The following is a 57,671-nucleotide window of genomic DNA, read 5'->3' as shown; positions in this document are numbered from 1 at the left end:
ATCCGGGCGTAGCCTCCGAGTGAATCCACAAGTTCGGGCATCGGTCGGAGGTAAACGGACATGTACGCACCGGAGCGGCAGCAGGAGATCCTGCGGCTCGCCCGTGACGGCGGGCGGGTGGACGTGCTGTCCCTCGCCGAGCAGTTCCAGGTCACCGCCGAGACCGTCCGGCGGGATCTGAAGGCTCTGGACCGCGCGGGCCTCCTACGGCGTGTGCACGGCGGGGCCATACCGGCCGGCCGCCTCGACTTCGAGCCGGACCTCACCGAGCGCGAGTCGACCTCCGCCGACGAGAAGGACCGTATCGCCAAGGCCGCCCTCGCCGAACTGCCCACCGAGGGCACCCTGATCCTCGACGCCGGCTCGACGGTCGCCCGCCTCGCCGCCGCCATCCCGCTGGACGCGACGCTCACCGTCGTCACCCACAGCCTTCCGATCGCGGCCCGCCTCGCCGACCACCCCGGCATCCAGCTGCACCTCGTCGGAGGACGCGTCCGGCACCGTACGCGGGCCGCCGTGGACGCCTGGGCGCTGCGGGCGTACGGCGAGATCCGCGCCGACGTCGCGTTCGTGGCCGCCAACGGGTTCTCCGCCGAGCGCGGGCTGACCACGCCCGACCTCGCCGAGGCCGCCGTGAAGCGGGCCGCCGTGGAGGCCGCCCGCCGAGTGGTGCTCCTCGCCGACTCGACGAAGCACGGCCAGGAGCACTTCGCCCGCTTCGGCGACCTGGCCGACGTGGACCTGCTGATCACCGACAGCGGGCTGAGCCCCGAGGACGCCACCGGCCTCGAACGCGGCGGCGGCACAGAAGTGGTGCGCGCATGATCCTCACCGTCACCCCCAACCCGTCCCTCGACCGTACGTACGAGGTCCCGTCGCTCGACCGCGGCGAGGTCATCCGGGCCACCGGCGAACGCATGGACCCGGGCGGCAAGGGCGTCAACGTCTCGCGGGCCGTCGCCGCCGCCGGGCAGCGCACCGTGGCCGTGCTGCCGCTGGGCGGCGCGCCCGGAGCGCTCGTCGCCAGCCTGCTCGACGCCCAGGGCATCGAGGTCGCGCCGGTGCCGATCTCCGGAGCCACCCGCTCCAACATCGCGCTCGCCGAATCCAACGGCGTCCTGACGAAGATCAACGCACCCGGGCCCGAACTCTGCGCCGCCGAGCAGGAGTTGCTCCTGGAGACCGTGCGCCGGCAGTCGGCCGACGCCGACTGGATCGCCTGCTGCGGCAGCCTGCCGCGCGGCCTCGCACCCTCCTGGTACGCCGACATCGTCGCCCGTACGCACGCGGCGGGCGCCCGCATCGCCCTCGACACCTCCGGCCCCGCTCTTCTCGCCGCCCTGCGCGAACAGCCCGACGTCGTCAAGCCGAACGCCGAGGAACTCGCGGAAGCCGTCGGCCGGCCCCTCGCCACCATCGGCGACGCCGTCAAGGCCGCCGAGGAACTGCGCGAACTCGGCGCGGGCGCCGTCCTCGCCAGCCTCGGCGCCGACGGACAGCTGCTCGTCAACGGCTCCGGCACCTGGTTCGGCAGCGCGCGCGTCGACACCGTACGCAGCAATGTGGGCGCCGGTGACTCCTCGCTCGCCGGTTTCCTGATCGCCGGCGGCAGCGGACCGGAAGCCCTCGCCTCCGCCGTCGCACACGGCGCCGCAGCCGTCCAGCTGCCCGGCAGCGTGATGCCGACGCCGGCCGACCTCGACCTGTCCGCCGTGACGGTGACGAGCGAGGTACCCGTGGACCGCGTACTGAGGGAGCCGGTGTCATGAGCTTCCGGTCGGGTGTCCTCCCTGGTCAGGCCCGCTGTTGTCGAGCGCGTCGCGGCGGTCCGGCTGCCCGGCGGTGCGATGCCGCTGAGGGAGCCCACGTCATGGGTTCCCCACCGCGCGTCCCCCCTGAACCGGCCCTGACGCGGCGGGGTTCCCCCGGCCCCGCCGCAGCCACCCCCAGCCCCCACCGCAGTGCCCGTACCACCCCCGTCCCCAGCCCCGCCCACCCCACGCCCCGGGCGATACACGTGCGAAGGAGCCCGCGATGAGCGAGATGATCACCGCGGACCTGGTCGATCTCGACCTGTCCGCCCAGACCAAGGACGCGGCTGCCCGTGCCCTCGCCGAGCGCATGGTGGCGAAGGGGCGGGTGACCGACCTCGACGGCTTCCTCGCCGACGTGGCCGCCCGCGAGGCGCAGATGCCGACCGGCCTCGACGGCGGCATCGGCATCCCGCACTGCCGAAGCGAACACGTGACCGAGCCGACGCTCGCCTTCGGGCGCAGCGCCGCCGGGATCGACTTCGGCGCGGCGGACGGACCCGCCGACCTGATCTTCCTGATCGCGGCCCCCGCCGGCGCCGACGACGCCCATCTGACGATCCTCTCGTCGCTGGCCCGCCAGCTGATGAACGACGAGTTCACCGCGGCGCTGCGGTCGGTGGGCGACGCGGCGAGCGCCGCCGCCCTGATCCGCGGCGACGAGGCGCCGGCCGTCGGCGCCGAAGACTCCGCGGCGGTTTCGGCGGCGGCCTCCGCCGAAGCCGCCGCGGGTACCAGTGCCGACGAGCGCCCGTTCCGTATCGTCGCCGTCACCTCCTGTCCGACCGGTATCGCGCACACGTACATGGCGGCCGAGTCGCTGGAGAACGCCGGCCGCGAGGCGGGCGTCGAGCTCGTCGTCGAGACGCAGGGCTCGGCCGGGTTCACCCGGCTCGACCCGGCGGCCATCGCCGACGCGGACGGCGTGATCTTCGCCCACGACGTGCCCGTACGGGAGAAGGAACGCTTCGCCGGGAAGCCGACCGTCGACGTCGGCGTGAAGGCAGGCATCAACAAGCCCGCCCAGCTCATCGCCGACGTACGCGGCAAGGCCGAGCGCGGCGAGGTCACCGCGAGCGCCAAGGGTGACGGAACGCCCGTCGAACGGGCCGGTGAGTCCGGTGACAACTACGGCACCAAGCTGCGCAAGTGGCTGATGACCGGCGTGAGTTACATGGTCCCGTTCGTCGCCGCGGGCGGTCTGCTGCTCGCCCTCGGCTTCGCGATCGGCGGCTGGGAGATCAACAAGGCGCCCTCGGTCATGGAGCACTTCTCCTGGACCCAGGTCGACAGCTGGGGCGCGCTGCTCTTCCAGATCGGCGGGGTCGCCTTCGGCTTCCTCATCCCGGTCCTGGCCGGCTACATCGCCTACGGCATGGCGGACCGGCCCGGCCTCGTCCCCGGCTTCGTCGGCGGCATGATCGCCTCGAACATCGCGGCCGGCTTCCTCGGCGGACTGGTCGCCGGTCTGCTGGCCGGTGGCATCGTCCTGGCGATCCAGCGGATCAAGATCCCGCCGGTGCTGCGCGGCATCATGCCGGTCGTGGTGATCCCGCTGATCTCCTCGCTGATCGTCGGCTTCCTGATGTTCGTCGTCGTCGGCAAGCCCATCGCCGAGGCCCAGAAGGGCATGACGGACTGGCTCTCCGGGCTCTCCGGCACCAACGCCGTCCTGCTCGGCATCCTGCTCGGCCTGATGATGTGCTTCGACCTCGGCGGCCCCGTCAACAAGGTCGCGTACGCCTTCGCCACCGCCGGTATCGCCGTCCAGGACCCGAGCGACTCCGCGATGAAGGTCATGGCCGCCGTGATGGCCGCGGGCATGGTCCCGCCGCTGGGCATGGCGCTGGCCACCGTCGTCCGAAGGAAGCTCTTCACCCCGGCCGAGCGCGAGAACGGCAAGGCCGCCTGGGTACTGGGCGCCTCCTTCATCTCCGAGGGCGCGATCCCGTTCGCGGCGGCGGACCCACTGCGCGTCATCCCGGCCTCGATGGCGGGCGGCGCGGTCACCGGCGCACTGTCGATGGCCTTCGGCGCCACGCTGCGCGCCCCGCACGGCGGCATCTTCGTGGTCCCGCTGATCGGCAGCCCGTTCCTCTACCTGATCGCCATCGCGGCCGGCACCGGCGTCACCACGGCCCTGGTGATCCTCCTCAAGAGCATGCGCAAGCAGGCACCGGGGGCCACGGCCGCCGAGTCGCCGGAGAGCGAAGCGAAGTCGGCGGCCGAGAAGAAGGAGCCGGTGGCGGCGTAAGCGGCGCGACGAGCAGGTCAACACCTCAGTGGGCCGGTCGCCCTGGCGACCGGCCCACTGAGGTGTGTGACTCCGGTCGGGCTACGACGTCCGCGCCGCCCGGCGCTCCATCGCGTCCCGCGCCCCGTCCTCCGTCGGATACACCTCGCACATGTGCCGGCCGTCCGGCGTGGCCGTGTGCTCGATCTCCCAGAGGGAGACCTCCTCACCGCCGGGCAACAGGAAGGCGTGCTCGTAGAGCGAGAAGCCGATACCGGCCCGGCCCGCACGGCACGGGCGCCCGAACGCCTGGGTGATCCGGTGCGCGAACGCCGTACGCAGCAGGTCGGCGATCTCCGCCCCCGGCCGGTCCGCGTTCTCCGCACGCCTCAGTAACCGGCGCGCGTGGTCAGCCGAGTTGTCGTCCGGAACGTACCTGTGCCGCGGCTGGACGACCGCGGTGAGCTGCACCGTCACCGGCAGCTCGAAGTCCGGGGCGTCCGCCGGCAGCGGGAGCCGGGCCGTCGCGGCGCGCAGCTCCTCCTCGTCCACATATACCTCGGCCTGCGGACCCGACCCGGGGGCCGTGTTGTGCACCAGCTCCCAGAGGGTGAGCGCCGAGCCGTCGGCGAGCAGCCAGGTGTGGCGGTACGTCTCGCGGTGCAGCCCCGCGCTGTGGTGCGCGGAGTGCAGCGAACTGTCGTGCGCCAGCGCGCAGTCGAGCCGACGTATCGCCTCGTCGGGCAGTTCGAAGGAGTTCAGCGCACGACCCAGGAGTCGCTCGAGGTGCTCCTCCGGAGACTCGGGCGACTCGGGTGGTTCGTACGCTGCCGTCTCGTACGGAACGCTCAAGGCTTCTCCCGGCGTTGCTGCATGTCACCTTGTGGGTGCATACCGTAGCCCCTCGGTCGGACATCATGTCCGCGAACCAAGAAAACATACGTCCAGAGGACGCCCGGACCGCGCGAAAAGTTCCCGCCCGCCCCCGAAAAACCGTCAATGATCCGTCAACACGCCCTGCCGGGGCGGTAGTTCAGGCGGCACTCCCGGCCGTCCACTCGCTCCACGACAGGTTCCAGCCGTTGAGACCGTTGTCCGGCGCGACCTGTTTGTCGGCGGAGTTCTTGACGACGACGACGTCCCCGATCATCGAGTTGTCGAAGAACCACTTGGCGGGCGTGTCCCCTTGGGCCCCCTGCACATCCCGCAGCCCCACACAGCCGTGACTGGTGCCCGTGCGCCCGAACGGCGGGTTGCTCTGCTTGTACCAGTAGTTGCCTTGACATCCTCCCCCTCTTAAAAGAGGGGGATTCCAACCCAGGTGGGTTGAGGTTCACGGGCGCTCGAACGGCTGGTGGCCGCTGTCACCCCTCCGGCACCGGCTGAGCGCCGGGGGCGGGGGAACCCGCCCTGTCCTGCCGCGACGTTGTGTGCTGCGTTCTCGTCGGCGTTGCAGGTGAAGCCGCAGGACACGCAGACGAACTCGGCTTGGCTCTTGCGCGAGTTCTTCTCGATCCATCCGCAGGTGCTGCACCGCAGGGACGTGTACGGGGCCGGGACATCCTCCACGCGGCCGGGGCCTTGTGTTCGGTGCGCTGCCGGAGCAGGCCCCAGCCCTGGGCGAGGATCGCCCGGTTCAGCCCGGCCTTCTGCCTGACCTGCTTCCCGGGCTTCTCGACCGTCCCCCTCGCGGAGGCGGTCATGTTCTTGATGTTCAGCCTCTCGAACCGCACCAGGTCGTAGGTGCGGGCGAGCATCGTGCTGGTCTTCTCGCACCAGTCCTTACGCCGGTCGGCTTCGCGCGCCTTGAGTTTGGCGGCCTTGGTGTATGCGGCGGTCCTGGCCTCGCTGCCCTTCGGTGCGCGGGCGGCCCGTCGCTGGTGCTTGCGGATCTGCGCCCGTTCCTTGACGGTGAGCTGCGGGCAGTTCAGCTTCCGCCCGTCCGAGAGGGCTGCGGTGATCTTCACGCCCCGATCGATACCGATGACCTTGCCCGCGCCAGGCGCGTCGATCGGCTCGGGGACGACGGCGAACGCGATGTGCCACTGTCCGTTGCGGTAAGTGACGCGGAACGTCTTCGCCTTCGGCGGCTCACGCCGGGTGAGACGGAACTTCACCCAGCCGCAGCCGGGTACCTTCACCTGCGCCCACCTGCGGTTGAGTTTCTGCACCACGACTGAGCGGCCCATGACCTGCTTGCTGGTCTTCGCGTTCAGTTTCGGTGAACCGTCCGCCTCGAACTCCGGGACGCGGTCGGTGCCGATGACGCGGAAGCCTTCGTGTACGTGCTTCTTGCGCCAGGTCGGTTCACCGAAACCGGAGGTGAACTTGGCATTCTTGGCCTTGGCGAAGTCCTTCAGGGCCTGCTGCTGCACATCAGCGTTCCCGGCTGCCAGCCATTCGTTGTCACGCCGGGCCTCGGTGAGCTGGCGGCACTGCTCGGCGAAGCCGGGCGCAGCCTTGCGGCCCTTGTGCCAGTGCGCGTGCTGCTCGATGGCGAGGTTCCATACGTACCGGGCGTGCGCGCAGTGGTCGAGCATGATGCTCGCCTGCCCGCTCGTCGGGTACATCCGGAAACGTGACATGCCGCCACGGTAGCGGCACAATGGCGGCGTGATCAAATTTACGCTCCGCCTCCCCGAGGACCTCCACCAACGGCTGACCGACCAGGCGGCCACCGACCGGCGGTCCCTCAACTCCGAGATGCTGCACCTGCTTGAGATCGGCCTCAGCGCGGTATCTTCCGGAACGCCGAATCGCCCTGCCGGCGATTCGGCTCCCCCTGCCCCGCTACGCGGAAGCGGGCATTCACCCCGGCCCTGAAGGACCGGGCACCCTGCCCGACAGCAAAGTGGACACCTGTGAGCGCCCGATCGTGCAGCTGACAGTCTTCTTCTGCACCCCGACCGCGCAGTTGGCGCCCTCGACCCCGTCCAGGTCGATCTTCATGGTGACCTTGGAGCCGGCCTTCCAGTACTCCTCGGGCCGGAAGTCGAGCCGCTGCGCCCCGAACCAGTGCCCCACCACCTGCTGCCCGCTGCTCGACGTGACCGTGATGTGCGACCGCACGGCAGCCTGGTCGGTGATGGCCTTCATGCCCATCACGTGACGGAACCGCGACAATCGCACCTCAACCAAGAAGAAAACCCCCGGAGTTACCGCTCTCCGTGCGGTTCCCCGTGCACGCGTCCGTGCGGCTCTCCATACAGCTCTGCGTACGACGGCCACCTCCCGCCCGGCCCCGTCACCGACTCCGCCGCCCGCACCGCCCGGACGATCGCCCGGGTCACCAGGTCCGCGCCCGCCGCGAGGATCTCGTTCAGCGCGAGCGGGTCGTCCCCGTCCAGCGGACGCGCCCCTGTCGCCAGCGTGAACACCGTGTCCCCGTCGGTGAGCAGATGCACCGGTCGTACGGCACGCGCGATGCCGTCGTGTGCCGTGCCGGCCACCTTCTGCGCCTGCGCCTTCGACAGCGCCGCGTCGGTCGCGACCACAGCGAGCGTGGTGTTCAGGGGCGGCAGGGGAGTCTGCGCGGCGGCGTCGGCCAGCCGCCGCCGCGCCACCTCGTGCACACCGGCCGCCGGATACGCGACCCGCCGCCCCTCGAACAACTCCCCGTACAGCACCCCCGTTTCCGGATCCACCGAGAACCCCGCCGCGTTGGCCACCACCAACGCCGCCACCGTGATCCCGGACGGCAGCACGGTGCTCGCGGTGCCGACCCCGCCCTTGAGGAACCCGATCACCGCCCCCGTGCCGGCACCCACGCATCCCTCCGGCACGGGCGCGCCCAGCTCGCTCGAGGCAGCCGCCTCGACCGCCGCCCGACCGGTGGCCGCGTCCGGCCGGGCCCGGAAGTCGCCACCCCGGCCCAGGTCGAAGACACAGGCGGCGGGCACCACCGGCACGACGTGCCCGGGACCGGGCCCGACCCGCACCCCGCGCCCCCGCTCCTCCAGCCAGGCCATCACCCCCGACGCCGAGTCCAGCCCGTACGCGCTGCCGCCCGTCAGCACCACCGCCTCGACGCTCCGCACGACGTTGCGCGGATCCAGGGCGTCGGTCTCCTTGGTGCCGGGCCCGCCGCCCCGCACGTCCACGGCCGCCACCGCTCCACCCTCCGGTGCGAGCACGACCGTCGTCCCGGTGAGCCACCCGTCGCCGATCCGGGTCGCGTGCCCCACCCGCAGCCCGGCGACATCTGTCAGAGCGTCAACTGTCATGACGCCCAGTGTCGTCCAGCGCCTCCCGTCCTGCTTCGTCTGCCTGGCCGGCCGCTTCCGTGTCTTCCGCCCGGTGCTCCCCGGCCACCGTCCGGGCGGGCAGCGTCACCCCGGCCGCCACCGCGAGCGCCGACACGAGGCCCGCTGCGAGCACGGCCCAGTCGCCCAGGAACGTGCACACGATCACCAGCAACGCCGCGGACGGCAGGATCAGTTGCTCGACGACGCCCACCTTGAAGTAGCGCGAGTGCAGGGCCCAGACGGTGACGAGGAAGAGCGCCGTTGGCAGGGTCACGGCGGCCGACGCGGCCGTCGTGGAGATGTGCGCCTTGCCGACCGCCTGCTCGACCGTGACCTCCAGGCCCGCGCCGATCGCGGCGGCCGACGCGAAGATCAGGTAGTGGCCGTACCCCCACAGGAACGCCTGTCCGCTGGTGCGCAGCCGCCCGTGGATGGGGACGGCGAAGTAGATCCACCAGGCGGCGAACACGATGAGCAGCCCGCCCGCCGCGATCGGCACCAGATCGGCCAGGGCGTCGTTCTCCTCCACCCCCGACTTCACGGCCACCGTCGCCGCCGCGATCGCCTCGCCCAGCACGATGATGGTGAACAGCCCGTACCGTTCGGAGATGTGGTGCGGGTGCCAGGACGTCGTGAAGTTCCTCTCCGCGTAGACGGGGACCGCCAGTTCGACGAGCGCCATCACCAGGAACAACCAGGGACGGCCGGACTCCGGCAGGACCACCAGGCCCAGCCAGCCGACCATGCACAGGAGCACGCCACCGGCGTAGCGCAGTGCCGTCGTCCGCTCGGCGCCGGTTGCCGCGCGGGCGGCCCGCAGCCACTGGGCGGCCATCGGCAGCCGCATGACCAGGTAGCCGAGCCAGACGACCAGGAAGTCGTGGTCCTCGAAGGCCCGCGAGACCCCGGCCGCCAGCACCAGGACACCGGCGATCTGGACCAGCGTCACCACCCGGTACAGCACGTCGTCGTTGTCGTACGCCGAGGCGAACCAGGAAAAGTTCATCCAGGCCCACCAAATGGCGAAGAAAACCATGGCGTAGTTGAGGATCCCCTCGCCCGGGTGCCCCTCGGCGACGGCGTGCACCAACTGGACGCCCGCCTGGGCGACGGCCACCACGAAGCAGAGGTCGAAGAAGAGCTCCAGCGGCGAGGCGACCCGGTGCGACTCGCCGCGTCCGCGCGCTGTCAGCCTGCGCAGGGGCGCGTCGTGGCCTGCACCGGCCGAGGCGTCGGGCAGGTCGGGCACGTCGGCCACGGGTGAGGAACTGGACGTCATACGCCCCAGCACAGCAGATGGGCCCACCGTGCGCAGGCCGAAGGGCGGCGCCGGAGCGTGATCGTGATCCGGCGGGTGCCCCACGGCCCGGACCGGGCCCGGAAGGTGGGCCGTACCCTGGAGTCATGAGCAGCCCCGCCGCCCCCGAACCCCGTGCCCCCAAGCCCGCGCTGATCTTCGACGACCCGCTGGACCAGCAGTCGTCGGACGACACGGACCGGGGGTGGGGCGAGCGCCCGGGCGACGGCGGCGGCGACAGCGCCGCCGACCTGAGGCGCTTCCTCGACGAGAAGCCGCCCCACCACATCTGAACCACGCCGAACGGCCTCTGTAGGAGGCCGCCGAGCGCGCCGGCTAGATCTCCTTGTGGTCGGAGTCCCGCTGGGCCACCAGGGTTTCGTTGTGCCCGGCGCCGCGCTGTGTCACCAGCGCGTCGCGGATCTCCTTGAGGACCTCCAGCTCGCTCACCTCGATGACCTCCTGCGCGCCCTCCTTCGCCTTCTGGCGCGCGGCCGCCCGGGCCAGGTACTTCGACATCGGCAGGACCATCAGGAAGTAGACGACGGCCGCGGTGATCAGGAAGGTGAGGGTCGAGCCCAGGACCGAACCCCACATGATCCGGACGCCGGTCGCGGTGTCGCCGGTGCCGTTGCAGGGTCCCTTGAGACAGGAGCGGTAGTTGTCCAGGTTCTTGGTCCCGAACGCCCCCACCATGGGGTTGATGACGCCCTTCACCACAGAGTTGACGACGTTGGTGAAGGCGGTGCCGATGACTACCGCGACCGCCAGATCGACGACGTTGCCGCGCGTCAGGAAGGTTTTGAAGCCCTCCAGGACGCTCGGTTGCTTCTTCTCGCTCACCGCGGGGCCTCTCCTCGTACACGCAAATGGTGGAACGAACAGTTCCGCAACCTACGTCAAGGCCCGGCAGGCCTGTCCAATTGGGTAACCCCAACGAGGGACTTGACGTCTGACGGTTCGAGGGGACCACGCTACGGCTCACCACAGGGTCACCGCCAGCCGTGCCGTGGCACCCGCGCCGGCCAGCCGGGACGCCGTGGCGTGCGGCACCGAGAGCACGACCAGGGCCCCGCCCTCGACCATGCCGTCCTCGGACGCCGGGACCTGCGGCACCTGGGTCACCCGCGCCCGGCGCGCGACCACCCGGGCATCGGTGCCCGTCGGCGACTCCTCGGCCGCGATGACGTCGACCCGGTCACCGGGCCGCAGCAGCCGGACCGTGGCCGCGTCGGCGATCCGTACCGGCGCCGTCACCATCTGCACCGCCGGCCGCTTCCGTACGGGTTCCGCCACGGGGTGGCCCCGGACCCGTCCGGCATCGGGTGGTGGCCCCGCCGCCTGGCGTGGGCCGGCCGCGACGATCGCCGCCGCCGTGACGGCGAGGCCGACGGCCAGCGCCCGCCTCCGGTGCCGTACCAGGCGACGCAGCTGATACCGCCCGCCGCGCACCCGCACAGGGGCGAAGTGCGGCACCTCGCAGGGGGCGGGTACGAGAGGAACGGAACGCACGGAACGTACGGGATGCGCGGAGGACACGGGATGTACGGAAGACGCGGGACGTACGGAGGACACGGACACGGGCACCACCACCTGTGACGAGGGAGTTGCTTGCGCTCCCACGATGAGGCTTCTCGGCGAACCGTGCTGAGGCCTGTGTGCTACTCACCGGTTGTGGACAACTCGCTCACCCGAACGGGAGGTTCCGCCCCCGCCGACCCCGTATCTCGCCGACACCGACTCCGCATCTGACCCCGTACCCGCCCCCGTCAGGGCAGCTCGAACCCCGGGTCCATCCCGCCCAGCGCCCTCGTGCACAGGCACTCCCGCGATTCGCCCGTCGGCAGCGCGGCCACCGCGTCGAACAGGACGCCCCGCATCCGGTCCACGTTCGCCGCGAACACCTGGAGCACCTCCTCGTGCGACACGCCCTCGCCGGTCTCCGCGCCCGCGTCGAGGTCGGTGACGAGGGCCAGCGTCGTGTAGCAGAGCTCCAGTTCGCGGGCGAGTGCCGCCTCGGGGTGGCCCGTCATGCCCACCACGGACCAGCCCTGCGCCCGGTGCCAGAGGGACTCGGCGCGGGTGGAGAAGCGCGGCCCCTCGATCACGGTCAGCGTGCCGCCGTCCACCGGCTCCCAGTCGCGCCCGCGCGCCGCCGCCAGGGCGACCTCGCGGCCGACCGGGCAGTAGGGGTCGGCGAGGGACACGTGCACCACGTTGGGGACGGCGCCCCCGGGCAGCGGCAGGCCGTCGAAGAACGTCCCCACCCGGGACTTCGTACGGTCGACCAGCTGATCCGGCACGAGCAGTGTGCCCGGGCCGTACTCGGGCCGCAGCCCGCCCACCGCGCACGGAGCGAGCACCTGGCGCACGCCGAGCGAGCGCAACGCCCACAGGTTGGCGCGGTAGTTGATGCGGTGCGGCGGAAGATGGTGGCCGCGTCCGTGCCGGGGCAGGAAGGCCACCCGGCGGCCGGCGACCTCGCCGAGAAACAGGGAATCACTGGGGGATCCGTACGGCGTGTCGACCTGTACCTCGGTCACGTCGTCGAGGAAGGAGTAGAAGCCGGAGCCACCGATCACGCCGATCTCGGTGCTCGGAGCGCCCGCGGGATTCGCCTGATTCACCATGTCCGCACCCTAACCGCGTGCGAAAACACCGAAGACCCCGTCGTCGTACGACGGGGTCCCGTTGGCCAAAAGGCGGTGGCTACGCGGCCGAGCTGGTGCTCGACGAGCTGCTGGAGCCCGAAGAGGAGCTGGACGACGAGGACGAGCCGGACGACGAGGAGCTCGACGAACTCGACGACGAGTCCGAGGAGGACGACGTCGTGGCAGAGGACGTCGACGGCTTCGCCGCGGGCGCGCTGCTCGACGAGGAGCCGCGGCTGTCGTTGCGGTAGAACCCGGAGCCCTTGAAGACGATGCCGACGGCGGAGAACACCTTCTTCAGGCGGCCACCGCAGCTGGGGCACTCGGTCAGGGCGTCATCGGTGAACTTCTGCACCGCTTCGAGGCCCTCAGCGCACTCCGTGCACTGGTACTGGTAGGTCGGCACTTGTCTTCCTCCTGGCACTCTCACTCGATGAGTGCTAACGACGGTCCAGTGTGACGTATTCCCGAGGATCAGTCCACTGTCACCGGCACGCGGTGACCGACGCCACGTGCGAGAGTCCGGCTCGCCGGGCGCATCTTCGCCTTCGGCGCGAGCCGTGACCGCAGGGCCACGAGGGTCGCGAGGGCCAGCAGTGTGCCGCCCATGGGGACCAGGAATCCGGCGCCGTCCCAGAGGCGGTCCTCCAGCTGGCCGGCGACGGTGACGGCCGCCGCCTGGCCGAGGGCGACCGCGCCGGTCAGCCAGGTGAACGCCTCGGTGCGGGCGCCGGCCGGGACCAGGCTGTCGACCAGGGTGTAGCCGGTGATCAGCGCGGGCGCGACGCACATGCCGACCAGGAGGCCGAGCCCGGCCAGCGTCGGCACGGACTCCGCCGTCCACAGGCCGGAGGCGGTGACCGCGAGGGCCGCGTACCCGGTGACCAGGCGCCGTTGCGGGGCCATGCGCCAGGCGACGGCTCCGCAGACCACGCCGGAGAGCATGTTGCCGGCGGCGAAGACCCCGTACAGGACACCGTTGAGGCCGGGGTTTCCGATGGACTCGCTGAACGCGGCGAGCGAGACCTGCATACCGCCGAAGACGGCCCCGATGCCCAGGAAGGCGACGATCAGGACGCGTACCCCGGGGACGCCCAGCGCCGAGACGCGCTCCACGCGCGCGTGCGGCCCGCCGAGCGGGATGTCGGTGAGGGCCCGCGGCTGGGTGCTCTTCTGCGCGGCGAACAGCAGGCCGCCGAGGAGGGTCAGCGCGGCCTCGGTGACCAGGCCGGCCGCCGGGTCGACGGCTGTGCACAGTGCGGTGGCGAGGAGCGGGCCGAAGACGAAGGTCAGCTCGTCGGTGACGGACTCGAAGGCCGCCGCCGTCGGCATCAGGGGCGAGTCCTGGAGTTTCACCGCCCAGCGGGCACGGACCATGGGGCCGACCTGGGGCGTGGAGGCCCCGGTCAGGACCGCGGCGGCGAACAGGGTCCACAGGGGGGCGCCGGTCAGCGCCAGCGCCGTCAGGCCGAGGCCGGACAGGGTGTGCAGGACGACGCCGGGGACGAGGACCGCGCGCTGTCCGTGGCGGTCGGCGAGACGGCCCCCGTAGGGCGCGCACAGGGCCATGGAGACGCCGGTGACGGCGGCCACGGCGCCGGCGGTGCCGTACGAGCCGCTGGTGTGCTGGACGAGCAGCACGATGGAGATGGTGAGCATCGCGAACGGCTGTCGCGCGGCGAAACCGGGGAGCAGGAACGTCCAGGCGCCGGGGGTGCGGAGCAGCGTGCCGTAGGTGACCGTGGATGCCACGGCCGTGCCTTTCTGCCGCCTGGTAGCGCGGCCCCCTTGCGTGGGGCGGCGCCGAGAGCTGTCCTCTTGCGCGGACTGCGGTAGATGCCGACGCTCCCGCAGAGGATGTCCCGGCCGCCATACGGTCGCGCCAGCTCTGCTTCAGACAGAGTTGGTTCGATCAGGGTGCGCCTTCACTGTACAGGGGAAGTGGGCTCGTAGGCCTCTGAAAGCAAGAAGCGGGGTGCGTCACGCCTCTGCTCCGTTCCCGCCCGTCCCCAGCCACTGCGCCAGCTTGCCGCCCTGTCCCACGGCCCGCAGCCGGCGTTCCGTCGCGTCGCGGACCGGGTCGGTGGTCACCACGAGGAGTTCGTCGCCGCGGTGCAGGATGGTCGTCGGCGCTGGAACGAACGATTTTTCATCGCGGACGACGAGGGTGACCGCGGCGCCCGGCGGCAGCCTCAGCTCGCCCACCTCCACGCCGTGCATCTTGGAGCCGTCGGGTATCGCGACGGACAGCAGATGCCCGCGCAGCCGCTCCAGGGGGGCCGACTCGATGCCGAGGTCGGCGGCCTCGTCGCTGGTGTCGAGGTGCAGTTTGCGGGCCAGCCAGGGGAGCGTCGGGCCCTGGACGAGGGTGTAGACGACGACCAGGACGAAGACGATGTTGAAGATGCGACGGCTGTCCTCGACGCCGCTCACCATGGGGATCGTCGCCAGGATGATGGGCACGGCGCCGCGCAGCCCGGCCCAGGACATCAGGGTCTGCTCCTGCCACGGGACCCGGAACGGCGTCAGGCTGACGATCACGCTCAGCGGGCGCGCGACCATGGTCAGGGCCAGGCCTATGACGAGGGCGGGCCAGATGTCGTCGCCCATCTCGTGCGGGGTCACCTGCAGGCCGAGCAGGACGAACATGCCGATCTGGGCGATCCAGCCGAGTCCGTCGGCGAAGCCGCGCGTGGCCGGCCAGTGCGGCAGTTTCGCGTTGCCGAGGACCATGGCGGCCAGGTAGACCGCGAGGAAACCGCTGCCGTGGGCCAGGGCGCCGGCGGCGTACGCGGTGACCGCGATGGCCATCACGGCGATGGGGTAGAGGCCGGACGCGGGCAGGGCCACGTGTCTGAGGCCCCAGGCGCCGAGCCAGCCGACCGTGATGCCGATGGCCGCGCCGATGGCCAGCTCCAGGACGATGACGCCCAGCAGCGTGTACCAGTGCTCGACCGGGCCCGCCGTGGACAGCGAGACGACCAGGATGACCACCGGGGCGTCGTTGAAGCCCGACTCGGCCTCCAGGGTGCCCGTCACGCGCGCGGGGAGGGGGATCTTCCGCAGGACGGAGAAGACCGCCGCCGCGTCCGTCGAGGACACCACCGCGCCGATGATGAACGCCTGCCGCCACTCGAGACCGATCAGGTAGTGCGCGGCCGCCGCCGTGATCCCGACGCTCACCGCGACCCCCGCCAGCGCCAGCGCGGAGGCGGCCGGGAGGGCGGGTCTGATCTCCTTCCACTTCGTGGCGAGTCCGCCCTCGGCCAGGATCACGACCAGGGCCGCGTACCCGATGACCTGGGTCAGTTCGGCGTTGTCGAAGTGGATGTCGCCGATGCCGTCCTGGCCCATGGCGACGCCGATCCCCAGGTAGACGAGCAGGCTGGGGAGCCCGCTGCGCGAGGAGATCCGGACCGCTGCCACAGCGATGAGGAGGACGAGCGAGCAGACGAGCAGAAGCTGGTTGAGGTGGTGGACAGTCAGCGGCCGTTCCCTTCCCTGGCCCGGGCGCGGCACGCGCGGGGGCTCACGTACATCGGACACGAGATGAAGTCACCGCGCACCCAAGTACTTCGTTACCTTACCTAACTCTTGACGATTTCTTGACACTTCCACAGGCATGATCGAACGCCTGCTCGTTCGCGTACCCGACTCCGCGTCAAGTCGCGCCGGGCCCTGCGCCTATGGTTGCTCCAGCACTCCAGTACCGCCTGCCGCTCGCGTTAGGACAGCAAGGACAGCGATGCCCCCCACCACCACCAGCTCTTCCGGCCACAAGTCCGGCAAGTCCGGCAGGAAGAAGGGGCGCAAAGCCCGACTGTTCGTGATCGTCCTGGTTCTGGCCATCGTCGGAGGCGTCGCCTTCGGCGCCTACTGGTCCGTCAGTACCGTCCGGGCCTCCTTCCCGCAGACCAAGGGCTCAATCTCGCTCGAAGGCCTGTCGGGCCCCGTCGACGTCAAGCGCGACAGCCACGGCATCCCGCAGATCTACGCCTCCTCCGACGAGGACCTGTTCATGGCGCAGGGCTATGTCCAGGCGCAGGACCGGTTCTACGAGATGGACGTACGCCGGCACATGACGTCGGGCCGGCTCTCCGAGATGTTCGGCGAGGGACAGGTCGACGAGGACGAGTTCCTGCGCACCATGGGCTGGGACCGGGTGGCCAAGGAGGAGTACGACAAGACCCTGTCGGCCGCCACGAAGAAGTACCTCCAGGCCTACGCCAAGGGGGTCAACGCCTACCTGAAGGGCAAGGACGGCGCGGACATCTCCCTGGAGTACGCGGCCCTCGGGTTCGAGAACGACTACAAGCCGCAGGCGTGGACCCCGGTCGACTCGGTCGCGTGGCTCAAGGCGATGGCCTGGGACCTGCGCGGCAACATGCAGGACGAGATCGACCGCTCCCTGCTGACCAGCCGCCTCGGCCCGCAGCAGATCGCCGACCTGTACCCGGAGTACCCCTACGGCCGGAACAAGCCGATCGTGCAGGAAGGCGCGTACGACGCCGCGACGCAGACGTTCGTCAAGAGCGGCAGCGCCGCGAGCACGGAGTCCGCGTCCTCGGGAACGTCCGGAACCTCGGCCGCCGACTCCGCGGCCTTCCAGAGCCAGCTGGCGGGCCTCTACCGGGTCCTGGACAACGTCCCGACGGCCGTCGGGGTGAACGGCAACGGCATCGGCTCCAACTCCTGGGTCGTCGCGGGCGCGCACACCATCACCGGCAAGCCGCTGCTGGCCAACGACCCGCACCTGTCGCCGTCGCTGCCGTCCGTCTGGTACCAGATGGGCCTGCACTGCCGCAGCGTCTCCAGCAAGTGCCAGTACGACGTCTCCGGGTACACCTTCGCGGGCATGCCCGGCGTGGTCATAGGCCACAACGGCGACATCGCCTGGGGCATGACCAACTCGGGCGCCGACGTCACCGACCTGTACCTGGAGAAGCTCTCCGGCGACGGCTACCTGTACGACGGGAAGACGAAGCCGTTCACCACGCGCGAGGAGACCATCAAGGTCGCCGGCGGCGCGTCCAAGAAGATCGTCGTACGCGAGACCGAGAACGGACCCCTGCTGTCCGACCGCTACGACGAGCTCGTCAAGGTCGGCCGGAAGGCCACCGTCGACGCCGCCGCCCCCGACCGGGGCGACGGCTACGGCGTCGCACTGCGCTGGACCGCGCTGGACCCCGGCACCTCCATGGACGCCGTCTTCAGAATCGACAAGGCGTCGAACTGGACCGAGTTCCGCGCGGGCGCGGCCTCCTTCGACGTGCCCTCGCAGAACCTCGTCTACGCGGACACCGCGGGCAACATCGGCTACCAGCTCCCGGGACGCATCCCCACGCGCGCGGCGGGCGACGACGGCTCGCTCCCGGTCCCCGGCTGGGACTCCAAGTACCGCTGGACCGGCTACCTCAAGCAGGCCGAGCTGCCCTTCGAGTACAACCCCGAGCGCGGCTACATCGTGACCGCCAACCAGGCCGTCGTCGACAAGGCCAAGTACCCGTACACGCTCACCACGGACTGGGGCTACGGCACCCGCAGCCAGCGCATCGCCGACCTGATCGCCTCGAAGATCAAGGGCGGCGGCAAGATCTCCACCGACGACATGCGCCAGATGCAGCTGGACAACAGCAGCGAGATCGCCAAGCTGCTGGTGCCCAAGCTGCTGGCGATCGACATCAAGGACAAGTACGTCCGTGAGGCGCAGAAGCTCCTCGTGGGCTGGGACTACACCCAGGACGCAGACTCGGCCGCGGCGGCCTACTTCAACTCGGTCTGGCGCAACATCCTGAAGCTCGCCTTCGGCAACAAGCTGCCCAAGGAGGTGCGGGTCAAGGGCCAGTGCCTGTACGTCAAACCGGTCAACACCACCAGTCCCGCCGACCCGGACCAGCGGGTGCTCGAATGCGGCCAGCGGGACGCGGACCAGGCGCAGCCGGACGGTGGCGACCGCTGGTTCGAGGTGGTCCGCAAGCTCATCAACGACCAGGACAACGACTGGTGGAGCACGCCGGGGACCCGCACCGAGAAGGCCGCGACCAACCGCGACCAGCTGTTCGCGCGCGCCATGTCGGACGCCCGCTGGGAGCTGACCGCCAAGCTCGGCAAGGACATCGACACCTGGAGCTGGGGCCGGCTGCACCGCCTGTTCCTGAAGAACCAGACCCTGGGCACCGAGGGCCCCGAATTCGTGCAGTACATCCTCAACCGCGGCCCCTGGAACCTCGGCGGCGGCGAGGCGGCGGTCGACGCGACCGGCTGGAACGCGGCCGGCGGCTACGGCGTCGTCTGGGTGCCGTCGATGCGCATGGTGGTCAACCTCGGCGACCTCGACAAGTCGAAGTGGATCAACCTGACGGGAGCCTCCGGGCACGCCTTCAGTGACCACTACACCGACCAGACGGGCAAGTGGGTCAAGGGCGAACTGCTGGACTGGTCCTTCACGGACAAGGCGGTCGACGACAGCACGAGCGACACGTTGCTGCTGAAACCGTGAGCACGCGGTAGTACGTAGTTCGCGGACGGCCCTCCACGCGCGTGGAGGGCCGTTCCGCTTCAGCAGGAGCCGGGGAAGCGGCGTACTCCCGACGGAGTGACCACGGCGTGCACCGGCCGGTCGTGCGGCTCGGCCGGGACCCGGGCGACGACCTCGGAGTCGTACAGCAGCACCACCAGGGCCGGATCGGCGCCCGCGCGCTCCAGCCGGGCCAGCACACGGTCGTACGAGCCTCCACCGCGCCCCAGGCGCAGCCCGACGTCGTCCACGGCCAGGCCGGGCAGCAGGACGGCGTCGGCGCCCGTCACGGCGTCCGCTCCGAGACGCTCGCCGGCCGGCTCCAGAAGGGCCATCCGTCCGCCGTGCCGCACCTCCACCAGGGACCCCGCCCCGGCGTACGCGCCCCAGTCGAGGTCGTTGTCCGGGAGGAGCACCGGCAGCAGGACCCGTACCCCGCGCGCGTGGAGGGCGTCGAGCAGCGCCCGGGTGCCGGGTTCGGTGCCGACGGAGACATACGCGGCCACCGTGCGCGCGTGCGCGAGCTCGGGCAGGTCGAGCGCGCGGGAGGCCAGGTCGGCCCCCGCCGCCTCGACGTCGGCGGCCGTCAACCCGTCTCTCACCGTGAGGAGGTCCCGCCTGAACGTTCGCTTGTCAGGCTCTGCCCCCATGGCTCTCCCCTTATCGTGACCAGTGTTCTCATGTGTTTCATATGCCGATATGAGCTTAAGTTCATCGGTGCCACGGAATCAGCACAAAGGCTCCGGATAAGGTTGCCGCCATGACTGAGTCGCACCCCAGGATCAGCAAGGCTGTCATCCCCGCAGCAGGCCTCGGCACCCGGTTCCTGCCGGCCACCAAGGCCACTCCCAAGGAGATGCTGCCGGTCGTCGACAAGCCGGCGATCCAGTACGTGGTCGAGGAGGCCGCGTCCGCGGGCCTCGACGACGTCCTCATGATCACGGGACGCAACAAGCGCCCCCTTGAGGACCACTTCGACCGCAACTACGAGCTGGAGTCCGCCCTTCAGAAGAAGGGCGACGCCGCGCGACTCGCCAAGGTCCAGGAGTCCAGCGACCTCGCGACCATGCACTACGTCCGCCAGGGCGACCCCAAGGGCCTCGGCCACGCCGTCCTGTGCGCGGCCCCGCACGTCGGCCACGAGCCCTTCGCCGTCCTCCTGGGCGACGACCTCATCGACCCCCGTGACCCCCTGCTCCAGCGCATGATCCAGGTCCAGGAGCAGCACGGCGGCAGCGTGATCGCCCTCATGGAGGTCGCCCCCGAGCAGATCCACATGTACGGCTGCGCTGCCGTCGAGACCACCGCCGACGGCGACGTCGTCAAGGTCACCGGCCTGGTCGAGAAGCCGGACGCCGCGGACGCTCCCTCGCACTACGCGGTCATCGGCCGCTACGTCCTCGACCCGCACATCTTCGGCATCCTCCGCGAGACCGAGCCCGGCCGCGGCGGCGAGATCCAGCTCACCGACGCCCTCCAGCAGCTCGCCCAGGACGAGAAGGTCGGCGGCCCCGTGCACGGTGTCGTCTTCAAGGGCCGCCGCTATGACACCGGGGACCGCGGCGACTACCTGCGTGCCATTGTCAGACTCGCATGCGAACGTGAGGACCTGGGCCCGGACTTCCGGACCTGGCTTCGCAGTTACGTAGCCGAGGAGATGTAGCAACGTTGAGCAGCGCCGCGCCCCGCACCGCCGGCCAGGACCACCTGTGGTCGGTGGACGAGCACCTGGAGGACATCCTCGCGACCGTCCGCCCCCTGGATCCCATCGAGCTGCAACTCCTCGACGCCCAGGGCTGCGTCCTGGTCGAGGACGTCACGGTGCAGGTCTCCCTGCCGCCGTTCGACAACAGCTCCATGGACGGGTACGCGGTCCGGGTCGCCGATGTCGCGGGCGCGAGCGAGGAGTACCCGGCCGCACTGACGGTGATCGGGGACGTCGCGGCCGGCCAGGACGGACTGCTCCATGTGGGTCCCGGCCAGGCCGCCCGCATCATGACCGGCGCCCCGCTGCCGCCCGGCGCCGAGACCGTCGTCCCCGTGGAGTGGACCGACGGCGGGCTCGGTGAGGGCCCCGTCACCGGGATGCGCGCCCGCAGCACCGACCCCGAGGGCGCCTACGGCCAGGTGCGCGTGCACCGCCCGGCACCGGCACGCGCGCACGTGCGCGAACAGGGCAGCGATGTCCGGGCCGGCGACCGCGCCCTCGCCGAGGGCACCGTCCTCGGCCCGCCGCAGATCGCCCTCCTCGCCGCGATCGGCCGCGGCACCGTACGCGTACGCCCGCGCCCGCGCGTGGTCGTCATGTCGACCGGCAGCGAGCTGATCCAGCCCGGCCAGAAGCTCTCGCACGGCCAGATCTACGACTCCAACAGCTTCGCCCTCACCGCCGCCGCCCGGGACGCCGGGGCGATCGCCTACCGCGTGGGCGCGGTCGCCGACGACGCCGAGACCCTCCGCTCCACCATCGAGGACCAGCTCGTCCGCGCCGACCTCGTCGTCACCACCGGAGGCGTCAGCGTGGGCGCGTACGACGTGGTCAAGGAGGCCCTCGCGCATGTCGCCGACGAGGACGAGCCCGGCGCCGGCGTCGACTTCCGCAAGCTCGCCATGCAGCCGGGCAAGCCCCAGGGTTTCGGCACCGTCGGCCCCGACCACACCCCGCTGCTCGCGCTGCCGGGCAACCCGGTGTCGTCGTACGTCTCCTTCGAACTGTTCGTGCGGCCCGCGATCCGTGCCCTGATGGGCGTGACGGACATCCACCGGCCCACGACCACAGCGGTCCTGGCGACGGACAAGGCGCTGACCTCGCCGGCCGGGCGCCGCCAGTTCCTGCGCGGCACCTACGCGGACGGCCGGGTGACGCCGGTCGGCGGCGCCGGATCGCACCTGATCGCGGCCCTGGCCCACGCGGACGCGCTGATCGTCGTACCCGAGGAGCGGGAGTCCGTGGAGCCCGGCGCCGAGGTCGAGGTCGTCCTGCTCGGCTGACCCGGTGGGCGGGGGCGGCTGAAGTGCGCCGGTTGGGAGTACCGTGTCGCGCACAACAGGCCCGACCGGGAGCGCCGCAGCACATGAGCACGCAGGACGACCGACTGACGCACATCGACGAGGCGGGCGCCGCCCGCATGGTCGACGTATCCGCCAAGGACGTGACCGCGCGCACCGCCCGCGCCAGCGGTCGTGTCCTTGTCTCCCCGCGCGTGATCGAACTGCTGCGCGGGGAAGGGGTTCCCAAGGGGGACGCCCTGGCCACCGCGCGGATCGCGGGCATCATGGGCGCCAAGCGGACCCCGGACCTCATCCCGCTCTGCCACCCGTTGTCGGTGTCGGGTGTGAAACTGGACCTGTCGGTCGCGGACGACGCCGTCGAGATCCTGGCCACCGTGAGGACGACGGACCGCACGGGCGTCGAGATGGAGGCCCTCACGGCGGTCTCGGTCGCCGCGCTCACCGTGATCGACATGGTCAAGGCGGTCGACAAGGGGGCGGTCATCACGGACGTCCGGGTGGAGGAGAAAACCGGCGGGAAGTCGGGCGACTGGAGCAGGTCATGACACCGACGCTGCCTGTCGAGTTCGGGGGCCCGCTGCTCACGCCCTACTCCGCCCTGGTCGTGACCGCGTCCAACCGCGCGGCGGCGGGCGTCTACGAGGACAAGGGCGGCCCCCTGATCGCGGCCGGGCTGGAGAAGTTCGGCTTCGCCGTCGACGGACCGTGGGTCGTGCCCGACGGCGACCCGGTGGAGAACGCCCTGCGGGCCGGTGTCGAGGCCGGGTACGACGTCATCCTCACCACCGGCGGCACCGGCGTCTCGCCCACCGACCGCACCCCGGAGGCGACCCGCGCGGTGGTCGACCGGGAGGTGCCGGGCATCGCCGAGGCCGTCCGGGCGTTCGGCCGCGAGAAGGTGCCGACGTCGGCGCTGTCGCGTGGACTCGCCGGCGTCGCGGCCGGGACACTGATCGTCAATCTGCCGGGCTCCACCGGCGGGGTGAAGGACGGACTGGCCGTGCTGGAGCCCTTGTTGAAACACGCGGTCGACCAGATCCGGGGCGGCGATCACCCCAGACCCGGCGCCAGCAGCGGGGGTGCGAGCTGAACAGCCCGTCCTGGCCGGTCGAGCTGGTGGACGGCGATGTCGTCCTCCGGCCCGTCAGGCTGCGCGACCAGCGGATCTGGCGCGAGATCAACCGGCGCAACCGGGACTGGCTGCGGCCCTGGGAGGCGACGATCCCGCCGCCGACGCCCAGCGGCCCGATCGCCCACCGGCCGACCTACCGTCAGATGATCCGGCATCTGCGCGCGGAGGCGAACGCGGGCAGGATGCTGCCCTTCGCCATCGAGTACCAGGGGCAACTGGTCGGCCAGTTGACGGTCGCCGGCATCACCTGGGGCTCGATGTGTTCGGGACACGTGGGTTACTGGGTGGACGAGGCGGTGGCGGGCCGGGGTGTCATGCCGACGGCGGTCGCAATGGCGGTCGACCACTGTTTCCGTACGGTCGGACTGCACCGCGTCGAGGTCTGCATTCGCCCGGAGAACGGGCCCAGCCGCCGGGTCGTGGAGAAACTCGGATTCCGCGACGAGGGGCTCAGGCCCCGCTATCTCCACATCGACGGGGCCTGGCGCGACCATCTCGTCTTCGCGCTGACAGCGGAAGAGGTGCCGGAAGGGCTGCTGAGCCGCTGGCAGCGGGCCCGCTCCCGGAACACGCCGCGGAATCCGGCGTAAATTGAATAAGTGTTCGAAAATGATCGGCGGACGACTGAGTGGCGACCGAGTGGCGATCGACTTGTGGTGCCAAATGCAGGCCCGCGATGACCCGCTGATCGCATCGATCACAAAAAAAGCTCGAAATATCAGCCAGATCGTGCGACACACCGGCTCAATTGGCAGATGGCCTCACGCAAACCCCTCTACCGTGTGAGGCGTGAGCAGCAGCGGCCTCATCTACGCAGTCATTGTCGGGGCCTGGGCCGCCTACTTGGTGCCGATGTGGCTCCGTAGGCAGGACGAGCTGAACGAGGCCCGTCCGACGGAACGCTTCAGCACCGCCATCCGGCTCCTGTCCGGACGGGCGGGCATGGAGCGCCGGTACGCCAAGGACCTGCGGGCGCGCTCCACCGACGAGGGGGAGCACAGCGCCGGAGACCCGGAGGGTGTCACCGACTCGGTGGACGTCCGGGCCTTCGCCGCGCCCCCGACCCGCCCCAAGGCGAAGGTCCAGGCGGAGGTGCAGGAACAGGCGCACCCGGAGCAGTCGCCGGCCCAGGCGCACGAGCAGCCGAGGGCACCGAAGCGGGAGCAGCACGCACAGGCGTCCGCTCCGGCTCCGGTCAGGGAACGGGAGCGTGCGCGCGTACCGGCGGCTCGTCGGAGCGCGAACGCATCGGCGGAAGCCGCCGCGCGCGCCCGGCGCTCGAAGGTTCTCGCGCGCCGACGGCGTACGACGGTGATGCTGTTCTTCGCCTTCACGCTCGGCACGATCGTCGCGGCGGTCGGCGGACTCGCCTTCCTCTGGGCCCCCGCTGTCCCGGCGGCCATGCTGAGCGGATACATCGCCTATCTGCGGTCGCAGGAACGGCGCCGTTTCACCTACCAGATGGACCGGCGCCAGGCCGAGCTCGCCGCGCAGCGACTGCGTGAGCGCCAGCCCCGGCGGCGGCCGTCCACCGACCCCGGGGCGGAGGAGCAGGACGAGCACCCGGAGCCGGCCACCGACCCGGGCCTGTCAGCGCTCGCCGCCGACAGGCGTGCGCTCGTCGAGCAGACCGACCACGCGGAGTGGGTCGACCAGCAGCGCGAACGCCAGCGCCGCCCCGGGCACGGCGACAGCTGGGACCCGGTCCCGGTACCACTGCCGACGTACGTGACCGCGCCGGTCGCCCCCCGCGCCACGTCCGACGTGGACCTCGGCGCACCGGACGCCTGGAGTTCGGCGCGCTCCAGCACGGTGGGCCGCGAGTCGGAGTCGTCGGCGGACGAGCCGTCGTCGACGGAGGACGCGACGGAGGCGGAGCTGTCGGAGGGGGCCGAGTCCGACTCGGAGCAGGACCTGGAGGACTCGGACGGTCGCACCGACGCCCGCCGCGCGGCCTCCGCCCGGCGGGCCCGGGAACGGGGCCGTACGCCGCTGTTCGACCAGTACGAGGACGGCGAGCGCCCTCGCGCGGCCAACGAGTAGCGAGCGGTAGTGGCAGGTGGGAGAGCGTGCGACGGCCCTGGCCGACCAGCGCGGAACGGATTTCCGAGCACCCGGATCGGGATGCTAGAGTTTCACTCGTTGCAAGGGCCTGTGGCGCAGTCTGGTAGCGCACCTCGTTCGCATCGAGGGGGTCTGGGGTTCAAATCCCCACAGGTCCACCGCAAGCCGTTCGCGAGTTAGCTCGTCAACGGATCACGAGATCCCGTCCAGCTCACGGAGTTGGACGGGATCTCGTGGTTTTGAGGCTTGGTTCGGCACGGATGCCGCTTCGGGAAGCCCCGGGCGGCGCCCTGTACGGGTCAGGTGTCTCGGGGATGGTGCCGATCGTGTAGCGCTCTGGCTTCCAAGAGGTGCGTAGGAGCCCCTCGCACGCTTGATGGGTGTGAGAACTTCGGATCAGGTGGCTGCCGTCGGCGGTTCGACCAGTTCGAGTCCGCCGCCGGGCAGGCGTCGCCCGGACATTCCGGAACGCAGCAGCGAAGCCTCCTCCCAGGCCGGCAGTGCACGCCCGGGGCGGCGGACGGTGTCGAAGGGCAGCGCGCGGCCGGCGGCGCACAGCTCACCCGTCTGCCCGTCCGCCAGCGGTCGGCCTCGGTCGTTCACCACACTCACCTGAACCTGGGGCACCGGAGCGCCGAGGGTACCCGTCCAGGACGTCGCCCCGTCGGCCGCCGTGAACTCCCGGGAGACCCAGGGCAGGGCGCCGTCCACAGGGGCGAAGTCGGCACGCAGCCGGGTGCCGGGCAGGGCCGTGAAGTGCCGGGCCACGAGACCGCTCGGCACGGACCCGCCGACGAGCTGTACCAGCCGCGGCCGGACGGGGAGGACGTCCACGAGGGCGTCGTACTCCTCGGGGCTGAACACGGCGGCGGACACCGTCCCGTCGCGTTGTGCCGACGCTCCCGTACCCGGCAGCGTGCGCAGCGATCCTCCGCCGGCGAACGCCCACCACATCGCGGACAACACGCGCGGTCCGGCCGGCGGGCCGGCCACGAAGACCCGGCGCGGAGCGGGGCCCGCTGTCCGGATCCGCTCGGCCACGGCGAGTCGCCAGGCGTGGTGGTCGACCAGGTGCCCGGTGAGCCCATGCCGGCCGCCGTCGTGGACCAACAGGTAGGCGGCTTCCCTGGAGTGCGAAAGGGGCAGTGCCGGTTCCAGTCGCTGAGCGGTGATCCGCCGACGGGCCTCATCGTCGTCGAGCGAGAGGGTGGTGTGCCGCCGCGGCCAGGCTTCCTGGGTGGAACGGCTGCACAAGACGGTCAAGGCGCCGCTGACCGCGGCGATACCACGGAGTTCCGATCGGCCGAGACCGTGCGTGGCGGGCACACAGACGCCTCCGGCCTTCAGGACGGCCAACTGCGCTATCAGCGCCTGCCGGTGGTCGTCGCAGTGGATGATCACCGGATCGCCGAGCTGGACCCCACTGTGCACCAGGAGCGATGCCAGCCGTGCGGCCCACGACTCGGCCTTGGCGAAACGCAGTTCGCCGCGGGTGTCCTGGACGGCGACAGCGTCCGGGTGGCGCTGGGCCACCTGGGCGAACAGGGCGTCCAGAGTGCTTGGCGATGTCGACGGCGAGAGCGCCCGTTCTCCAACTGCGGTGCGCGCACCGGGACTGGCGGGGCGTGCCGGGGGGAGGGCGGATGCGGCATGAGGCGTACGCATGGCGTGTGCCCGGCGGGTGGCCAGGGCGGGATCGGTGATCACTGTGCTTCCTCCAGCTCAGGAATGAACCCACCTCTGTCCCTCTCCGGTGAAGTCCTTGACGCATACCCGTCCCGCCTCGGAGCGGAATGCGAGGCGGAGACCGCGAGGGCGGGGACCAGGTGGGGACGGTGAGGCGGGGACTATGTATCGATTGCCCCGGGGCCGGGCTTCGCCGACTGGACGAAGGCCAGGGTTTCCGCGAGGTTCTTCCAGATCTCCGCGGCGAGATCCATGTTGGACGCCTCGTGCGCCTTGCCGGCCAGCGCCTCGATGGCGCGCACCCCGGCCTCCACCTGCCCGGAGATGATGTCGAGCAGATGGACCAGTACTTCGAACCGGATCATGTCGCGGAACTCGAGCTTCGTCGCGTCAGGGCGGATCTCCTCACACAGGGTGCGTGCCGCGTCGAGTTCCCCCGCCTGGAAATGTGCGTGGGCGCGGATCGTGCGGAACTCCAGGTGCTGCCCGGCGTCCCCGACCAGGGCGAGCGCGGGCTCGGCCTCCTTGAGGACCTGCTGGGCGTCGGAGAGCCGGGAGGGGTGCATCTGCAGGTAGAGCGACGCGGCGGCGAAGCGCAGCCGCATCCACAGCCGGAGGTCGTCGGCGCTGCTGCTCAGTGCCAGTGCCTCGGCCAGCCGGGCCGCGGCGGCCGCGTGGTTGCCCTGCCGGACGTACACGCTGGCCGCGGTCCACAGGGCTTCGACGCGCATGGTCCGCGTGGTGTGCTTCGAGAGCACCTCCAGGTCCGCCACGTACTTCAGCGCGTCGTGCAGTCGGCTCGCCTCGGCCTCCGTGGAGATCAGCACCATGAGCGCGCGTACCTTGTCGGCTCTGGGCACGTCATGTTCGATCGCGGTGGAGTAGGCGTCGTCGGCACAGGCGTTGGCCGCCTTCATGTCACCGAGCGAGCGGTGGAGGCGGGACACCAGGACCAGGGAGCGGACACGCAGCTCGGGGATGCCGCTCTCCTCGGCGGTCCGGAGCAGCTCCTGGCCCAGGGGCAGTTGAGCCTCGTGCGTGGCGCCCTCCGGCCGGATCCCGGCCAGCGACCACAGGGCCAGCCACCGCAACGGGAGGGACAGATCGGTCTGGTGGTGTGTCAGACGTTCCAGTAGCTCGCCGACCTGGCCGTCGCCGTCGGGCGTCGCGGTGACCGCTCTGACCAGGACCGCGACCGGTGCCTCGTCCGCGACCGGCGGGCCGTCGAAGGCGGACGGGGGCACATCGAGCCGTTCGGCGAGGTAGGCGATGATCTTGGGAGTGGGTGGCCGCGCACCGGACTCCAGGCGAGAGAGGTAGCCGGCGGAGATCTCGTCGCCAGCCAACTGCGCCTGGGACATGCCCCGTTCCTGCCTCAGTGTTCGCAGTTGCTTACCGAAGTCTGACCGATCTGCCACCGCTCAATCCTTCCTTGCCATGTATATGGGGGTGGGGGAAGCCGCTGATCGCGGCTTCCCCCACCCCCATGTCACCGACATTTTGGCAGTTGCCAGAGCGGTTGTCAATTTTTGGTAATTACCCTTGGGTCAGGTTGGCAACGCTCAGGCGTATCCGTCGCGGGACTCCGGTGGTGCCGACCGTCACGGCCAGTCGATCGCCGGAGCTCCGGAACTTGCCAGCGGGGCCGTCCAGGTCGGGCCGGGCGTCCCTGTCGCGGCATTGCCGTGACCGATGACGAAGACGACTGCGGCCAGACCGAGAACGGCGCCAAGTCGGTGCAAACATCGCATGTCAGAGGATCCCCTCGTAAAGAATGGAGAGAGCGTTGCCGCTGTGGTGTCCGAGCCGGACGTGACGTCACGCTAGCGGTTAGGCACGTCTCTTGACAAGGAGTTGCCAAAATTCAGAGCGCCATGGAAAGGTGGTGTCATCAACGTGACAAGGCGGGGCCCGCAAAGCGGTCTGCTGTGGCACGTCGCTGGGACGATCGGGCAACCCGAGGAGTGAACCGATGGTGAATGCGTTGGACGACCCCAGGGGCCGTCTGGTCGTGGTGGTGAACGGCGAAGGGCAGCACGCGCTCTGGCCGGACCACCGCGCCGTGCCCGCCGGCTGGACCGTCACACACGGCCCGGCGGACCGGTCGGCATGCGTCGCCTACGTCGACGCGCACTGGACGGACATGAGGCCGCTGGGGAGCCGCTTCTCCATGGAGTGACGTCCACCTGTGGAGTGACGGTCACCAGCCACGCTGCCCCTCCTCCTCTCCCGCCCCCCATCCCACTCCCGCCGAAACCGGAGGTATGCCGTGGAGGCACCCCGTCCGCCCGGCTCCCTCTTCCAGAACAGGGCGTTCGCCGTGTTCTGGTCGAGCCAGTCGATCTCTTTCCTGGGCACACAGATCACCTATGTGGCACTGCCCCTCACCGCGGTCGTCGTCCTGCACGCGTCACCGATGGAGGCCGGCCTGCTGAGCGCCCTGGAGACGCTCCCCTTCCTGCTGATCGGCCTCTTCGTCGGCGTTCTGGTGGACCGGCGGGCCCGGCGGCCCATCCTGATCGCAGCCAACGCGATCAGGTTCGCCGCGCTCGCCTGGATCCCCACGGCCTACGCGCTCGACATGCTGACGATCCCCCAGCTCCTCGTCGTGACCTTCCTCGTGGGCGTCATGACCGTCTTCTTCGAGATCGCCTACATGTCCTATCTCCCCGGACTGGTCGGCCGCGAGCAGTTGATGGAGGCCAACGGCAAGCTGCAGGCCTCCGCCTCGACCGCCGAGGTCGCGGGTCCGGGCATCGCCGGCGCACTGATCGGCGTGATGAGCGCCCCTGCCGTGATCGCCATCGACGCCGTGAGCTATCTGGTCTCGGCTCTCGCCCTGACCAGACTGCCCGCGGACGCCGCACCCCGGGCCGAGCAGGACGACCAGGGCAAGCAGTCGGTCTGGGCTTCTCTCCGCGAGGGATTCGCCGTCGTCGGCCGCAGCCCTCTGCTCCGCTGGTGCACCGTCGCGGTCTTCTTCCTCAGCCTGTTCTTCAGCTCGATCATGGCCGTCTACTTCCTCTACCTCATCCGTGAGGCGGGACTCGCCTCGACGGCGGTGGGACTGATCGTGGCCGTCGGCAGCGTTGGCGGGCTCGTCGGCGCCCTGCTGTCCGAGCGGTTGAACACCTGGCTGGGCGTCGGCCCGACCCTGGCGGCCGCCGTGGCTCTGCCCGGCGTCGGCTTTCTCCTGCTCGCCACCGTGGACGGGAACTCCCTCGGTTCCGCCGCGCTGGCAGGCGTCGCCACCTTCATCGGGTTCTTCGGCATTCCCGTGTGGGACGTGACCGTGATCAGCTTCCGTCAGTCGATCACCCCCGAGCATCTGCAGGGCCGGGTGAACGCGACCGTGCGCTCGCTGTCGTGGGGAACCCTGTCGCTGGGCTCCCTGATGGGCGGTGCCCTGGCCAGTTCCTGGGGCCTGCGCGAGACGGTCGTCGTCTCGGCGGTCGGACTGTTCGTACCCTCCCTGGTCGTACTCCTGTCCCCGGTGCGCGCGATTCGGCGGCTGCCCGGACAGATGGACGGGCCGGCGCAGCCGAGTCCCGTCAGCTCCCCCTGAGACATCCCCTCCGGCGAGCGGGCCGGATCCGAACCCTCGGCTCCGTCCCCCGGTGAGCCATGCCCTTCGAAGGAGAACCCCGACGTGGCGGACATCGCACACGAGCGGTACCGGTCCGAGGACGCGCCCTCGTCGCTCGGTCTCTTCACCGACCGCCTGCGGACCTCGACGTGCCGTGAACCGCGCGACTCGGTGAGCGTCACTCTCGGCGACTCGCTCGCCGGCCGGCTGGGCCGGGTCGCCGACGCCCACGACACCGACCGGTTCACGACGCTGACGGCGGTGTTCACCCTGCTGGCAGGCCGTTGCGCGGGAGCGGCCGACGTCAGCGTCGGCGTGCCGGCCGGGACGTTCCCGTACGACCCGCTGGTGCTGCGCTCCCGCTGGGAGGACACGCGGACCTTCGGGGAGTTCCTCACCGGGGTCCGGGACGGCCTGCGGGACGCTGCCGAGCGCCCGGACCAGGGCGACGACGTGACCGGGACGGCGCGGTTCCGGCTGATGACGGCGACGCGGGACGCGTACCCCGCCCCGTCCCCCGGCCTCGACGCCGACCTCGCCCTGCTCTGGGACGGGCCGTCACCGGACGGCACCCTGCGCGGCACGATCGAGTACGACACCGCCCTCTTCGACCGGGCGGCAGCGCAACGGTTCGCGGACCACTTCACGGCCCTGCTGGAGTCCGCCCTCGACTCGCCCGCGTCGCCCCTGTACCGGCTCGTGCACACGACCGCCGAGGAGCGGGCGCTGCTCGCCGCGTGGGGAACGGAACCGGTACGGACGGCCGCCGTCAGCGTGGTCGAGGCATTACGCGATCGGTCCCGGACCGCCCCGGACGCCGTGGCGTTGGTGTTCTGGGACGGAACCCTGACCTACAGAGAGCTCCATGCTCGGGCGGAGCGCCTGGCGGAGGCCCTCCTGGAACGCGGGGTTCGGGCGGAGAGCGCCGTCGCACTCGCCATGGAACCCTCGGCTTCGCTGGTCGTCGCGATGCTGGCGGTACTGCTGGCCGGCGCCGCCTATGTGCCGCTCGACCCGGGGCATCCCGACGCACGGCTGGCCCACATGGTGGCGGACAGCCGTGCGTGCCTGGTGATCGCCGACCGCGACGTCTCCTTCGGAGGCGACGTGCCCGTGATCCCGGTCGGCGAACTGCGGGCGGGGCCCGTCGGACCCGTGGAACTCCCGCCGCCGCATCCCGACCAGCAGGCCTGCGTGCTCTACACCTCCGGCTCGACCGGCCTCCCCAAGGGCGTCGCCATCACCCACCGCGGGATCGTGCGTCTGGTCCGCGACACCGACTACCTCGGCTGGGACTCCTCCGACGTGGTGGGCCAGGTCGCCAACACCTCGTTCGACGCGGCCACCTTCGAGATCTGGGGGGCGCTGCTGAACGGCGCGCGGCTGGTGGGCGTCCCCAAGGACGACGTCCTCTCGCCCCCGGCGCTGCGCAGGCGCATCGAGGCCGACGGGATCACCTCGATGCTGCTCACCACCGCCGTGTTCCACAAGTGCGCCGACGCGGACCCGGCCATGTTCCAGCGGCTGCGCACGCTCTTCTTCGGCGGCGAGGCCGCGGACGTGCGGAGGGTGCGGGCGGTACGGAACGCCGTTCCGGGCGTCCGGCTGGTGAATGCCTACGGCCCGACCGAGGGCACCACCATCGCGAGCTGCCACGACGTCGGCGCCCCGCACGCCGACGCCCGGGTACCGATCGGCCGGCCGATCGCCGGAACCGACCTGTACGTCCTGGACCCCCACGGCGGGCACGCCGGCATCGGTCTGCCCGGTGAGCTCCACATCGGCGGCCCGGGCCTGGCCCGCGGATACACCGGACGCCCCGGCCTGACCGCGGAGCGGTTCGTCCCGAGCCCGTTCGGGAGCGGGGAACGCCTCTACCGCACCGGGGACATCGTCCGCTGGCGGGAGGACGGCGTCCTCGAGTACCTCGGCCGCGCCGACTCCCAGGTGAAGCTCCGCGGGGTCCGTATCGAGCCGGACGAGATCGCGAACGTGCTCCGCGCGTGTCCCGGCGTGCGCGAGGCGGTCGTAGCCCTGAAGGGCGAAGGCGAGCGGCGGGCCCTCGCCGCCTATGTGGTCATGACGGGCGGGATGCGGGCCGAGCCCCGCGTCCTGCGATCGTTCCTGACGGAGCGGCTTCCCGCGGCGATGGTCCCGACCTGGTACGTGCCCCTCGACGAGCTGCCGGTCACACCGAACGGCAAGGCGGACCTGAGAGCGCTCCCCGAACCGGACGAGCGGGACGGCGTCCGGTCCGGGACCCGTGTCCCGCCGCGGGGCGCGACCGAGAAGCTGGTCGCCCGGGTCTGGTCGGAGCTGCTGCGGGTGACGGAGATCTCCGCGCACGACGACTTCTTCGTGCTCGGCGGGAACTCACTGCTCGCGGCTCAGGCGGTCACCCGCGTCGCCGCCGAACTCGGCGCCGGGCTCGGTATCCGGGACATCTTCGAGGCGTCCTCGGTGTCGGCGTTCGCGCGGCGCGCCGCGGCGGCCCGTTCCGTGCGCGCCGCCTCCCCCCTGGTCCCCGCCCGCCCAGGCCCCCAGCCCCTCTCCTTCGCCCAGCGGCGCCTGTGGTTCCTCGACCGGCTCGACCCCGGCAGCCCGCTCTACAACGTGCCCCTGGCCGTGACGCTCACGGGCGTCCTCGACCTGACGGCCCTGCGCCACGCCCTCCGGGAACTGGTGCGGCGTCACGCCTCACTGCGCACCCGGCTGGTGGCAACCGCGAGCGGCGACCCCGTCCAGGTGGTCGACGAGGCCGGTGACGTCCGGCTGGAGGCCGAGGACCTCGGCCGTCTGCCCGAGGCCGCACGGACCGCGACGGCCGCCGAGCGCACCCGGGCGGAGTCCCTGCTCCCCTTCGACCTCTCGGCGGGCCCGCTCGTCCGCTTCCGCCTGCTGCGTATGGACGAGCGGCGGTCCGTGCTGCTGGTGACGATGCACCACGCCGTCTGCGACGGCTGGTCGGTGGGTGTGTTCCTGCGCGACCTGGTGGCGCTGTACCGGGCGGAGCTCGGCGGCACGGCCGAACCGGCGCCGGCGCTCCCGGTCCAGTACCCGGACTACGCCGTCTGGCAGCGCGCGCTCCTCGACCGTCCCGACCAGGACGGACGGCTCGGCTACTGGACCGACTGTCTGGCGGGCGCGCCGCCCGTTCTCGACCTGCCCACCGACCGCCCCCGGCCGACCTCCCCCCGGCATGTCGGCGACACGGTCCCGGTGCGGTTGTCGAACGAACTGACCGCCCGGCTCGGTGAGGTGAGCCGACGCTTCGGCGCCACCCGCTTCATGACCCTGCTCGCCGTCTTCACGCTGGTGCTGGGCCGGTACGCGGGGGTCCGGGACGTCAGCGTCGGCACGCCGGTGTCCGGCCGGACCCGTCCGGAACTCGAAGACATGATCGGGTTCTTTGTGAACACGCTGGTGCTGCGCTCCCGCTGGGACGAGGAGCAGACGTTCGCCGAGTTCCTCACGGTCGTCCGGGAGAGTGCGCTGGGCGCCTTCGAGCACCAGGAAGTTCCCTTCGAACAGGTGGTGGAGGTCGTACGGCCGCCCCGTGACCCCAGTTGGACGCCCCTGTTCCAGGTGATGATGGCGATGCAGAACGTGCCGAAAGACACGGTCGTGGCGCCGGGGCTGTCCATGACGGTGCACGAGTCCGTCAGCCCGGTGGCGAAGTTCGACCTCACCCTGGTCTGGGAGGAGTCCTCCCTCGAGTCGGGAACTCTGTGCGGTGCGATCGAGTACGACGTCGACCTGTTCGACCGGGCGACCGTGGAACGGTTCGCGGGCCACCTCACGGCCCTGCTGGGGTCCGCTCTGGCCGCACCCGAGGCACCGCTGCACGAGCTGTCCATGCTCGGCGCGGCCGAGCTGGAGGCTCTGGTGGCAGGCCCCCGGCCCGCGTCCGGGACGGCCGCGGACACGCTGGTGCGGCTCCTGGCCGAGTCCTGCGACCGCTGGGGCGAGCGCACCGCGGTCAGCCAGGACGGCCGGTCCCTGACCTACGCCGAACTGGCCGCCCACTCCGACAGGATCTGCGCCCACCTGCGCGCCCGCGGTGTCCGGCCGGGCAGCACGGTCGTCGTGCGCATGGCGCGCGGCCCTCTCTGGCCGGCGGCGCTGCTCGGGGTCATGAAGGCCGGGGCCGCCTACGTCCCGGTCGACGTCGCCGCCCCGCAGGACCGGTTCGAACAGGTACTCGCGGACTCGCGGGCGGTCCTCGTGCTGGGCTCGTCGGCGACCGGCCGGCCCGCGTGCGGTGACCTTCCCTTCGTCCTCGCCGAGGAGGCGCTGGGCGGGGACGGGCCTGCCCCGGACACCGAGCCCTGGGTCACCGCCCCGGCGGCGACGGCCTACGTCCTGTACACCTCGGGGACCACCGGCACCCCCAAGGGGGTGTGCGTGAGCCAGGCCAACCTCGCCCACACGCTGCGTACGGTCGCGGACCGCTACGGGCTGTGCCCCGACGACCGGGTGCTCCAGTTCGCCTCCACCGCCTTCGACGTGGCGGCGGAGGAGCTCTTCGCCACGCTCATCCGGGGCGGCCACGTCGTCCTGCTCCCGGCGGGACCGGTGCCCGGGATCGCGGAGCTGACCGAGCTGGTCCGGCGGGAGCGGCTGAGCGTGCTCAACCTTCCGGCGTCGTACTGGCACGAATGGGTGGCCGTGCTCGACCGGTATCCGGCGGGCGCCTGCCCCACTCTCCGGCTCGTCGTGGTGGGCAGCGAGCGGGTCGACGCCGGACGGCTCGCGCAGTGGCAGGCCGCGGCGCCGGCCGGAGTGCGCTGGCTGAACGCGTACGGCCCGACCGAGACCACCATCACGGCCACCCTGTACGAACCCGGTCCGGGGGAGTCGTACGACGGGACGACCGTCCCCATCGGCAGGCCCCTCCCCGGTGTCCGCGCGTACGTGCTCGACGAACGGCTCCGGCCGGTCCCCCAGGGCGTCCACGGCGACCTGTACCTGGCGGGCGCCGGAGTGTCCCTGGGCTACCTGGGAGACCCGGGGCGAACGGCGGCCTCGTTCCTGCCCGACCCCTGGGGACCGCCGGGCGAGCGCATGTACGCCACGGGCGACCGGGCGCGCGCGGCCGCCGACGGGACGCTCGAGTTCCTCGGCCGCGACGACCACCAGGTCAAGCTCCGTGGTTTCCGCATCGAACTCGGCGAGATCGAGGCCGCCCTGAACGCGCACCCGCGTGTCACGGACGCGGCGGCGGTGCTGCGCGAGGACGTTCCCGGCAGACCCGTACTGGTCGGCTACGCCGCCCTCTCCGGCCCTGTCACGGCGGCCGAGCTGCGTGAGCATCTCGAACGGAAGCTGCCGGAGTACATGGTCCCCGGCTCGATCGTCCTCATGGACGCGCTGCCGCGGGGCGAACGCGGCAAGACCGACCGGCGCGCCCTGCCACCTCCCTCCCGAGCGCCGGACACCCCTGCCCGGGTCCCGCTCAGCGGCGCGGTGGAACGCCTGGTCGCCGCCGTGTGGAGCGAGGTCCTGGAGGTCGGGCAAGTGGGCGCCGAGGACAACTTCTTCGAGTCCGGCGGGCACTCGCTGCTCCTGCTGCGGGTGCAGGCCCGGCTGACGGAGCGGCTCGAACGGCAGATCCCCGTGGTGGACCTCTTCGCGTTCCCCACCGTCCGGAGCCTGGCCCGGCATCTCGCCGGCGAGGGGCGGAGCCCCTCCACGACGGGTGACGCGGGACGCAGCCGGGCGGCCGCACGCAAGGCGCGTTCGCGCGCACAGGCACCGCGGAGGACCGCGCGGTGACTTCCGAGATCTTGGAGACAGGAATGACGAACGACATTCTGGACGACGACGGAACGCCCGCCGGAGCGGTCGCCGTCGTGGGCATGGCCCTGCGATGTCCCGGCGCGGACACCCTGGACGCCTTCTGGCGGAACCTGAGCGACGGCGTCGAGTCGATCACGACGTTCACCGACGAGGAACTCCTCGCCGCGGGCGTCGCCCCGGACGAGGCCGCCCGGCCGGACTACGTGCGCCGGCTCGGTGTGCTCAGCGACATGGAGGGCTTTGACGCGGCCTTCTTCGGCTTCTCCCGACGTGAGGCCGAGATGCTCGACCCGCAGCACCGGCTGCTGCTGGAGTGCGCCTGGGAGGCCCTGGAGCACGCGGGGCGCGCCCCGGGCGCGACGGACAAGGTCACCGGCGTCTACGCGGGTGTCGGCGAAAGTGCCTATCTGCACCGCAACCTGCTGCCGAACGGTGACCTCGTCGCACGGGTGGGCGAGTTCCAGACGTCCCTCGGCAACGACAAGGACTTCGTGCCGACGCGTGTCTCCTTCAAGCTGGACCTGCGGGGGCCGAGCGTCAGCGTCCAGACGGGGTGCTCGACGTCCCTCGTCGCCGTGCACACGGCGTGCCAGTCCCTGAACAACGGCGAGTGCGACGTGGCGCTGGCCGGCGGTGCCACCGTGATCCCGCAGCGGCGGGGACACCTTCACGAGAAGGGCGGCATCAGGTCGTCCGACGGCCACTGCCGCGCGTTCGACGCCGCGGCGGACGGCACCGTGGCCGGCAGCGGCGCCGCCGTGGTGGCGCTCAAGAGGCTCGACGACGCCCTCGCCGACGGCGATGTGATCCACGCGGTGATCCGGGGGTCCGCCGTCAACAACGACGGCGCGCGCAAGGTCGGCTTCACCGCACCCAGTGTCGAGGGCCAGGCGGACGTGATCGCGGAGGCGCTCGCCGTCGCCGACGTCGACCCGTCCACGGTCTCGTACGTCGAGGCCCATGGCACCGGCACCCCGCTGGGCGACCCCGTCGAGGTGACCGCGCTCAAGAGCGTCTTCGGCACGGGCCCTGCCGGCCGCTGCGCCCTCGGCTCGGTGAAGACGAACATCGGGCACCTGGACACGGCGGCCGGTGCGGTCGGCCTCATCAAGGTGGTTCTCTCGCTCCGGGCCAGGAAGCTGCCGCCGTCCCTGCACTTCACCGAGCCGAACCCGGAACTCGGACTGGATGACAGCCCCTTCTACGTCAACACGGCCCTGGTGCCGTGGGAGGGCGAGCGTCTGCGGGCCGCCGTCAGCTCGTTCGGCATCGGCGGCACCAACGCCCACGTCGTCCTCGAAGAGGCCCCCGCTCGTACGCCCGCCCCCACCGGCCGTACCCGGCACGTCCTGCCGGTCTCCGCCGCGACCCCCGCCGCGTTGGCGACGGCCGTCGACCGGCTCGCCGGTCACCTCCGGGCGAACCCCCGCGAGCGCGTCGACGAGGTCGCGTACACGCTGCAGCGAGGCCGCCGCGGGCTCGCGCACCGCGGGTTCGTCGTCGCCGGCGGCGTCGCCGAGGCCGTCGAGGCACTGGCCTCCGGCGTCCCGGCGCGGCACGGCGCGGCCGGCCCGTCCCAGGACCGCGAGGTGGTCTTCGGCTTCCCCGGTCAGGGCGCACAGCGTGCGGGCATGGGCCGGGCGGCCTACGCACAGGAGCCGGTGTTCCGTGCGGAGGCCGACCGGGCCGCGGCCCTGCTGCGGTCGCTGACCGACGGCGCCGTCGACGTCCGGCCGGTCCTCGGTCTCGACGGCCCGGTGCCCGACGACGGGGCGACGGTCGACCGGACCTCGGTCGCGCAGCCGGCGCTCTTCGTCATGGAGTACGCGCTCGCCCGGCTCTGGGAGTCCTGGGGCGTGCGCCCCGTCGCGATGGTCGGGCACAGCCTCGGCGAACTGGTGGCCGCCTGTGTCGCCGGAGTGATGTCCCTGGAGGACGCGCTGCGTCTGATCGCCGTGCGCGGCCGGCTGATGCAGTCCGCGCCGGCCGGCACGATGACGGCCGTCCCGCTGCCGGAGAGCGAGGTGGTGGCGCTGCTCGACGGTGTGGACCTCGCCGCCGTCAACGGACCGCGCGAGTGTGTGGTCTCCGGCCCGGCCGACGCGATCACGGCCTTCGAGGCGCGGCTCGCCGGGCGCGGCATCGTCTCCAAGCGGCTGCGCACCTCCCACGCCTTCCACTCGCGCCTCATGGACGACGCGGCGGCCTCGTTCGAGGAAGAGGTCGCCCGCGTGAGGCTCTCGCCTCCACGCATCCCGTTCGTCTCCGACGTGACGGGCGACTGGATCACCGACGAGGAGGCCACCAGCCCGGCGTACTGGGCACGGCAGATCCGCGCCACGGTCCGCTTCGACGACGCCCTGACCGCCGTCCGCGACACCGGGGCGGTGCTCCTGGAGGTCGGTCCCGGACAGGTGCTGACCCGGCTGGCCCGGGCCGCCGGCGTTGCCGCGGTCGCGAGCCTGCCCGCCGGGGCCGGGGCCGGGACCGACGGGCCGCCGGAGCTGCTGTCGGCCGTCGGCGAACTCTGGTGCGAGGGCGCCGCGGTGGACTGGGAGGCGCTGGCCGGCGGGGTCCGGCCGCACCGCACGGTTCTGCCGACCTACCCCTTCGAACGCGAGCGGTGCTGGATCGACCCGCCGTCCGCCGACGCCACCGGCTGCCGCTGCGGCGGTCGGACCGACCCGAGCGTGGCGGAGGAGCCCGAGACGCGGGAGTCGGCACAGACCGCCGCACCCGGCTACCAGGACCCGACCGAGCGGGAGGTCGCCGCGGTCTTCGCCGACCTCCTCGGCGCCCACGCCATCGGCCCGGAGGACGGCTTCTTCGAGCTGGGCGGGCACTCGCTGCTCGCCACCCAGCTCGTCTCCCGGGTACGGGCCCTCTTCGGCGTCGACGTCCCGCTGCGCACCTTCATCGAGGCGCCGACGATCCGCGGCCTGGCGCGTGCGCTGGTCGCCGCCCGCGACGAGTCCGGGGACAGCGCCCCCGTCGCACTGCCGGTCGTCGTGGCCGACCCGGCCGCCACGGCGGAGCCCTTCCCGCTGACCGATGTGCAGCAGGCCTACTGGATCGGCCGCACCGGAGTCTTCGACATCGGCAACGTCGGCATGCACGGCTACGAGGAGTTCGATGCCACCGGCCTCGACCTGCCCCGGCTCGAGCACGCGTTCCGGCGGCTCGTCCGGCGGCACGGCATGCTCCGCGCGATCGTGTTGCCCGGGGGTGAGCAGCGGATCCTCACCGACGTACCCGACTACGTCATCGCCGCCCAGGACGTGCGCGGGCGACCGGACGACGAGGCACGCGAGGCCCTGGAGGCCACCCGCGTCGCCATGTCCCACCAGGTGTTCGCGCCTGAGAGCTGGCCGCTGTTCGAGCTGCGCGCCACCCTCCTGGACGGTGACCGCACCCGCCTGCACTACAGCATCGACGGTCTGATCACCGACGCCCGCAGCTCGAACCTCCTGCTCCGCGAACTCGCCGACCTGTACCGGGACCCGGACCTCGACCTGCCGGAGGTCCAGCTCTCCTTCCGGGACTACGTCCTGGCCGAGCAGAGTCTGGAGGAGACCGACCTGTACCGCCGTGCGCAGGCGTACTGGTGCGAGCGGGTGCCGGACTTCGCCCCCGCCCCCGAGCTGCCGCTGGCCCGTGAGCCGCGCACCATCGACACGCCCCGCTTCAGCCGGGTGAGCGGAACACTGGACGAGGAGCGCTGGAGCCGGCTCAAGGCGGGCGCGGCCCGCCGCGGCATCACCCCCACCGCGCTCACCATCGCTGCCTACAGCGAGGCGATGGCGACCTGGGCCACGCACCGCAGGTTCACGCTCAACCTGCCCATGGCCAACCGGCTTCCGCTTCACCCGGGCGTGGACGCCGTCGTCGGCGACTTCACCTCGGTAACGCTGTTGGAGGTCGACGCGGCCGGCACCGGCTCGTTCGGTGAGCGGGCGCGGGCGGTGCGGGATCAGCTGCTGACCGACATCGACTACCGCCTGTTCAGCGGTGTCCGTGTCCTGCGCGAGATCAAGAAGGTGCGCCCGGACGCGGCGATGCCGGCGGTGTTCACCAGTCTCTTCCTCGACCACGGCCAGGACGTCGGCCTCGGCCAGGAGGTGTTCAGCATCTCCCAGACACCGCAGGTGTGGATCGACGCCCAGGTCTTCGAGTCGGAGGGCTCCCTGGCCCTGGACATCGACGCGGTCGACGAGCTCTTCCCCGACGGGCTGGTCGCCTCGATCCACGCGGCCACCCTGGACCTGCTGCGGTGGCTGGCCGACGACGAGGCACGGTGGAACCTGCCCCTGCCGTCACTGCTGCCGGCCGCGGACGCGGCGGCGCGGGAGGACTACAACCGGACGCCGGGCCACCTGCCGTCGGGCCTGCTCCACGGGCCGTTCTTCGCCATGGCCGAGCGCGCTCCGGACCGTCCGGCCGTGATCACCCCGACCCGGACACTGAGCTACGGCGAGCTCGCCGGCCGCGCCCGGGTGATCGCCGCCCGACTCACCGCGCTGGACGTCCGGCCGAACGACCTGGTCGCCGTGGTCATGGAGAAGGGCTGGGAACAGAGCGCCGCGGTGCTCGGCATCCTGGCCTCGGGCGCGGCGTACCTGCCGGTGGACGCGGAGCTGCCAGAGGAGCGGATCCGCTTCCTGCTCGCCCAGGGGCAGGTCCGGGCCGTGCTGACCCAGTCGTGGATCGCCGGGCGGCTGACCGGGCCACTGGGGCCGGACGGCACGGTGTTCCTCGTGGACACGCTGCCCTCCGACCCGGGCGCGCAGCCCGCCGCCCGGCCGGCCACGGAGGCCGGCGACCTCGCCTACGTGATCTTCACCTCGGGCTCGACCGGTGTGCCCAAGGGCGTGATGATCAGCCACCGCGGCGCCCTCAACACGGTCGTCGACGTGAACGACCGCTTCGGCGTCGGGGAGCACGACCGGACGCTGGCCCTGTCGTCGCTGAGCTTCGACCTGTCGGTCTACGACATCTTCGGTCCCCTGGCCGTCGGCGGCGGCGTCGTCGTCCCCGACCCGGCCTCGCACCGTGACCCGGCGGTCTGGCTCGACCTGGCCGAACGGGCCGGGGTCACCGTGTGGAACTCCGTACCGGCGCTGATGGAGCTGCTGGTCGAGCACATGACGGTGGGCGGTGCGCGGAGCGACGCGCTGCGGCTGGTGATGCTCAGCGGTGACTGGTTCCCCGTCACCCTGCCGGAGCGCATCCGGCGGGTCCTGGGAACGCCGGAGATCGTGAGCCTCGGCGGTGCCACGGAGGCGTCCATCTGGTCCATCCTCCACCCCGTGGGCGAGGTGCCGGCGGACTGGCCGTCGATCCCGTACGGCCGCCCGATGCGCAACCAGGCCTTCCATGTCCTCGACGAGGCGTTCCACCCGCGGCCGACCGGTGTTCCGGGGCAGCTCTACATCGGCGGCATCGGCCTGGCGGAGGGTTATCTGCGCGACGAGGCGAGGACCGCCGCGAGTTTCGTGCGTCACCCCGTGACGGGCGAACGCCTGTACCGGACGGGCGATCTGGGACGGTTCCTGCCCAGTGGCGAGATCGAGTTCCTCGGCCGCGAGGACTTCCAGGTCAAGCTCCAGGGGTACCGCATCGAGCTGGGCGAGATCGAGACGGCGCTGCTCCAGCATCCCGCCGTGCGCGGCGCGGTGGCCGTCGTCCACGGCCGCCCCCAGGGAGCCAAACGGCTGATCGCTTTCGTCGTGCCCGAGGAGGGCCGACAGGTCCCGTCGGACGTGCGGGAGTTCCTCGGCGCGAAGCTGCCGGGCTACATGGTGCCCGAGACCGTCGTCGGGATCTCCGGGCTTCCGCTCACGGCCAACGGCAAGGTCGACCGGAAGGCCCTCGTGGTGCCGGACGAGCCGGACGAGCCGACGGTGTACGAGGCACCGGCCACGGAGGTCGAGAAGATCGTCGCGGCGGTGTGGGAGAGCATGCTGAAGGTCGAACGGGTCGGCCGGCGGGACCACTTCTTCGAGCTCGGCGGCGACTCGCTCACCGCCATGCGCACGGTCGTGCGGCTGCGCAAGGCCCTCGACGTCGAGATCCCCATCCGCGTGATCTTCGACAACCCGACGCTGGAGCGCATCGCGGCCGCGATCGACTCCGACTCCGCCGGCGCCAGTGCGGACGGCGGCGGCACGGCACGTCCGGTGGCCGGGCCCGTCCGCGCGGACCACGGTGGGGCTCCGGTTCCCCTGACGGCCGCTCAGGCCCGCCTCTGGTTCCACGACCAGCTCGTTCCGGGCAGCACCACGTACAACCTGGTCCAGCCGTTCCGCCTCACGGGTCCGCTCGACGTCACCGCCCTGCGTGGCGCCTTCGAGATGTTCGTCGACCGGCACGACGTCCTGTCGCTGTCGTTCGAAGAGGCCGGGGACGCCCCCCACCAGATGCCCGGCACCGGCAAGCCGCTGGACTTCCAGCTCATCGACGTGTGCGACAACCCGGAGAAGCTCGCTCCGGAGCGGGTGATCGCCGAGGAGGCACGCACCCCCTTCGACCTCGCGAGCGGACCGCACTTCCGGGTGAGGCTGCTGCGGGTCGCACCGCGGGAGCACGTCCTGGTCGTCTCCGTGCACCACATCGTCTGGGACGCCTGGTCGACCTCGGTCATGGTCCGTGAGATCAGCGAGCTGTACCGCGGCGGGAACGCGTCCGTCCTCCCGGAACCCGGTGTGGGTTACGCCGACGTCGCTCTGTGGGAGGCCGAGCAGGCCGGCTCGGGCGAGTTCCGGCACCAGATCGACTTCTGGCGCCGCGAACTGGCCGCTCCGCTGCCCGTCCTGGCCCTTCCCACCGAGGGGACGGTCGAGGACTCCGAGGTGATCGAGGGGGCCCGCGCGCCGCTCGCGGTCGACCCCGTGGTGGCCGCCGGCTTCAGGGACGTCTGCACGGCCGAACGCGCGACCACCTTCATGGGGTACCTCGCGGCATGGAAGGTGCTGCTCCAGTGGTGGTGCCGCCAGCAGGACATCGTCGTGGGCGTCCCGGCCGGCCACCGAGCCCACCCGCAACTGGAGAACACGATCGGGTTCCTGGTCAACAGCCTCGCCATCCGGACGCGGTTCACGGGCGACCCCACCTTCACGGACGTGCTCAGGGAAGTCCGTGAGAAGGCGCTGCAGGCGTACGTGAACCAGGACGTGCCGTTCGACCACGTGGTCCAGGCCGTGAGGCCGGAACGCCGCTCGGGCGAGTCGGCCCCGGTGTACCGCACCTGGTTCCTGCTGGAGGACGCTCCGATGTCCGACTGGGACATCCCCGGCGTACGTGCCGAGGAGATCGACGCGGAATTCCTTCTGTCGGTGCACGACATCAAGCTCACGCTCGTGGCCACCGCGGAAGGCGGAATGGAGGGCGGAATCGACTACCGCGTCGGCCTTTTCTCCGATTCCACCGTCCGCCGTCTGACGAAATGCCTGACCGAACTGGTGAAACTCCTGTCCACCGAACCGGACGCGAGGCTCAGCCTCGTCAACCGCACTCTGGAAAACCTGTGGGAAGGAAAGGAAGAGGCGCGGAAAAAGCGGTCATGGAACGACATCCGGTCGCAGCGGCGACCGCAGGACAACCGAGGAATGCTGAATGCTTGACGCCGAACGATATCGAAGCGATCTGGTGCGGCTGGGCCTGCACAAGATCGCGCACCAGGACGAGACCCTCCTGGATCACATGTTCCGGGCCTGCGCCATTCTCCAGGACATGAAGGCGGGGGAGCACGTCTGCCTCGCGGGACTGTTCCACGGCGTCTACGGAACGGAGGGGCTGCACAACGACAATGTCGAGTCCATTCCCGAGGAAAGACGCGTAGAGGTCCGAGCGTTCGTCGGACCTCGGGTGGAGGAGATGATCCACACCTTCTCCGTCATGAACTACGCGTCGCTGGGCAAGAGCTTCCGCAACATCATGCGCCCGAAAGGGGAGCCGGCCCTGAAGGACCGGCGGACCGGCGAGGACATCGCGCTGGACCGGGACGAATTCGAGGACCTCCTCCGCTTGAAACTCGGCGACGTCCTGGCGCACATGCCGCAGCAGGTCAGCCACTCCCATCTCAACCTCCCGGCCGAGTACGCGGGTTTCTGGCAGATCGCCGCCGAATACCTCGGTCCGGACGCAGTCAACACATGGAACACATTTACGAAGGGGCAGTTGTGGATCGAGCCGGAGCAGAACTGATGTCTCAGGCCTGGGAAGGCTTCCGTCTGTCGAAGCAGCAGGAGCATGTCCTGGGGCTCGTGGCGGGCGGACGGGCCGGCCGTACCGTCGCCGTGGTGGGTCTCGGCACCCCGCTCGACCGCGAGGTGCTGGAGCGCGCGGCGCACGACGTGGTGTCGGCGCACGAGAGCCTGCGCACCGTCTACCGCAAGGTGCTCGGCGAGAACAGCACCGCGCTGATGGTGATCGAGGACCGTCCGCGGTTCCACGTGTCGGAGCGTTCCGGCGACGAGGCCGCGCTGACCGTCCTCGTGCGGGAGGAGGCGCGGGCGCGGACCGGCGAGGAGGACGCGGACTCCCTGCGCCTGACCCTCTTCACCCACGCCGGCGGCCGGCGGTCACTCGTGGTGTCGGCGCCGCGGATGAGCATGGACGCCCTCTCGGCCGAGGTCTTCCTCAGGGACCTCCGGGAGGCCTGCGCCGCGCGGCTGCACGGCACCCCGTGGAGCCGCGACGGCATCGTCCAGTACGCCGACTACACCCAGTGGCAGGTCGAGGAGGGGGCGACGAGCCCGCGCCAGAAGGAGCTCGCGGCCGACCGCGCGGCCCGGCTGACGGAGCTGCCTCCGCTGAACCTGCCGCTCGAACTCCTCTCCGACGACACCTCTCTCGCCGACCTGCGGTGGACTGTCCCCGCGCCCCTGGCACAGCGGCTGCGAAGCCTCGGCGACGACTGCGACGGCGGTCTGCGCAGCGTTCTGCTGACCGGCTGGTTCGTCGCCCTGTGGCACGCCGCCGGACGGCCGGAACGCCTGGCGGTCAACGCGCTGCTCACCCGTCGGCCGTTCCCGGAGCTCCGGACCTCGATCGGCCTGTTCGAGACTCCCGCGCCGGTGTTCGCCGCGGTCTCCGACGAGACGACGCTGACCGATCTGCTGCGCTCGGTGGACCTGGAGCTGGACGCCTTCGAGCAGGCGGACGAGAGCTCCATGGACCCGGCCGGCCAGCACGTCGCAGGCATACCGGGGTTCGCCTTCCACGACGTCACGGAGTTCGGCTCACCTGGGGAGCCGGCCTTCCGCGACCTGTGGATCGAACCGTCCGACGACATGCGCAAGGTCGCGCTCTGCGCGCAGGTCCTGGACGGGGAGATCCGTCTCACCCTGCGCCACCAGGCCCTCGGCATGGCGGAGGGCGGCATCGAGGCGCTGCTCGCCTGTCTGCGCGCCGCCCTGTCGGCGCTGGGCGGCGATCCGGGCGTCGCCGTGCCCGACCTGGCCATGCTGGACGAGGACGCCGCGCGGGAACTCGTCGCGGCCACGAACCCGGCGCAGCCGCCGGTGCGCTCCGCGGAGCACTGGCACCGCCAGGTCGAGCGGACCGCACGGTTCGCCCCCGACGCCCCGGCGCTCAGGACGGCCACGCGCTCCTGGACGTACCGGCAGCTCGACGAGGCCGCAGGCCGGCTGGCCAACGAGCTGGTCGGGCGCGGGGTGCACGCCGGCGAACTGGTCGGTCTCTGCCTCGAACGCTCCGACCTGGCCGTCGTCGCCATGCTGGCGATCGCCAAGGCAGGGGCCGGGTATGTGCCGATCGACCCGAGCCTGCCCGCCAAGCGCCGGTCCGCGGTCATCGAGGCGGTCGGTCTCCGCCACGCCGTGGCGACCGAGGAGACGGCCCCGACGCTTCCGCGGGACTGCGACACCGTCCTCCTGGACGCGGACCTCACGGTGTGCGCCCACCGCGCGAGCGACAGCCCTCTGGTGGCGACCACCGATGACGACCCCGCCTACGTGATCTTCACCTCGGGCTCCACCGGCGCGCCGAAGGGAGTCCTCGTCGGTCACGGGCACCTGGCGGCCTACCTCGACGGTGTGCTCGACCGGCTGCGCCTGACCGGCCCGGTCGACTCGGTCGCCCTGAGCACCCTGGGCACCGACCTGGGCAACACCGCGCTGTTCCCGCCGCTCGTCACCGGGGGAGAGCTGCTGGTCGTCGCGCCGGAGGTCTCCGCGGACGCGCAGGCGCTCGCCGAACTGCTCTCCCGGGAGAGCTACGACCTCCTCAAGATCACCCCGTCGCACCTGGAGGCCGTCTTCACCGTGGCCGAGGCACCGGAGCGGCTGATGCCGCACCAGGCCCTGGTCGCGGGCGGCGAGCCGTTCGGCTGGGGCTGGTACAACCTGTTCAAGGACTACCTCGGCGACTGCAGGCTCTTCAACCACTACGGCCCGACCGAGACGACCGTCGGCGTGCTCTGCGGGGAGGCCACCGCCTCCCACGACCTGGCCGCCCTGGCCTCCAGCGTCCCGCTGGGCACCCCGATGCGGCACGCCCGCGCCTACGTCCTGGACTCCCGGCGCCGGCCGCTGCCGGTCGGCGTGCCGGGCGAGCTCTGGATCGGCGGATCGTCCGTGTCGCACGGCTACCTGTCCCCGACCGAGGACCAGAGCGCCCGGTTCGTCGCCGACCCGTTCGGCCCGGACCCGTCGGGGCGGATGTACCGCACCGGTGACAAGGCGCGCCTCCTTCCCGACCACACCGTCGAGTTCCTCGGCCGGGTCGACCGTCAGATCAAGCTGCGCGGCTTCCGCGTGGAGCTGGGCGAGATCGAGGCGGTCATGCGCCAGCACCCCCGGGTGACCGGCAGCATGGTCGTGGAGGCCGGTGAGAGCACGGGCGCCCACCTCGTGGGATACCTCATCGACGCCGAGGGAGGCCGGGGCGGCGCGGAGTGGCTCCGCGAGTTCCTGGCCGAGCGTCTCCCGGACTTCATGCTGCCCGCCCACCTGGTGGCCCTGGACGCCTTCCCCCTGACCAGTACCGGGAAGGTCGACGCCTCGATGCTTCCCGAACCGGGCTTCTACACCCAGGGATCCACCGCCTACGCCGAGCCCCGGACCGGGACCGAGCAGCGGGTCGCCGGCATCGTCGCGCAGCTCCTGCTGCTGCGCCAGGTCGGCGCCGACGACGACTTCTTCGAGATAGGCGGGCATTCGCTGCTCGCGACCCAACTGGTCGCCAGGCTGCGGGACGACTTCAAGGTGAGTTTCAAGCTGCGCAACCTGTTCGAGTTCCCCGTCGTGTCGGAGCTCGCCGAGTTCATCGACCAGCTCCTCGAGAAGAAAGAGGCAGACGCATGTTGACCCAGACGACCGGCACCGGCATGAACGGGCGCTTCAGCAGAGCCCGGAGGTCCGTCGCGGTCACCAGCGAGACGCTGGTCCGCGTCGCCCCGCTGATCGACGGAACGCGCGCGGTGTCCTGCACACCGACCCTCACCGGCCTCGACGCACGGGAGTGGCTCGCGGGCTCGGGGAACGCCCTGGCCCGGCTGCGCGACGAGCACGGCGCTGTCCTGCTGCGCGGCTTCGCACCGCTGGACGCCGCGGGCCTGGCCGAACTCGCCACAGGGCTCGACGGCGAGCTGCGCGACTACGACAACCGCTCCACGCCGCGCAAGCGGGTCGACGGCAACGTCTTCACCTCGACGGAGTACCCGGCCGACCAGACCATCCCCCAGCACAACGAGATGTCGTACACGGACTCGTGGCCGGCCACCCTGTTCCTCACCTGTCTCGTCCCGGCGGCCACGGGCGGCGAGACGCCCATCGCGGACAGCGCCCGCGTCCACGCCCGGCTGCCGCGGGCCACGCGTGAGCGCTTCGAGCGGCACGGCGTGATGTACGTGCGCAACTTCGGCCATGGAATGGACCTGAGCTGGCAGGAGGCCTTCCAGACCGAGGACCGCGCCCAGGTCGACGCCTACTGCGAGCGGCACGGCATCCAGGCGGAGTGGCTGGGCGGCGAGCGGCTGCGCACCCGGCACGTGGTGCAGGCCACCGTCAGGGCGCGGGCGACCGGGGAGACGGTCTGGTTCAACCAGGCGAACCTGTTCCATGTCAGCTCGCTTCCCGAGCACGTCGAGCGCGAGCTGCGCGAGAGCTTCGCCGAGGACGAACTGCCCCGCAACGCGCTCCACGGTGACGGCACGCCCCTGGACCCGGAGGATCTGGCGCAGATCCGCGCCGCCTACGCGGCGGAGGAGATCGCCCTGCCCTGGCAGGCCGGCGACATCATGATCGTCGACAACGAGCAGTTCTCGCACGGCAGGAACCCCTACACCGGGTCCCGCACCGTCCTGGTGGCCATGGCATGAGCGACTCGACGACGTTCGAAGCCGTGCGGGAAGAGATCGCCTACGCGTTCGACAACACTGTCTTCTTCCGCAAGCACATGGAAGCCAGCGGTCTGCGGCCGGAGGACATCCGGGGCCCGGCGGACTTCCTGCGGCTGCCGCCCACCTCCAAGTCCCACTACCGGCGGAACTTTCCCGCGGGGGTGCTGGCCAAGGGCTACACCCTCAACTCGCCGCACGTCATGCGCTTCCAGAGCTCCGGAACCTCCGGCGAGCGGCTGAACAGCGCCATCCTGGCCTACGACCTGGCGAGGAGGCAGGCGACCGCGCTCGGCGTGAACCGCCGCTTCGACGAGCTGTGGCGTCCCGGCAGCCGGCCCAGGATCTGCCGCTTCGCCCCGCCGAACTGCTCGGACGTGGAATGCGCGACGGGATTCTCGACCATGGAGGACCGGACGCTCGCGGACGGCACCCTGGTACTGACCGTGGCCCACGACCTCCTCGCCACACCCGAGTGGCAGATCGTCAAGGCCCTCGACGAGATCGAGCTCTACGAACCCGACCTCCTGGTGGTGGACCCGACGCACTTCGCCTTCCTGACGAGGTGGGCGCGGCGGCTCGGCCGCAGGATCACCTCACCGCGCCGGCTGCACATGGCGTGCGGATACACCCTCATGACACGGGTGGCGCGGCGCCAGATCGAGGACTTCATGGGCCCGGACCTGGCGATCGGCGACATGATCGGCATGTCCGAGCTCGGCTACCTCGGGTTCGAGTGCCACCACGGGATGCGGCACATCAACGACCAGGACTTCCACGTGGAGTTCGTCCGCGACGGCGAGCCCGTCGCGGACGGCGAGTCGGGCGAGCTGTACGTCACGACCAAGGACGACGCACTCGTCCCACGCATCCGGTACGCCACGGGGGATCAGTTCACGCCCCTGGGCAGCCCCTGCGGCTGCGGCAGCGAGCTGCCGCTGGTGCGGATCGAGGGCCGCGCCACCCACATGATCCAGCTGGCGGACGGCCGGGTCGTCACGCCGGGCGCCGTCGACGCCGTGGTCGGCGACGCCCCCGGCATCGAGGTCTACAAGCTGGAGCAGGACCGGACCGGAGCGTGCACCTTCCGGTACATCCCCGACACCGACGCGCGGGCCGACGGCATCGCCGCGCTCGCCCACCGTCTGACCGAAGCCCTGGCGCCGAATCCGGTGCGCGTCGAGGCCGTCGACTACATCGCCAGCGAGCGCAGCGGCAAGCTCCAGCCCTGCGTCTCCCAGATATCCGCGGAAGGTGCGCGATGACCGTTCGAGACAACCTCCGGGACGACTTCCCGGCCCTGCGACGGAAGATCGACGGGCAGACGATCTCCTACCTGGACAACGCGGCCACGACCCTGAAGCCGCGGCCCGTCATCGAGGCGATCACCGAGTACTACGAGACCAACGGCGCGAACATCCACCGCGGCAAGCACCGGCTGTCCGAGGAGGCCTCCGACGCGTACGAGGCCTCCCGGGTGGCGATAGCCGCTCACCTCGGCGCCGCGGCGAACGAGGTGGTCCTGACCCGGAACACGACCGAGGCCCTGAACCTGGTCGCCCAGGGACTGGACCTGGAACCGGACGCCTACGTCGTGGGGTGCATGGACGCGCACCACTCGCAGACGCTGCCGTGGCGGCGGGCCGGCCGCCTCGCGTTGACCCGGATCGACGCCGACGGCAGACTCGACCGCGACCACTTCCGCGAGCTGCTGCGCGACCGGCCGAAAGTGGTCGCGCTCACGCACTGCTCCAACGTCACCGGTGTCGTCCACCCGGTGGCGGAGCTGATCGCCGAGATCCGTTCGGCCACCGACGCGGTCATCGTCCTCGACGCCGCGCAGTCCCTGCCCCATGAGCGCATCAACGTGCACGAGCTCGACGTCGACTTCCTGGCCTTCTCGATGCACAAGATGCTCGGCCCCACCGGGGTCGGCGTCCTCTTCGGCCGCAGTCGGCTCCTCGCCGGGCTGCGTCCCCTGTCGGTCGGCGGGGGCATGGTCGACTGGGTCGATCTGGACAGCAGCGTGGACCGGCGCACGCCCTTCAAGTTCGAAGCGGGTACGCCGGCCATCGCCTCCGCCATCGGGTCCGGCGCGGCCATCCGGTACCTGGAGTCGCTGGACGCCCCGGCCCTCCGGCGGCGCGAGCGCGAACTCGCCGCGGCCCTGGTCGGTGGGGCGCTCATCCGCCCGGGGGTGCGTCTGGTCGGGCCGCCGAACCTGACCGACCGGATCGCGCTCGTGAGCCTGCGCCTGGAGCAGGGCGTCCCCACCGGCGAAGTCGCCCGCATGCTGAGCGATTCCTACGGCTTCATGGTGCGCAGCGGTCACATGTGCTCACAGCCGCTGGTCGCCGACCTGGCCGGCGGGGAGATCCTCCGCGTCTCCGCGTACCTCTACAACGAGGTCTCCGAGATCGAGGCCCTCTACGAGGCGCTGGACGAACTGCTGAGCTGGATAGGCCCGGCCGCGGTCGTCGCCGCGCGCCGCTGAAACCACCGATCGACAGAAGGTGTTCACATGTCTGGCCTGCGGACCCTGACCCTGGTGTGCTTCCCGCACGCCGGCGGTGGGCTGGGACGTTATCGGAGCTGGCGGGAAGACCTGCCGGACGGTGTCGAGGTGGTCGTGCCCGACCTGCCCGGCCGGGAGGGGCGGCTCTTCGACGAGCCCCTCCCGGACGTCGCCTCGGTGAGCGCGTACGCGATGCGCACGCTGGCCGCGGAGATCGCGCGCACCGAGCGACTGGCGTTCGCCGGGATCAGCTACGGGGCGCTCGTGGCATACGACATGGCCGCGCGCCTGGAGGCGTCCGGGAAGCGGGTCGAGGCCGTGTTCGCGGCGAGCCAGCGGGCGCCGTCGACCCCCCTGCCACCGATCGACTGGCGCTCGATGGGCGACGCGGAACTGCTCGGTGAGCTGGCCGGGATCGGTGGGCTGAGCCCGGACCTGACGGACCAGGAGGAACTCCTCGAACTGTTCCTCCCCACCATCCGGGCGGAGCTCCACGCGAGCGAGAGCTATCTCAAGCCCCGGACCCACGACCGTCTGCGGTGCCCGGTCTTCCTGTACCACGGCACCGAGGATGCCGTCATCCCGGAGTCCTCGGCTCTCGCCTGGCGTGACGAGACCGACCGCCTCTCGTGGCGAAGCCTGAAGGCCGCGCACTTCCTGACCGGACCCGACGGCAGGGACCTGTGGTACGAGGCGCTGCTCCAGGACCTGGCCTCGTGCACGCCCCGGCCCGCTCTCGACCGCACCCCGTGAAGCGGTCGCACTCCCTGAAGAAAGGATCAGCGATGAACGGAACACAGACCCCCGGCCTGCGGTTGCCAGGCTGCTGCGCCCACCTGGTGTCATGGGACGACCGGCCCCGCACGGACCTCGCCTTCGCCGATGCCGGCACCCGTGACCGCGGCGCGGAGGACCCGCGGCAGATCACGGGGACGGAAGCGGCGGTGCCGGCACCTCACGGTGCCGACACGTCATGCCGCGGCGGCGAGTTCGGTGGGGAACGCGGTGTGTTCGCCGAACAACTCGCGGTGCTGTAGGCGGTGACGGTGACGGTGCCGCGGCAGGGGACGGGCCGGTCCGCGCGACTCCGCCGCACCGCCCGCAGCAGGGGTCGGGACCGCGGGCGTGCACCAGGGTGCCCTCCGCAGGTACGGAGAGGAAGTCGGCCAGGTCCAGCGGGCCGTACTCGTCCCGCGGATGAATCAGGGTGCGCGACGGGTGGCTCACCCGCCCTGTTCTGCCCGGCGACCGCTTCTTCCCGCACCCCGCTCACGGCCACCGCCGGGCGACCGCCAGGCGTGCGACCGACCTGGTGACCTGGTGAACGACCCGAACGAAAGGAGCAGTGATGAACACGACAGAGACACCCGGACTGATGCTTCCCCGGTGCTGCGCCCACCTCATGACCTGGCATGACGGTCCGCTCACCGCTCGTGCTCCCGCCACCGGCGCAAACCCCCCGGAGTCCGCGACAGCTCTCCACCCCAGGGTGCTCCGCCTCTCCGAAAGCCGGGTGGTCCGTACGTGAGCGACAGCGACCTCCAGATCGCCGGCGACATCCTCGAGGTCCCGCACCTCCTGCAGCCCCCGCGCGAGCACCCGGCCACCGTCGCCGAGTTCGCCGGCCTGGCCCGCTCCGTCGCCGCGGACCGCTCCCAGTGGGAGCACCTCGTCCGGTACGACGCCACGACGCGCTGGTACCACCGGCTGCGCACCGGGCCCGGCTACGAGGTGTGGCTGCTGTCCTGGGTGCCGGGGCAGGGCAGCGGGCTGCACGACCACGGCCGGTCCTCCGGCGTGCTGACCGTCCTGGAAGGCACGCTCACCGAACGGACACAGAGCGGAAAGCGGGTGTTGGGGGCAGGCGCCCAGCGGGTCTTCGCGCCGGGGTACGTGCACCGGGTCGTCAACGACGCGCTGACGTCGGCGGTGAGCCTGCACGTCTACCACCCGGGCCTGACCGAGATGCCGGCGCACACCGCCCCCCACTGCGAGGCGCGTACGCAGCCGGAGCTGGTGACTGCCTGACCCCTTGTCGGGAGCAATGTCCTTGCGGGGCGCGCGAAGTGTGCCGCGCGCCCCGCAAGGAATGCTTCAGGGCAACATCAAGCCGACTCGCCCCTCACCCGCCACCAACGACCGCACGCCTGCGCCACACCGAAAGCGTGACCGGCCGTCCGGCTTCACCCGAGAAGCCGCAGCCCGTTGCGGAGCACCAGCCCGCTGACCTCCGTCAGCCACTGGAGCGGGCGACGTCCGTTCGCCCGTGGTCCAGGCAAAACCCCGAGTCTGCTGCCGTCTGCGTCAGGGGCTGCTGTCCGGCCGGTGTTCGATCAGCCATTTCGACGCGTACGCCACCGCCGGAGCCAGGTCGAACAGCAGGCAGTCGGCGGCCCCCACCCGGCCCGAGGTCACCGGACGCTCCGGCAGCGACGCGTAGGAGTCGCCCAGCGCGGGGAAGGCCGAGGCGTCGAAGTCCACGTCGCGGTAGTGGTGCCAGCGCCGTCCTCCCGGGCCGTCGGCGACCGCGCAGCCGTAGTGGCGGGTGCCCTGGCCCGGCACGCGGTACTCGGCCAGATGGAAGGCCGTGCAGGCGGAGTAGCCCACGCCCAACAGCAGGATGCGGGCGTCCAGTTCCTCAAGGCGGGCCAGGGGCGACTCCTCGCCCAGGTGGCAGTCCAGGGCGTGCCCGGCGGTGACCCGCGCCGCGGCCGGGCCCAGGGCGGCGAACGAACTCTGCGGGTGGCCGCTGCGGAGCGCTCCGGGGCGGGTGCGGACCTCCTCCGGGAGGACGCCGACTCCGAAGCTCGGGGTCCGCTCGGGGTCGAACGCGGGCAGGGTCGCGCGCAGCCGGGGCCACTCCTTCGCCGGCACGGCGTACCCGCGGGTGACGGGCCAGCGGGAGGGGTCGGAGTTGTCGGGGGTCTGCGTGTAGACGACGAGGGTGCCGTCCGCGCCGAGCGTCTCCAGCAGGGAGTCGGCGACGGCCCGCGCGCCCCCGTGCACCGGCCCGACGGTGCTCAGGGACGCGTGCACGAGCACGGTGTCCCCGGGCCGGACTCCCAACGCGCGGAACCGGGACACGAGTTCGTCGGGACCGAGGGGAGACGGCGGGACACCGGGACGAGCGGTGCCGGTGGTCATCGCAGGGCGTCCTGCGGGACGCCGACGACCTCGTACAGGTCGTCCGGCGAGAGGTCGGCGGACTGCCGCGAATCGGCGCGCCGGAGGTCGGCGGCCCGGTGCGGGGCCTCTTGCGGCACGTCGACGACGCGGCGCAGTTCCTCCTGCGGCAGCGCTGTCCACAGCAGCCGCAGATCGTGGCGGACGACGGGGGCCACGGGCCTGCCCGGCGCGTTCGTGCCGTCCAGGAACTCGCGCAGTCCGATGTCCCCGTCCCTGGCCATGGTGTACGGCGGAACCGAGTGCCGGGACAGCACCAGCGCCCCCGGACCGGTGGCCCCGGCCGCGAACAGACGGCGTACGTCGTGGAAGTGACGCTCCTGAAGGCTGCCGATGTCGATCACCCTCGCGTTCTCCGGGACGGGACTGCCCCGGAGCAGGGCGAGCGGGACGGCGGCACGGTCGTGCACCAGGACATGGGCGGCGGCGTACAGCAGGGTCTGCTCGTCGGCGGTGGCGCCGCCCTTTCCGGCGAGCCGCTCGACGACAGCCGCCCGCCGGACGGGGGGCAGCGTCCGCACCAGATCGCCCAGCGCGGCCACGACCTCGGTCGACGGAAGCGTGCCGTACACCCCGTAACGGCCCGGCGTCAGGTACGACAGGAGCCGGCCGAGACTGCGGGCGAGCAGATCGGTCTCCGCGTCCACGGCGGGCCCGGACAGACCGTTGACCCAGCAGCCGAGAGAACCGGCCAGCACGATCTGGAGGTGGGGGACCCGGTTGCCCGCCTCGGCCAGCCGGGACGCCATGCGCACGGCAGGCAGGACATAGCTGAGCGCCCGGAGCGGAACGGTGGTGCTGGCGCCGTACACGATCCGCAGCACCAGCGGGGCACGGACCGCCTCGCCGACGGTCCGCAGCAGTGGGACGACGCCGTGGCCCGGCAGCCCCTGGACGTAACCCGAGCGTCTGGCCTCGGCCCCGATGACCGCGTTGAGTACGCGGGGACGCAGCCGGTTGACCTCACCGGTCTCCTGCGCGTCGGCACATGGCGAAAGGGTGCCCAGCACATCGCGGACGTCCGTGTCGGTCAGCAGATGGGGTTCCTTGCCGGGTCCCAGGACGGGCACCCCCCGCAGGATGGCAGTGAGCAGATTCGCCTGCTTCTTTCCCAGGGGCGAAACCCCTTCGGACACGTTGGGCATTGCACCTGACAATTCGCCGATAAAGCCTGAATGGTTACGAGTTGATGGCCTGGATTGTGCCACGGTCGGCCACCGGGCTCGTGCGAAACTGGAAAGGCAGGTACGTAAGCCACACACCGGGGGATGAGATGGTGCCCGTGTGCCGCTATGCCGTCAGCTACGCGCACGGCAGGGACGAGGCCTGGGTCGCGAGATTTCTGGACGAGCTGAGACGGCGTCTGGAGACCTCGGCCGGGCCGCGTTTCCACCGCCTCGTCCCACCGCCCCTCCCACCCGGCGGACGGGAGGGGTCGTACGGCGTCGAGACGGCGGACATCGTGCTGGCCCTGTGCAGTCCGGCGTACTTCAACGAGGGTCCCGCCCAGCACGACTGGGCGGTCCTGGCGCTGCGCCGGAGTCTGGGGCAGGCCCGCACCGGCGTCACCCCGCACACGGCCCTGCCCCTGGTCTGGGAGCCGGTCGACCGTCGGCTGCCGGGGCCGGTCGCGACGGCCGACGCCTTCGCCGCGGACCAGCTGCCCGAGTACCGCTCGCTGGGGCTGGCGCTGATGACCATGCAGGCCCCGCGGTACCGCGCGGCGCTGGACCGGGTGCTCGACGCGATCGTGGCCCGTATGACGGCGATGGCCGAAGCCGGGGCCCCGGCGCCCAAGCTGGACGACCGGTCCGGCGGGGAGGCGCCCGACGCGCTGTCGGCGGAGGACGCGGCCTTCACCGAGCAGTTCCGCAAGGAGGTGGCCCCGCTCCTGCCCGCGACACCGGTCGCCCGCACCCTGCACGCCCGCGGCCCGGTGGCCGTCCCGGGCGCCGGGCCGGACGGTGACGCGTCGCCGCCGGAGTACGTCCTGGCCGCCGAGCGGATGCCGGAGCTGGGACCGCGGATACTCCTCGTCGGGCCGCCGGGAGCCGGCCACAGCACCGAACTGGCGCGGCTCGCGGGAAGGGCGCTGGACGACACGACGCCGGGGCGGGCCGGCGCGGGCCGCGCGCCCTGGGGCTGCCGGATACCGTTCGTGCTGTCGGCGAGGTCGGGGGCGCTGCCCCGCCTGGACGGCATGGTGCCGACGCTCGCCCCGCTGGCGGCGCCGCAGGAACCGGCCGGCTGGGCCGCCCGTCAACTGCGGTCCGGACGGGCCTTCCTGGCCGTCGACGACCTGGACGCGGTGCCCTCGGGCAACCGCGCCGCCGTATGGGAGTGGCTCCTGCTCCTGCTGCGGACCCACCCGCAGGCGCCCTGCGTCATCGCCACGAACGGCACCGGAGTGCCCTGGGCCAGGCTCGGGGACGCCTTCCGGGTCGCCGGCCTCGGACCCCTGCCCCCGGACGGGGTGCGCGCCCTGCTCGACTCCCTCGCGGCGACGTCCGCCGGCGACCGGCGGGTCCTCAATGCGCTGCTGCGGCAGTTCGACACCGATCCGCTGCTCCTCGGCGTCGCCGGCCGCCCGGCCGCCGCCGCGGCACTGCTGCGGGCGGCGAGCGGTCCGGGCCGGCCGGGGCCGGTGCCACGGCGCCGGCTGCTGCGTGCCGGCGTCTCGGCGATGTGGCGGCGGGGGCGGGAGGAGACGGCCGGGTCGTCCACCTTTCCCGTGCCCGTGCCCGGCCGCGCCGCCGACCAGGTGCCCGACAGCGTCCTGAGGGCCGCCTCCGGCCGGCTGGCCGTCGCCGCCCTCGGACTGGACAGCTCCCGCATTCCGCTGCGGACCGCGCTCAGCGCGCTGCGGGACTCCGGTGACTCCGACGCCGCCTCGTCCGAGCGGCTGCTGGCCGCCCTCGCGGACCGCGCGGGCGTGGTGTTCCGGCCGGGGCCCGACACCGTGGCCTTCCCCGGCCCCGAGGTCAGGACCTTCCTGGCGGCCCACCACCTGGCGCATGCGCCGGGCGCGGACACCGACGAGCTGCTCCGCCGCCACCCCTCCGCCGAACTCGGCGAACTGCTGGCCCAGTTACGGACCGCCGAAGCCGGCACCGGCGCCCCGCGCAGTGTTCTCGCGCCGACGGGCGGGCCGCCGCGCCGGCTGTCGGCCGGCAGTCCGCCGCCCCGTCCTGCAGTGCGGCGGGCGGGCGCACGGTCGTCCGCGGAACTGCGTGCTCTGCTCCGGGCCGGCACCGCCGTGGCCGAACTGCGCTGCACCGGCCCCGTGGACGGGCTGGCCGAGGCACTGCCGCGGCTGCCCGGACTGCGCTCGCTGGTCCTCGCGGACGATCCGTCGCTCGTCGCCCTGCCGGAGCTGAGCGGCTGCCGGTCGCTGCGGTCGCTGCGGGTGCTGCGCTGCCCGAATCTGAGGGATCTGACGGCGCTGGAGTCCTCGGCGGTCATGTTCCTCGGCATAGACCCGTGGCCGGACCTGCCGGTACCGGCAGGTCTGCGCCGGGCACCCTGGCTGAGCGGGGTGGATCTGGTGACCGGCGACCCGGGGGCCGGGACGGCCGGAACCGCC

At 71.6% G+C, this 57,671-nt stretch carries 40 protein-coding genes, 1 tRNA gene and 3 pseudogenes (1 of these 44 cut by a window edge); 26 read left to right on the top strand and 18 right to left on the bottom strand.

The annotated features are described in order from the left end of the window. Positions 1 to 60 precede the first annotated feature (60 nt). The 3 genes from ACW4TU_RS18230 to ACW4TU_RS18220 all read left to right on the top strand — a co-directional run bounded on the left by ACW4TU_RS18230 (position 61) and on the right by ACW4TU_RS18220 (position 4,065). Positions 61 to 825, top strand: coding sequence for a DeoR/GlpR family DNA-binding transcription regulator (locus ACW4TU_RS18230; protein ID WP_457428874.1), 765 nt, complete (start codon positions 61 to 63; stop codon positions 823 to 825). Continuing rightward, positions 822 to 1,769: a 1-phosphofructokinase gene (pfkB, locus tag ACW4TU_RS18225; RefSeq protein WP_457428873.1), complete on the top strand. Its 948-nt coding sequence runs from the start codon at positions 822 to 824 to the stop codon at positions 1,767 to 1,769. The genes ACW4TU_RS18230 and pfkB overlap by 4 nt, the downstream gene beginning before the upstream one ends. 265 nt (positions 1,770 to 2,034) lie before the next feature. Beyond that, positions 2,035 to 4,065, top strand: a complete 2,031-nt coding sequence (locus tag ACW4TU_RS18220) for a PTS fructose transporter subunit IIABC (protein WP_457428872.1) — start codon at positions 2,035 to 2,037, stop codon at positions 4,063 to 4,065. A gap of 81 nt (positions 4,066 to 4,146) precedes the next feature. On the opposite strand, the gene ACW4TU_RS18215 is transcribed toward ACW4TU_RS18220, so the two are convergent. From ACW4TU_RS18215 to ACW4TU_RS18200, 4 genes and pseudogenes are all read right to left on the bottom strand, one after another. Further along, positions 4,147 to 4,896 carry a DUF6227 family protein gene (locus ACW4TU_RS18215; RefSeq protein ID WP_457428871.1) on the bottom strand — a complete coding sequence of 250 codons (750 nt, stop codon included), beginning with the start codon at positions 4,894 to 4,896 and terminating at the stop codon, positions 4,147 to 4,149. Positions 4,897 to 5,077: 181 nt separating this feature from the next. Then, positions 5,078 to 5,323: pseudogene (locus ACW4TU_RS18210) on the bottom strand (L,D-transpeptidase family protein); the annotation flags it as partial. Between the two features lie 17 nt (positions 5,324 to 5,340). Next, positions 5,341 to 5,613: a zinc ribbon domain-containing protein gene (locus ACW4TU_RS18205; protein ID WP_457428870.1), complete on the bottom strand. Its 273-nt coding sequence runs from the start codon at positions 5,611 to 5,613 to the stop codon at positions 5,341 to 5,343. Positions 5,614 to 5,681: 68 nt separating this feature from the next. Next, positions 5,682 to 6,584, bottom strand: a pseudogene (locus ACW4TU_RS18200) (RNA-guided endonuclease InsQ/TnpB family protein); the annotation flags it as partial. 73 nt (positions 6,585 to 6,657) lie between these two features. Between ACW4TU_RS18200 and ACW4TU_RS18195 the strand changes: the two are divergent. Next, positions 6,658 to 6,867: an Arc family DNA-binding protein gene (locus ACW4TU_RS18195; RefSeq protein WP_457428869.1), complete on the top strand. Its 210-nt coding sequence runs from the start codon at positions 6,658 to 6,660 to the stop codon at positions 6,865 to 6,867. A gap of 24 nt (positions 6,868 to 6,891) precedes the next feature. Here ACW4TU_RS18195 and ACW4TU_RS18190 read toward each other — a convergent pair. The 3 genes and pseudogenes from ACW4TU_RS18190 to ACW4TU_RS18180 form a co-directional block, all read right to left on the bottom strand. After that, positions 6,892 to 7,137 (bottom strand): annotated as a pseudogene (locus ACW4TU_RS18190) (Ig-like domain-containing protein); the annotation flags it as partial. Positions 7,138 to 7,199: 62 nt separating this feature from the next. Continuing rightward, positions 7,200 to 8,267 (bottom strand): P1 family peptidase, encoded by a 1,068-nt coding sequence (locus ACW4TU_RS18185; protein WP_457428868.1) that lies wholly within the window; start codon positions 8,265 to 8,267, stop codon positions 7,200 to 7,202. Next, positions 8,257 to 9,567: a low temperature requirement protein A gene (locus tag ACW4TU_RS18180; protein ID WP_457428867.1), complete on the bottom strand. Its 1,311-nt coding sequence runs from the start codon at positions 9,565 to 9,567 to the stop codon at positions 8,257 to 8,259. Before ACW4TU_RS18180 ends, ACW4TU_RS18185 begins: the two co-directional genes overlap by 11 nt. Before the next feature lie 125 nt (positions 9,568 to 9,692). Here ACW4TU_RS18180 and ACW4TU_RS18175 point away from each other — a divergent pair, with 125 nt between their 5' ends. After that, a complete protein-coding gene (locus ACW4TU_RS18175; protein ID WP_457428866.1) occupies positions 9,693 to 9,878 on the top strand; it encodes a hypothetical protein in 186 nt (61 codons plus the stop codon). A gap of 43 nt (positions 9,879 to 9,921) precedes the next feature. On the opposite strand, the gene ACW4TU_RS18170 is transcribed toward ACW4TU_RS18175, so the two are convergent. The 6 genes from ACW4TU_RS18170 to ACW4TU_RS18145 all read right to left on the bottom strand — a co-directional run bounded on the left by ACW4TU_RS18170 (position 9,922) and on the right by ACW4TU_RS18145 (position 15,782). Continuing rightward, positions 9,922 to 10,428: a large conductance mechanosensitive channel protein MscL gene (locus ACW4TU_RS18170; RefSeq protein WP_457428865.1), complete on the bottom strand. Its 507-nt coding sequence runs from the start codon at positions 10,426 to 10,428 to the stop codon at positions 9,922 to 9,924. A 138-nt stretch (positions 10,429 to 10,566) separates the two neighbouring features. After that, positions 10,567 to 11,124, bottom strand: coding sequence for an RcpC/CpaB family pilus assembly protein (locus tag ACW4TU_RS18165; protein WP_457428864.1), 558 nt, complete (start codon positions 11,122 to 11,124; stop codon positions 10,567 to 10,569). Positions 11,125 to 11,354: 230 nt separating this feature from the next. Then, a complete protein-coding gene (locus ACW4TU_RS18160) occupies positions 11,355 to 12,215 on the bottom strand; it encodes an S-methyl-5'-thioadenosine phosphorylase (protein ID WP_457428863.1) in 861 nt (286 codons plus the stop codon). A 79-nt stretch (positions 12,216 to 12,294) separates the two neighbouring features. Continuing rightward, positions 12,295 to 12,642 carry an FmdB family zinc ribbon protein gene (locus ACW4TU_RS18155; RefSeq protein ID WP_164313812.1) on the bottom strand — a complete coding sequence of 116 codons (348 nt, stop codon included), beginning with the start codon at positions 12,640 to 12,642 and terminating at the stop codon, positions 12,295 to 12,297. A 68-nt stretch (positions 12,643 to 12,710) separates the two neighbouring features. Further along, the gene (locus ACW4TU_RS18150; protein ID WP_457428862.1) at positions 12,711 to 13,988 is read right to left on the bottom strand and encodes an MFS transporter; all 1,278 of its coding nucleotides are present in this window, start codon (positions 13,986 to 13,988) and stop codon (positions 12,711 to 12,713) included. 228 nt (positions 13,989 to 14,216) lie between these two features. Beyond that, positions 14,217 to 15,782, bottom strand: a complete 1,566-nt coding sequence (locus tag ACW4TU_RS18145; protein ID WP_457428861.1) for a potassium/proton antiporter — start codon at positions 15,780 to 15,782, stop codon at positions 14,217 to 14,219. A 199-nt stretch (positions 15,783 to 15,981) separates the two neighbouring features. Here ACW4TU_RS18145 and ACW4TU_RS18140 point away from each other — a divergent pair, with 199 nt between their 5' ends. Continuing rightward, entirely contained in the window at positions 15,982 to 18,735 is a 2,754-nt protein-coding gene (locus ACW4TU_RS18140; RefSeq protein WP_457428860.1) for a penicillin acylase family protein, read from the top strand. A gap of 59 nt (positions 18,736 to 18,794) precedes the next feature. On the opposite strand, the gene ACW4TU_RS18135 is transcribed toward ACW4TU_RS18140, so the two are convergent. After that, entirely contained in the window at positions 18,795 to 19,403 is a 609-nt protein-coding gene (locus ACW4TU_RS18135; protein WP_457428859.1) for a 5-formyltetrahydrofolate cyclo-ligase, read from the bottom strand. Between the two features lie 110 nt (positions 19,404 to 19,513). On the opposite strand from ACW4TU_RS18135, the gene galU reads away from it, so the two are divergent. The 7 genes from galU to ACW4TU_RS18100 all read left to right on the top strand — a co-directional run bounded on the left by galU (position 19,514) and on the right by ACW4TU_RS18100 (position 25,119). Beyond that, positions 19,514 to 20,416 carry a UTP--glucose-1-phosphate uridylyltransferase GalU gene (gene galU, locus ACW4TU_RS18130; protein WP_457428858.1) on the top strand — a complete coding sequence of 301 codons (903 nt, stop codon included), beginning with the start codon at positions 19,514 to 19,516 and terminating at the stop codon, positions 20,414 to 20,416. Between the two features lie 5 nt (positions 20,417 to 20,421). After that, positions 20,422 to 21,744: a molybdotransferase-like divisome protein Glp gene (gene glp / locus ACW4TU_RS18125; protein ID WP_457428857.1), complete on the top strand. Its 1,323-nt coding sequence runs from the start codon at positions 20,422 to 20,424 to the stop codon at positions 21,742 to 21,744. An 83-nt stretch (positions 21,745 to 21,827) separates the two neighbouring features. Beyond that, entirely contained in the window at positions 21,828 to 22,310 is a 483-nt protein-coding gene (moaC, locus tag ACW4TU_RS18120; protein ID WP_457428856.1) for a cyclic pyranopterin monophosphate synthase MoaC, read from the top strand. Next, a complete protein-coding gene (locus tag ACW4TU_RS18115) occupies positions 22,307 to 22,855 on the top strand; it encodes a MogA/MoaB family molybdenum cofactor biosynthesis protein (RefSeq protein WP_457428855.1) in 549 nt (182 codons plus the stop codon). Before moaC ends, ACW4TU_RS18115 begins: the two co-directional genes overlap by 4 nt. Before the next feature lie 26 nt (positions 22,856 to 22,881). After that, positions 22,882 to 23,487, top strand: coding sequence for a GNAT family N-acetyltransferase (locus ACW4TU_RS18110; RefSeq protein ID WP_164313804.1), 606 nt, complete (start codon positions 22,882 to 22,884; stop codon positions 23,485 to 23,487). 199 nt (positions 23,488 to 23,686) lie between these two features. Next, positions 23,687 to 24,940 carry a divisome protein SepX/GlpR gene (gene sepX, locus ACW4TU_RS18105; RefSeq protein ID WP_457428854.1) on the top strand — a complete coding sequence of 418 codons (1,254 nt, stop codon included), beginning with the start codon at positions 23,687 to 23,689 and terminating at the stop codon, positions 24,938 to 24,940. A gap of 105 nt (positions 24,941 to 25,045) precedes the next feature. Beyond that, positions 25,046 to 25,119: transfer RNA gene (locus ACW4TU_RS18100), tRNA-Ala, on the top strand. 238 nt (positions 25,120 to 25,357) lie between these two features. Here the strand turns inward: ACW4TU_RS18100 and ACW4TU_RS18095 are convergent. Both ACW4TU_RS18095 and ACW4TU_RS18090 read right to left on the bottom strand, forming a co-directional pair. Beyond that, positions 25,358 to 26,668, bottom strand: a complete 1,311-nt coding sequence (locus tag ACW4TU_RS18095; RefSeq protein WP_457428853.1) for an AMP-binding protein — start codon at positions 26,666 to 26,668, stop codon at positions 25,358 to 25,360. 140 nt (positions 26,669 to 26,808) lie between these two features. Further along, the gene (locus tag ACW4TU_RS18090; protein WP_457428852.1) at positions 26,809 to 28,065 is read right to left on the bottom strand and encodes a helix-turn-helix domain-containing protein; all 1,257 of its coding nucleotides are present in this window, start codon (positions 28,063 to 28,065) and stop codon (positions 26,809 to 26,811) included. A gap of 554 nt (positions 28,066 to 28,619) precedes the next feature. On the opposite strand from ACW4TU_RS18090, the gene ACW4TU_RS18085 reads away from it, so the two are divergent. The 12 genes from ACW4TU_RS18085 to ACW4TU_RS18030 all read left to right on the top strand — a co-directional run bounded on the left by ACW4TU_RS18085 (position 28,620) and on the right by ACW4TU_RS18030 (position 52,933). After that, entirely contained in the window at positions 28,620 to 28,826 is a 207-nt protein-coding gene (locus ACW4TU_RS18085; protein ID WP_457428851.1) for an MbtH family protein, read from the top strand. A 90-nt stretch (positions 28,827 to 28,916) separates the two neighbouring features. After that, complete coding sequence (locus ACW4TU_RS18080) at positions 28,917 to 30,212, top strand: MFS transporter (protein WP_457428850.1); 1,296 nt, start codon at positions 28,917 to 28,919, stop codon at positions 30,210 to 30,212. 84 nt (positions 30,213 to 30,296) lie between these two features. Next, positions 30,297 to 36,008, top strand: coding sequence for an amino acid adenylation domain-containing protein (locus ACW4TU_RS18075; RefSeq protein WP_457428849.1), 5,712 nt, complete (start codon positions 30,297 to 30,299; stop codon positions 36,006 to 36,008). A gap of 23 nt (positions 36,009 to 36,031) precedes the next feature. Further along, positions 36,032 to 43,651: a type I polyketide synthase gene (locus ACW4TU_RS18070; RefSeq protein ID WP_457428848.1), complete on the top strand. Its 7,620-nt coding sequence runs from the start codon at positions 36,032 to 36,034 to the stop codon at positions 43,649 to 43,651. Next, the gene (locus ACW4TU_RS18065) at positions 43,644 to 44,234 is read left to right on the top strand and encodes a DUF6817 domain-containing protein (RefSeq protein ID WP_457428847.1); all 591 of its coding nucleotides are present in this window, start codon (positions 43,644 to 43,646) and stop codon (positions 44,232 to 44,234) included. The genes ACW4TU_RS18070 and ACW4TU_RS18065 overlap by 8 nt, the downstream gene beginning before the upstream one ends. Further along, positions 44,234 to 47,359, top strand: coding sequence for a non-ribosomal peptide synthetase (locus tag ACW4TU_RS18060; protein WP_457428846.1), 3,126 nt, complete (start codon positions 44,234 to 44,236; stop codon positions 47,357 to 47,359). Before ACW4TU_RS18065 ends, ACW4TU_RS18060 begins: the two co-directional genes overlap by 1 nt. Continuing rightward, entirely contained in the window at positions 47,353 to 48,372 is a 1,020-nt protein-coding gene (locus tag ACW4TU_RS18055; RefSeq protein WP_457428845.1) for a TauD/TfdA family dioxygenase, read from the top strand. Before ACW4TU_RS18060 ends, ACW4TU_RS18055 begins: the two co-directional genes overlap by 7 nt. Next, the gene (locus ACW4TU_RS18050) at positions 48,369 to 49,655 is read left to right on the top strand and encodes a phenylacetate--CoA ligase family protein (protein ID WP_457428844.1); all 1,287 of its coding nucleotides are present in this window, start codon (positions 48,369 to 48,371) and stop codon (positions 49,653 to 49,655) included. The genes ACW4TU_RS18055 and ACW4TU_RS18050 overlap by 4 nt, the downstream gene beginning before the upstream one ends. Further along, a complete protein-coding gene (locus tag ACW4TU_RS18045; RefSeq protein ID WP_457428843.1) occupies positions 49,652 to 50,884 on the top strand; it encodes an aminotransferase class V-fold PLP-dependent enzyme in 1,233 nt (410 codons plus the stop codon). Before ACW4TU_RS18050 ends, ACW4TU_RS18045 begins: the two co-directional genes overlap by 4 nt. 27 nt (positions 50,885 to 50,911) lie before the next feature. Next, positions 50,912 to 51,658, top strand: coding sequence for a thioesterase II family protein (locus ACW4TU_RS18040; protein ID WP_457428842.1), 747 nt, complete (start codon positions 50,912 to 50,914; stop codon positions 51,656 to 51,658). 32 nt (positions 51,659 to 51,690) lie between these two features. Continuing rightward, complete coding sequence (locus ACW4TU_RS18035) at positions 51,691 to 51,942, top strand: hypothetical protein (RefSeq protein WP_457428841.1); 252 nt, start codon at positions 51,691 to 51,693, stop codon at positions 51,940 to 51,942. 487 nt (positions 51,943 to 52,429) lie between these two features. Next, entirely contained in the window at positions 52,430 to 52,933 is a 504-nt protein-coding gene (locus ACW4TU_RS18030) for a cysteine dioxygenase (protein WP_457428840.1), read from the top strand. Positions 52,934 to 53,209: 276 nt separating this feature from the next. Here the strand turns inward: ACW4TU_RS18030 and ACW4TU_RS18025 are convergent, their stop codons facing one another. Further along, positions 53,210 to 54,049 carry an AAC(3) family N-acetyltransferase gene (locus ACW4TU_RS18025; protein ID WP_457428839.1) on the bottom strand — a complete coding sequence of 280 codons (840 nt, stop codon included), beginning with the start codon at positions 54,047 to 54,049 and terminating at the stop codon, positions 53,210 to 53,212. After that, on the bottom strand, positions 54,046 to 55,233 hold the full coding sequence (locus tag ACW4TU_RS18020) for a hypothetical protein (RefSeq protein WP_457428838.1): 1,188 nt from the start codon (positions 55,231 to 55,233) through the stop codon (positions 54,046 to 54,048). The genes ACW4TU_RS18025 and ACW4TU_RS18020 overlap by 4 nt, the downstream gene beginning before the upstream one ends. Positions 55,234 to 55,361: 128 nt before the next feature. Between ACW4TU_RS18020 and ACW4TU_RS18015 the strand changes: the two genes are divergently transcribed. Then, a protein-coding gene (locus ACW4TU_RS18015; RefSeq protein WP_457428837.1) for a large ATP-binding protein crosses the window boundary here: on the top strand, positions 55,362 to 57,671 show its 5' portion. 84 nt of this gene lie beyond the right edge of the window; the window shows 2,310 of its 2,394 coding nt (coding positions 1-2,310); it begins with the start codon at positions 55,362 to 55,364; its stop codon lies beyond the right edge, outside the window.

It is taken from the genome of Streptomyces kryoterrae (assembly GCF_054072135.1).
Note: the sequence above shows the minus strand (reverse complement) of the source record. Positions and strands in the feature narration are given on the sequence as shown.

Bases quoted from the DNA above. Each gene is read 5' to 3' on its own strand.
- ACW4TU_RS18230 (WP_457428874.1), top strand. From the start codon at position 61: ATGTACGCACCGGAGCGGCAGCAGGAGATCCTGCGGCTCGCCCGTGAC.
- pfkB (WP_457428873.1), top strand. From the start codon at position 822: ATGATCCTCACCGTCACCCCCAACCCGTCCCTCGACCGTACGTACGAG.
- ACW4TU_RS18220 (WP_457428872.1), top strand. From the start codon at position 2,035: ATGAGCGAGATGATCACCGCGGACCTGGTCGATCTCGACCTGTCCGCC.
- ACW4TU_RS18185 (WP_457428868.1), bottom strand. From the start codon at position 8,267: ATGACAGTTGACGCTCTGACAGATGTCGCCGGGCTGCGGGTGGGGCAC.
- ACW4TU_RS18180 (WP_457428867.1), bottom strand. From the start codon at position 9,567: ATGACGTCCAGTTCCTCACCCGTGGCCGACGTGCCCGACCTGCCCGAC.
- ACW4TU_RS18175 (WP_457428866.1), top strand. From the start codon at position 9,693: ATGAGCAGCCCCGCCGCCCCCGAACCCCGTGCCCCCAAGCCCGCGCTG.
- ACW4TU_RS18160 (WP_457428863.1), bottom strand. From the start codon at position 12,215: ATGGTGAATCAGGCGAATCCCGCGGGCGCTCCGAGCACCGAGATCGGC.
- ACW4TU_RS18140 (WP_457428860.1), top strand. From the start codon at position 15,982: ATGCCCCCCACCACCACCAGCTCTTCCGGCCACAAGTCCGGCAAGTCC.
- ACW4TU_RS18135 (WP_457428859.1), bottom strand. From the start codon at position 19,403: ATGGGGGCAGAGCCTGACAAGCGAACGTTCAGGCGGGACCTCCTCACG.
- galU (WP_457428858.1), top strand. From the start codon at position 19,514: ATGACTGAGTCGCACCCCAGGATCAGCAAGGCTGTCATCCCCGCAGCA.
- moaC (WP_457428856.1), top strand. From the start codon at position 21,828: ATGAGCACGCAGGACGACCGACTGACGCACATCGACGAGGCGGGCGCC.
- ACW4TU_RS18115 (WP_457428855.1), top strand. From the start codon at position 22,307: ATGACACCGACGCTGCCTGTCGAGTTCGGGGGCCCGCTGCTCACGCCC.
- ACW4TU_RS18085 (WP_457428851.1), top strand. From the start codon at position 28,620: ATGGTGAATGCGTTGGACGACCCCAGGGGCCGTCTGGTCGTGGTGGTG.
- ACW4TU_RS18070 (WP_457428848.1), top strand. From the start codon at position 36,032: ATGACGAACGACATTCTGGACGACGACGGAACGCCCGCCGGAGCGGTC.
- ACW4TU_RS18065 (WP_457428847.1), top strand. From the start codon at position 43,644: ATGCTTGACGCCGAACGATATCGAAGCGATCTGGTGCGGCTGGGCCTG.
- ACW4TU_RS18060 (WP_457428846.1), top strand. From the start codon at position 44,234: ATGTCTCAGGCCTGGGAAGGCTTCCGTCTGTCGAAGCAGCAGGAGCAT.
- ACW4TU_RS18055 (WP_457428845.1), top strand. From the start codon at position 47,353: ATGTTGACCCAGACGACCGGCACCGGCATGAACGGGCGCTTCAGCAGA.
- ACW4TU_RS18050 (WP_457428844.1), top strand. From the start codon at position 48,369: ATGAGCGACTCGACGACGTTCGAAGCCGTGCGGGAAGAGATCGCCTAC.
- ACW4TU_RS18045 (WP_457428843.1), top strand. From the start codon at position 49,652: ATGACCGTTCGAGACAACCTCCGGGACGACTTCCCGGCCCTGCGACGG.
- ACW4TU_RS18040 (WP_457428842.1), top strand. From the start codon at position 50,912: ATGTCTGGCCTGCGGACCCTGACCCTGGTGTGCTTCCCGCACGCCGGC.
- ACW4TU_RS18035 (WP_457428841.1), top strand. From the start codon at position 51,691: ATGAACGGAACACAGACCCCCGGCCTGCGGTTGCCAGGCTGCTGCGCC.
- ACW4TU_RS18025 (WP_457428839.1), bottom strand. From the start codon at position 54,049: ATGACCACCGGCACCGCTCGTCCCGGTGTCCCGCCGTCTCCCCTCGGT.
- ACW4TU_RS18020 (WP_457428838.1), bottom strand. From the start codon at position 55,233: ATGCCCAACGTGTCCGAAGGGGTTTCGCCCCTGGGAAAGAAGCAGGCG.